At 58.4% G+C, this 56,131-nt stretch carries 54 protein-coding genes (2 of these 54 only partly in view); 24 read left to right on the top strand and 30 right to left on the bottom strand.

Going from position 1 to position 56,131, the window contains the following annotated elements:
• The 11 genes from BRD58_RS11735 to BRD58_RS17940 all read left to right on the top strand — a co-directional run.
• A protein-coding gene (locus BRD58_RS11735) for a fimbrial protein (protein WP_015461854.1) crosses the window boundary here: on the top strand, positions 1-159 show its end. 429 nt of this gene lie to the left of the window's left edge; 159 of the gene's 588 nt are visible here — the last part of the coding sequence; its start codon lies off the left edge, out of view; its stop codon occupies positions 157-159.
• 110 nt (positions 160-269) lie between these two features.
• Entirely contained in the window at positions 270-2,819 is a 2,550-nt protein-coding gene (locus tag BRD58_RS11730) for a fimbria/pilus outer membrane usher protein (protein ID WP_392404498.1), read from the top strand.
• A gap of 107 nt (positions 2,820-2,926) precedes the next feature.
• Positions 2,927-3,658, top strand: a complete 732-nt coding sequence (locus BRD58_RS11725; RefSeq protein WP_073383063.1) for a fimbrial biogenesis chaperone — start codon at positions 2,927-2,929, stop codon at positions 3,656-3,658.
• A 30-nt stretch (positions 3,659-3,688) separates the two neighbouring features.
• A complete protein-coding gene (locus BRD58_RS11720) occupies positions 3,689-4,294 on the top strand; it encodes a pilus-assembly fibrillin subunit (RefSeq protein WP_073383059.1) in 606 nt (201 codons plus the stop codon).
• On the top strand, positions 4,287-4,877 hold the full coding sequence (locus BRD58_RS11715) for a fimbrial protein (protein WP_015461851.1): 591 nt from the start codon (positions 4,287-4,289) through the stop codon (positions 4,875-4,877). The genes BRD58_RS11720 and BRD58_RS11715 overlap by 8 nt, the downstream gene beginning before the upstream one ends.
• A 96-nt stretch (positions 4,878-4,973) precedes the next feature.
• On the top strand, positions 4,974-5,981 hold the full coding sequence (locus tag BRD58_RS17945; protein WP_139263899.1) for a hypothetical protein: 1,008 nt from the start codon (positions 4,974-4,976) through the stop codon (positions 5,979-5,981).
• 99 nt (positions 5,982-6,080) lie between these two features.
• Positions 6,081-7,370, top strand: coding sequence for an FKBP-type peptidyl-prolyl cis-trans isomerase N-terminal domain-containing protein (locus BRD58_RS11710; protein ID WP_073383054.1), 1,290 nt, complete (start codon positions 6,081-6,083; stop codon positions 7,368-7,370).
• Between the two features lie 66 nt (positions 7,371-7,436).
• Positions 7,437-7,997: a fimbrial protein gene (locus BRD58_RS11705; RefSeq protein ID WP_236721596.1), complete on the top strand. Its 561-nt coding sequence runs from the start codon at positions 7,437-7,439 to the stop codon at positions 7,995-7,997.
• Positions 7,998-8,027: 30 nt separating this feature from the next.
• Positions 8,028-8,330 (top strand): PapB/FocB family fimbrial expression transcriptional regulator, encoded by a 303-nt coding sequence (locus tag BRD58_RS11700; protein WP_015461848.1) that lies wholly within the window; start codon positions 8,028-8,030, stop codon positions 8,328-8,330.
• Positions 8,331-8,335: 5 nt separating this feature from the next.
• On the top strand, positions 8,336-8,725 hold the full coding sequence (locus tag BRD58_RS11695; protein WP_071890310.1) for a hypothetical protein: 390 nt from the start codon (positions 8,336-8,338) through the stop codon (positions 8,723-8,725).
• Between the two features lie 58 nt (positions 8,726-8,783).
• On the top strand, positions 8,784-9,356 hold the full coding sequence (locus BRD58_RS17940) for a hypothetical protein (RefSeq protein WP_133176308.1): 573 nt from the start codon (positions 8,784-8,786) through the stop codon (positions 9,354-9,356).
• Between the two features lie 1,018 nt (positions 9,357-10,374).
• Here BRD58_RS17940 and BRD58_RS11690 read toward each other — a convergent pair.
• Positions 10,375-12,063, bottom strand: coding sequence for an aspartate:alanine antiporter (locus BRD58_RS11690; protein ID WP_015461847.1), 1,689 nt, complete (start codon positions 12,061-12,063; stop codon positions 10,375-10,377).
• A gap of 305 nt (positions 12,064-12,368) precedes the next feature.
• Here BRD58_RS11690 and ybjM point away from each other — a divergent pair, with 305 nt between their 5' ends.
• A complete protein-coding gene (gene ybjM / locus BRD58_RS11685; protein ID WP_012849072.1) occupies positions 12,369-12,746 on the top strand; it encodes an inner membrane protein YbjM in 378 nt (125 codons plus the stop codon).
• An 89-nt stretch (positions 12,747-12,835) separates the two neighbouring features.
• Here the strand turns inward: ybjM and BRD58_RS11680 are convergent, their stop codons facing one another.
• On the bottom strand, positions 12,836-13,108 hold the full coding sequence (locus tag BRD58_RS11680; protein WP_012849071.1) for a GrxA family glutaredoxin: 273 nt from the start codon (positions 13,106-13,108) through the stop codon (positions 12,836-12,838).
• 284 nt (positions 13,109-13,392) lie between these two features.
• Between BRD58_RS11680 and nfsA the strand changes: the two genes are divergently transcribed.
• Positions 13,393-14,115, top strand: a complete 723-nt coding sequence (nfsA, locus tag BRD58_RS11675) for an oxygen-insensitive NADPH nitroreductase (RefSeq protein ID WP_012849070.1) — start codon at positions 13,393-13,395, stop codon at positions 14,113-14,115.
• A gap of 17 nt (positions 14,116-14,132) precedes the next feature.
• Here nfsA and BRD58_RS11670 read toward each other — a convergent pair whose 3' ends face one another.
• The gene (locus BRD58_RS11670; protein ID WP_015461846.1) at positions 14,133-14,327 is read right to left on the bottom strand and encodes a DUF4250 domain-containing protein; all 195 of its coding nucleotides are present in this window, start codon (positions 14,325-14,327) and stop codon (positions 14,133-14,135) included.
• Positions 14,328-14,483: 156 nt separating this feature from the next.
• On the opposite strand from BRD58_RS11670, the gene BRD58_RS11665 reads away from it, so the two are divergent.
• The 3 genes from BRD58_RS11665 to rlmC all read left to right on the top strand — a co-directional run bounded on the left by BRD58_RS11665 (position 14,484) and on the right by rlmC (position 16,758).
• Entirely contained in the window at positions 14,484-14,981 is a 498-nt protein-coding gene (locus tag BRD58_RS11665) for a type III secretion system chaperone family protein (RefSeq protein ID WP_012849068.1), read from the top strand.
• A 110-nt stretch (positions 14,982-15,091) separates the two neighbouring features.
• Complete coding sequence (locus BRD58_RS11660; RefSeq protein WP_015461845.1) at positions 15,092-15,571, top strand: YbjO family protein; 480 nt, start codon at positions 15,092-15,094, stop codon at positions 15,569-15,571.
• Positions 15,572-15,624: 53 nt separating this feature from the next.
• The gene (rlmC, locus tag BRD58_RS11655; RefSeq protein WP_012849066.1) at positions 15,625-16,758 is read left to right on the top strand and encodes a 23S rRNA (uracil(747)-C(5))-methyltransferase RlmC; all 1,134 of its coding nucleotides are present in this window, start codon (positions 15,625-15,627) and stop codon (positions 16,756-16,758) included.
• Between the two features lie 30 nt (positions 16,759-16,788).
• Here the strand turns inward: rlmC and BRD58_RS11650 are convergent, their stop codons facing one another.
• The 10 genes from BRD58_RS11650 to BRD58_RS11605 all read right to left on the bottom strand — a co-directional run bounded on the left by BRD58_RS11650 (position 16,789) and on the right by BRD58_RS11605 (position 26,290).
• Positions 16,789-17,277, bottom strand: a complete 489-nt coding sequence (locus BRD58_RS11650; RefSeq protein WP_012849065.1) for a methylated-DNA--[protein]-cysteine S-methyltransferase — start codon at positions 17,275-17,277, stop codon at positions 16,789-16,791.
• 78 nt (positions 17,278-17,355) lie between these two features.
• A complete protein-coding gene (locus tag BRD58_RS11645; RefSeq protein WP_015461843.1) occupies positions 17,356-18,090 on the bottom strand; it encodes an arginine ABC transporter substrate-binding protein in 735 nt (244 codons plus the stop codon).
• A 233-nt stretch (positions 18,091-18,323) separates the two neighbouring features.
• Positions 18,324-18,992 carry an arginine ABC transporter permease ArtM gene (gene artM / locus BRD58_RS11640; RefSeq protein WP_073383049.1) on the bottom strand — a complete coding sequence of 223 codons (669 nt, stop codon included), beginning with the start codon at positions 18,990-18,992 and terminating at the stop codon, positions 18,324-18,326.
• Positions 18,992-19,708, bottom strand: a complete 717-nt coding sequence (gene artQ / locus BRD58_RS11635; protein WP_012849062.1) for an arginine ABC transporter permease ArtQ — start codon at positions 19,706-19,708, stop codon at positions 18,992-18,994. Before artQ ends, artM begins: the two co-directional genes overlap by 1 nt.
• Before the next feature lie 93 nt (positions 19,709-19,801).
• Positions 19,802-20,533 carry an arginine ABC transporter substrate-binding protein gene (gene artJ, locus BRD58_RS11630; RefSeq protein ID WP_015461842.1) on the bottom strand — a complete coding sequence of 244 codons (732 nt, stop codon included), beginning with the start codon at positions 20,531-20,533 and terminating at the stop codon, positions 19,802-19,804.
• 38 nt (positions 20,534-20,571) lie between these two features.
• Complete coding sequence (gene artP / locus BRD58_RS11625) at positions 20,572-21,300, bottom strand: arginine ABC transporter ATP-binding protein ArtP (protein WP_015461841.1); 729 nt, start codon at positions 21,298-21,300, stop codon at positions 20,572-20,574.
• A gap of 201 nt (positions 21,301-21,501) precedes the next feature.
• Entirely contained in the window at positions 21,502-22,533 is a 1,032-nt protein-coding gene (locus tag BRD58_RS11620) for a fimbrial protein (RefSeq protein ID WP_015461840.1), read from the bottom strand.
• Positions 22,534-22,551: 18 nt separating this feature from the next.
• The gene (locus BRD58_RS11615) at positions 22,552-25,005 is read right to left on the bottom strand and encodes a fimbrial biogenesis outer membrane usher protein (RefSeq protein ID WP_073383044.1); all 2,454 of its coding nucleotides are present in this window, start codon (positions 25,003-25,005) and stop codon (positions 22,552-22,554) included.
• A 20-nt stretch (positions 25,006-25,025) separates the two neighbouring features.
• Positions 25,026-25,718, bottom strand: a complete 693-nt coding sequence (locus BRD58_RS11610; protein ID WP_012849057.1) for a fimbria/pilus periplasmic chaperone — start codon at positions 25,716-25,718, stop codon at positions 25,026-25,028.
• Between the two features lie 50 nt (positions 25,719-25,768).
• Positions 25,769-26,290 (bottom strand): fimbrial protein, encoded by a 522-nt coding sequence (locus BRD58_RS11605; protein WP_015461838.1) that lies wholly within the window; start codon positions 26,288-26,290, stop codon positions 25,769-25,771.
• Positions 26,291-27,148: 858 nt separating this feature from the next.
• On the opposite strand from BRD58_RS11605, the gene BRD58_RS18240 reads away from it, so the two are divergent.
• Positions 27,149-27,502: a LuxR C-terminal-related transcriptional regulator gene (locus BRD58_RS18240; RefSeq protein WP_236721595.1), complete on the top strand. Its 354-nt coding sequence runs from the start codon at positions 27,149-27,151 to the stop codon at positions 27,500-27,502.
• Positions 27,503-27,585: 83 nt separating this feature from the next.
• The gene (locus BRD58_RS11595) at positions 27,586-28,419 is read left to right on the top strand and encodes an N-acetylmuramoyl-L-alanine amidase (protein ID WP_012849054.1); all 834 of its coding nucleotides are present in this window, start codon (positions 27,586-27,588) and stop codon (positions 28,417-28,419) included.
• A 5-nt stretch (positions 28,420-28,424) separates the two neighbouring features.
• Here BRD58_RS11595 and BRD58_RS11590 read toward each other — a convergent pair whose 3' ends face one another.
• From BRD58_RS11590 to BRD58_RS11545, 10 genes are all read right to left on the bottom strand, one after another.
• Positions 28,425-29,435 (bottom strand): NAD-dependent epimerase/dehydratase family protein, encoded by a 1,011-nt coding sequence (locus tag BRD58_RS11590; protein ID WP_012849053.1) that lies wholly within the window; start codon positions 29,433-29,435, stop codon positions 28,425-28,427.
• Positions 29,436-29,667: 232 nt separating this feature from the next.
• Positions 29,668-31,158 (bottom strand): DUF2867 domain-containing protein, encoded by a 1,491-nt coding sequence (locus BRD58_RS11585; RefSeq protein ID WP_073383035.1) that lies wholly within the window; start codon positions 31,156-31,158, stop codon positions 29,668-29,670.
• A 23-nt stretch (positions 31,159-31,181) separates the two neighbouring features.
• Positions 31,182-32,234 carry a low-specificity L-threonine aldolase gene (gene ltaE / locus BRD58_RS11580; RefSeq protein ID WP_012849051.1) on the bottom strand — a complete coding sequence of 351 codons (1,053 nt, stop codon included), beginning with the start codon at positions 32,232-32,234 and terminating at the stop codon, positions 31,182-31,184.
• Positions 32,235-32,326: 92 nt separating this feature from the next.
• The gene (locus BRD58_RS11575; protein ID WP_073383030.1) at positions 32,327-33,217 is read right to left on the bottom strand and encodes a fimbrial protein; all 891 of its coding nucleotides are present in this window, start codon (positions 33,215-33,217) and stop codon (positions 32,327-32,329) included.
• A gap of 3 nt (positions 33,218-33,220) precedes the next feature.
• Complete coding sequence (locus tag BRD58_RS11570; RefSeq protein WP_073383025.1) at positions 33,221-35,731, bottom strand: fimbria/pilus outer membrane usher protein; 2,511 nt, start codon at positions 35,729-35,731, stop codon at positions 33,221-33,223.
• 1 nt (position 35,732) lies between these two features.
• Positions 35,733-36,449 (bottom strand): fimbrial biogenesis chaperone, encoded by a 717-nt coding sequence (locus BRD58_RS11565; RefSeq protein WP_073383021.1) that lies wholly within the window; start codon positions 36,447-36,449, stop codon positions 35,733-35,735.
• Positions 36,450-36,524: 75 nt separating this feature from the next.
• Entirely contained in the window at positions 36,525-37,145 is a 621-nt protein-coding gene (locus BRD58_RS11560) for a fimbrial protein (protein ID WP_015461833.1), read from the bottom strand.
• 498 nt (positions 37,146-37,643) lie between these two features.
• The gene (hcr, locus tag BRD58_RS11555; protein ID WP_073383017.1) at positions 37,644-38,642 is read right to left on the bottom strand and encodes an NADH oxidoreductase; all 999 of its coding nucleotides are present in this window, start codon (positions 38,640-38,642) and stop codon (positions 37,644-37,646) included.
• A 68-nt stretch (positions 38,643-38,710) separates the two neighbouring features.
• On the bottom strand, positions 38,711-40,366 hold the full coding sequence (gene hcp, locus BRD58_RS11550) for a hydroxylamine reductase (RefSeq protein WP_073383013.1): 1,656 nt from the start codon (positions 40,364-40,366) through the stop codon (positions 38,711-38,713).
• A gap of 275 nt (positions 40,367-40,641) precedes the next feature.
• On the bottom strand, positions 40,642-41,541 hold the full coding sequence (locus BRD58_RS11545) for a lysine exporter LysO family protein (RefSeq protein WP_012849044.1): 900 nt from the start codon (positions 41,539-41,541) through the stop codon (positions 40,642-40,644).
• A 222-nt stretch (positions 41,542-41,763) separates the two neighbouring features.
• Here BRD58_RS11545 and BRD58_RS11540 point away from each other — a divergent pair, with 222 nt between their 5' ends.
• Entirely contained in the window at positions 41,764-43,434 is a 1,671-nt protein-coding gene (locus tag BRD58_RS11540) for an ATP-dependent endonuclease (protein WP_073383008.1), read from the top strand.
• A gap of 19 nt (positions 43,435-43,453) precedes the next feature.
• Positions 43,454-44,113 (top strand): prepilin peptidase, encoded by a 660-nt coding sequence (locus tag BRD58_RS11535; RefSeq protein WP_012849041.1) that lies wholly within the window; start codon positions 43,454-43,456, stop codon positions 44,111-44,113.
• A 10-nt stretch (positions 44,114-44,123) separates the two neighbouring features.
• Here the strand turns inward: BRD58_RS11535 and BRD58_RS11530 are convergent, their stop codons facing one another.
• Both BRD58_RS11530 and cspD read right to left on the bottom strand, forming a co-directional pair.
• Positions 44,124-45,080, bottom strand: coding sequence for a VirK/YbjX family protein (locus BRD58_RS11530; RefSeq protein WP_069578839.1), 957 nt, complete (start codon positions 45,078-45,080; stop codon positions 44,124-44,126).
• 172 nt (positions 45,081-45,252) lie between these two features.
• Positions 45,253-45,474 carry a cold shock domain-containing protein CspD gene (gene cspD / locus BRD58_RS11525; RefSeq protein WP_012849039.1) on the bottom strand — a complete coding sequence of 74 codons (222 nt, stop codon included), beginning with the start codon at positions 45,472-45,474 and terminating at the stop codon, positions 45,253-45,255.
• A gap of 444 nt (positions 45,475-45,918) precedes the next feature.
• Here cspD and clpS point away from each other — a divergent pair, with 444 nt between their 5' ends.
• Together clpS and clpA are read left to right on the top strand one after the other, a co-directional pair.
• Positions 45,919-46,239: an ATP-dependent Clp protease adapter ClpS gene (gene clpS, locus BRD58_RS11520; protein ID WP_012849038.1), complete on the top strand. Its 321-nt coding sequence runs from the start codon at positions 45,919-45,921 to the stop codon at positions 46,237-46,239.
• 24 nt (positions 46,240-46,263) lie between these two features.
• On the top strand, positions 46,264-48,558 hold the full coding sequence (clpA, locus tag BRD58_RS11515) for an ATP-dependent Clp protease ATP-binding subunit ClpA (RefSeq protein WP_012849037.1): 2,295 nt from the start codon (positions 46,264-46,266) through the stop codon (positions 48,556-48,558).
• 155 nt (positions 48,559-48,713) lie between these two features.
• Here clpA and infA read toward each other — a convergent pair whose 3' ends face one another.
• The 5 genes from infA to trxB all read right to left on the bottom strand — a co-directional run bounded on the left by infA (position 48,714) and on the right by trxB (position 54,601).
• Complete coding sequence (infA, locus tag BRD58_RS11510) at positions 48,714-48,932, bottom strand: translation initiation factor IF-1 (RefSeq protein ID WP_002211347.1); 219 nt, start codon at positions 48,930-48,932, stop codon at positions 48,714-48,716.
• A 172-nt stretch (positions 48,933-49,104) separates the two neighbouring features.
• The gene (aat, locus tag BRD58_RS11505) at positions 49,105-49,848 is read right to left on the bottom strand and encodes a leucyl/phenylalanyl-tRNA--protein transferase (protein ID WP_012849036.1); all 744 of its coding nucleotides are present in this window, start codon (positions 49,846-49,848) and stop codon (positions 49,105-49,107) included.
• A 29-nt stretch (positions 49,849-49,877) separates the two neighbouring features.
• Positions 49,878-51,605, bottom strand: coding sequence for a heme ABC transporter ATP-binding protein/permease CydC (cydC, locus tag BRD58_RS11500; protein ID WP_069578838.1), 1,728 nt, complete (start codon positions 51,603-51,605; stop codon positions 49,878-49,880).
• Positions 51,606-51,607: 2 nt separating this feature from the next.
• A complete protein-coding gene (gene cydD, locus BRD58_RS11495; protein ID WP_069578837.1) occupies positions 51,608-53,407 on the bottom strand; it encodes a heme ABC transporter permease/ATP-binding protein CydD in 1,800 nt (599 codons plus the stop codon).
• Positions 53,408-53,629: 222 nt separating this feature from the next.
• Positions 53,630-54,601, bottom strand: coding sequence for a thioredoxin-disulfide reductase (gene trxB / locus BRD58_RS11490; RefSeq protein ID WP_034168736.1), 972 nt, complete (start codon positions 54,599-54,601; stop codon positions 53,630-53,632).
• Positions 54,602-55,305: 704 nt separating this feature from the next.
• Here trxB and lrp point away from each other — a divergent pair.
• Both lrp and BRD58_RS11480 read left to right on the top strand, forming a co-directional pair.
• Positions 55,306-55,800: a leucine-responsive transcriptional regulator Lrp gene (lrp, locus tag BRD58_RS11485; protein ID WP_008812989.1), complete on the top strand. Its 495-nt coding sequence runs from the start codon at positions 55,306-55,308 to the stop codon at positions 55,798-55,800.
• 153 nt (positions 55,801-55,953) lie between these two features.
• Positions 55,954-56,131, top strand: the start of a protein-coding gene (locus tag BRD58_RS11480; RefSeq protein ID WP_073383003.1) for a DNA translocase FtsK 4TM domain-containing protein. The gene runs 3,953 nt beyond the window's last position; the window shows 178 of its 4,131 coding nt (coding positions 1-178); the start codon lies at positions 55,954-55,956; its stop codon lies beyond the right edge, outside the window.

The raw sequence follows: 56,131 nt of genomic DNA, 5'->3' as shown, positions 1-56,131 counted from the left end.
AGTGGATATCTGGCTAAACCTGGCGAGGTGATGCGCCCTATGCTATTAAATGGGAATGAACAAAGTTTGGATTATACATTACGCCTGGTTAGAAATGGGAAGCCATTACAGGCTGGTGACTATTATGCCGTGCTAAGGTTTAAGGTTGACTACGAATAAAAATAAGTAACTTTTTGCAGTTCTATTTTATCTTGTAAATTAAATCAAAACCATAAGCCGCTTTAATTTAGCGAGTCCATTTGTCTGCCGAATATCAGTGTAATGAGTGAATGATGAAAAATAATAAGCAGTTCACGATTAGTAAAATTGCGTTATCAGTTTTGCTTTCACTTTTGGCAGGAAGCGTTTACGCCGTGGATTTTAATACTGATGTATTAGATGCAGCAGATAAGAAAAATATTGATTTTTCTAGATTTTCTCAAGCCGGATACATCATGCCTGGGCAGTATCAGATGCAGGTTATGGTTAACGGACAAGCGATTAGCCCTTCATCTTTGCCAGTCTCTTTTTTGGATCAAACAGATCCGGAGAAGGGGAGCGGAAAACAGGCTTTACCTCAGGCCTGCCTTACACCACCGATGGTGGCATTGATAGGGCTGACTGCCTCTTCTCTTGAGAAAGTGACTTACCGGAATGATGGCAAGTGCGCGGATTTAAGTGAGCTGAAAGGTGTTACGCTCCGCCCGGATTTATCCAATGGTATCTTGGCGATTAATATGCCTCAGGCTTGGATGGAGTACTCGGATGCCTCTTGGCTGCCGCCATCTCGTTGGGATAACGGGATTCCCGGTTTATTGCTGGATTATAATATTAATGCGACGGTCAATAGTCCTCATCAGGGGCAACAATCTCAGTCAGTCAACTACAATGGTACCGTGGGTGCGAACGTCGGATCGTGGCGTATGCGCGCTGACTATCAGGGCGCAGTGAATCATCTTTCACGCAGTGCTCAGGGCAGCGATACCCAGTTCGATTGGAACCGTTTCTATATGTATCGGGCGATTCCGCGTTGGCGCGCCAAGTTGACAGTGGGTGAGAATTATACCAATTCAGATATCTTTAATGCCTGGCGCTATCTTGGCACTAGTCTGGAGAGCGACGATCGCATGCTGCCGCCGAAATTGCGTGGCTATGCGCCGCAGATTTCTGGTATCGCTGATACCAATGCCCGGGTAGTTGTATCCCAGCAAGGACGTATTTTGTATGATTCCACGGTTCCTGCTGGTCCGTTTACTATTCAGGATTTAGACAGCTCGGTACGTGGGCGTTTAAATGTAGAGATTATTGAGCAGAATGGTCAGAGGAAAACATTTCAGGTTGATACGGCGTCTGTACCTTATCTGACGCGTCCAGGACAAATTCGCTATAAGCTATTTTCAGGTCGCTCTCGCAATGGTAGTCATACAACGGAAGGCCCACTTTTTATGGCTGGAGAGGCCTCATGGGGGATCAATAATACCTGGTCACTCTATGGCGGGGCGGTGGCTGCCGGAGAATATAATGCGTTGGCAGTGGGTGCTGGCCGTGATTTATACCAGCTTGGCACTATCGCTGTGGATGTTACACAATCCGTAGCCAGACTGCCAGGGGTGGGTTCTAAGCAAGGGAAGTCTTGGCGCCTGAGCTACTCTAAACGCTTTGATGAGGCTAATGCAGATATTACATTTGCCGGATATCGTTTCTCCGAGCGAAATTATATGACGATGGAGCAATATCTTGATGCCCGCTATAGAAATAATTTGCGAGGCCGAGAGAAAGAGCTATATACCGTCTCTTTGAATAAGTCATTTGATGATTGGAATACCTCCATTGGGATTCAATACAGCTACCAAACATATTGGGATCAACGCTCGTCAGATAATTACTCGGTATCTGTGAATAATTATTTTGATATCTTTGGATTTAAAAATATATCTGCTGGCATTTCTGCATCACGAGCTAGGTACTCACGGAATAACGATATTCCTGGAGCCAATGATTCTTATAATGACTCTATTTTTATGCGTCTTTCTATTCCATGGAGTAACGGTACTGTAAGCTATAGCGGTAATATGAGTGCAGGTCGATATACTCAGACCGCTGGTTATAGTGACACTCTCAATGGTGGGCTGGACAGTTACAACGTTAGTGCCGGTGTGAGCACTGGGGATAGTCAGGGAACTCAGGGGCAGCTAAGTGGGTATTATAATCATAGCAGTCCGCTGGCTAATTTATCTGCTAACTTCTCGACGCTACAGCGGGGATATACTTCATTTGGGTTAAATGCTTCAGGCGGTGCGACATTGACGACTAAAGGGGTGGCGCTACATGCCGGAGGTGTTAATGGAGGAACCCGATTGTTAGTAGATACCGATGGTATTGGTGGGGTACCTATAGACGGCGGAAGAGTGTTTACAAACCGCTGGGGGGTTGGGGTGGTTACGGATGTTAATAGCTATTACCGAAATACGACTTCTGTTGACTTGAATAAGTTGCCGGATGATATGGAGGCAACACGCTCAGTTGTTGAATCGGTATTGACGGAGGGCGCAATTGGTTACCGTAAGTTTGAGGTTCTAAAAGGTGCTCGTTTATTTGTTGTATTGCGTTTGGCTGATAATTCCGTACCACCTTTTGGCGCCAGTGTAACTAATGCAAAAGGGCGTGAACTCGGTATGGTCGGCGATGCTGGTTTGGCATGGCTAAGCGGCGTTGTCGCTGGAGAGAAAATAAATATTGGATGGGGGGAGCAGGTTCACTGTGTTAGTCATGTCCCTGACAACCTTAAGTCTGAGCAACAATTACTGTTGCCTTGTCGTGTGCCGAGTGAAATAAAATAAAAACAAGGTGATGCTGTCACGGCACACCTCATTTTAAATAAAACGTGAAGCATTCACTCATTCTTAAAGTATGCTAGTTTTTACAAATAGAGAGATTAAAATAACATATGTTTGAATTAAGTCATATGATGAATAAAACGCTAATGGTAATAGCATGTCTGAGTTTTTCCCCATTGACACAGGCTGCAATATCATTGGATCGAACCAGGGCCATTTTCAACGGTGGAGAGCGCTCAATGACGCTTAATATTGCCAATGACAACAAACAGTTGCCATATTTGGCTCAGGCTTGGTTGGAAAATGACAAGCAAGAAAAGATCACGACAGGGCCGCTTATTGCCACGCCGCCAGTACAGCGTTTAGAGCCTGGTGCTAAAAGTATGGTGCGCATAGCATCAACAGCAGAAATTAGCAATTTGCCTCAGGATAGGGAGTCTTTATTTTATTTTAATTTGCGAGAGATACCGCCGAGAAGTGATAAGGCAAATGTATTGCAGATAGCCTTGCAGACTAAAATCAAGCTGTTCTACCGACCTCAGTCGATTGCTACTCAGCCCAATGCAATCTGGCAGGATCAATTGGTCTTAAATAAGGTTTCAGGCGGCTATCTTATTGATAATCCGTCGCCATATTATGTGACGGTGATCGGTCTTGGCGCTAATGCAAAACAGGCTCAGGATGGTGAGTTTGAAGCGGTAATGCTGGCGCCAAAATCATCACGAACAGTAAAATCAGGTAGCTATGCAACCCCTTATCTGAGTTATATCAATGATTATGGTGGTCGTCCTGTTTTGCAGTTTGTCTGTGCGGGTGACCGCTGTAGTGCGCTGAAGAAATAGTTATAGCAGCGGTAATGGAGAGAGTAGCCAATGCAAAAAGTGACAATAGTCTTAGCTGCCGTTGCCATGCTACTGACGCTCAGTATGAATCGTGTGCTACATGCGGATGAGGTAGTTACACATAATAATTTTTTTATACCGGATGAATCACGTCATCAATGGATTACTGAGCAAAATGGGCGAACGGGAGAGTTGATCGTCTATGGTACGTTACTTTCTTCGCCCTGTGTATTGGAAACTAATGAGGTAATGCTGCCCTTAAACAGCGTGATACAAGGATTCACAGAGCGCTATTCCCTAACGCTAAATTTACTGGGGTGTGGTGACGGGGGAAGCGTTGTCTCAGCAGGGTCTGTTGCAGGGGTAAACTCCACCCTAGTATTACATAGCGCGCTGTTGATCGGAGTGGACGGTAATGCATTGTCCCCAGAACTACGGACAATCGGAAAGGGGCGTATATGGATGCACGGTGGTGCTAATCAGTTGACCTATTTTTTGACTGTTGCACAACAACAGGTTTTAACTCATACAAGAGAAGAACTACTGGTATCTGAACCTGAGAGTAAACCTGTGCAGCCCCTTATCAGTTCTCGAGTACCGGCAAGATTAGTACAGTTGAGATTAGATTATGAATAAACTATCGCAACCGATGCAGCAGATAAAGAGAGTTAGATATGTTCTTTATAGCATTGGCATTGTACTGCTCTTAGGTAGGGCGGGCCATGTTAATGCGGTCGATATGAACTTCTCCGGAGAACTATTAGAGCGTCCGTGTGAAATCAGTCAAGAAAGCTTGGCCCAGGAGGTGGGGTTTTTGACGCGTCCAACCCGTGATTTTTGGATCTCTCCGGGGAAGGGACCTGCGACCGGATTTAGTATAAAACTGATCAACTGTAATACGGCATCTATTGCTAGAGTGGTAAAGCTAAAGTTCAGCGGAACGAGAGAGCCGAATATGCTAGGGCAAGCCGATTATTTTCTGAGAGTTAATGGGGTTAATCAGGGTAGGCTTGCCATCGGTATATTAGATACGGATGGGAAAATGCTGCTGAAGATTGGTGATGTACATAACCACCAACAAGGAAGTCGTATTGATGAAAATACAATTTTGTTGAGCTTTAAGGCTTTTGTTCAGGCAACGCCTGACGCGGTGAGGCAAAAAAACGTTTCTCCTGGTGATTACTCATCCGTAGCAGGATTTGAGCTTTTTTATGAGTAATATCACAATGTTTTTATCTCATGCATATAGTGTTATTTTATAAATCATCATGTGATTTGTTTTTCACATGGCAAGTTTTTTATTTCTAGGGGATTTATGATAAATATAAAAATATTTTTTTTACGTTTTTTGATGATCTATATTTTATCGACTCAAGCCTCTCATGCTGCTTTGCGTGAAGCCGTTGTATTTTCACCTAGTGTCCCCGTGAGTGTTAATCAGTTGGGGCCGTATACGATAGATGATACAGCTACTGTTATTGCTGATTTAAATATACGTGTTAACAATGGAACTCAGATATATGACTGGTCGAAGTGTACGGGGGCCGGAGGATTAGAGACTATAAATGGTTATAAAAAATGGTATCTGGCCGTAGGTAATATATCAACGCAGCAAGGCTTATCTTTCTTACCTACCAGAATTTTAAACTCTGCAGGTGGAGTGGGAAACTATTGGTGGGATATGGGTGCGGTACCTGCTGTATGGCAGTCTCAGGCTAGCCGCTGTCATGTGCCTGGTGATACATATAACTTTGTACCTCCGCCAGTCAGTTTGCAAATAGGTCTTACTGTTAATAGAAACACCGCAGCTCCGGGGCGCTATGTTGTTTCTCTTCCATTTGGTTATGCCTATGAAGAAAATAAAGGAAATCCTGATGGATTACCTAAGGGATTAGAGTTGCTCAATCTTTTAGATGGGATTTTTAGCACGAGAATGGGTTCTGTTCCTGTTATTATTGATGTCATATCACGTTGTAATTTCCAAACATCTGATATTCAGCTTAGTCATGGTCAAATGACGCCTGCTGCATCTGAAGGGAATGTTACTCGACCATATAACTTAAATGTAAGCTGCTCGTCAGGAACTTCTGTATCAGTATCCATTGTGGGTACAAATCCAGTATCAGGGAGAACTGAGAATTTTACCCGCTGTGGTAATGGTGGTAGCTGTGAGATAACTTTTAATGGTGGGCACTATAATGAAACTATGCAGATTTCAGGCTCAACCAACCTTGCTATTACATCAACCTATCATCCTAATCAGGGAGCACCAATAGAGGGCGCATTTAGTGGTAGTGCTATTTTATCAATACTTGTCAATTAGTTAATTAATTATATTTTTATGGCTGGGTTTTATTCTATTTTGATGGCGTATTTTTAAAGATGGCAAACTTACTAGTATATTGGATTGCGAGGGGGGATAATGATTTTTTTCTTTGGCGATAAGCAAAAAACAATTTTAATGGCTGTATTAATAATATTGTTTCCTCAAACGAGTGTAGCCGAGAGTGATAATGGCGTTCCGGGTGTGTTGCGTTATGCACAGCAGTATACGGAGCAACAAAACAAACCTCTTGTCGATAAAACAAATGATAAAAAAGAGGGGGGTGTTAACCCGGCTTATGGCAGACAGGAGGAGCAATCTATGTTATCCGGCAGCGGTTCTGGATTGCTTTCTGCAGATATAGTAAGGCAACAACGACGGGTCTTAGAGAGACAGCTAAAACAGTTGCGATTTGATAAACTTGCCCTGCAAGAGCAGTTGCGAAAAATATCGGAAAAATTAGAAAATTCTAATATATTGAAAGAGCAGTTCGCTAGTTTGCAAAATCAATTTAAGAGTCAGTCTACAGCATGCCAAGATAAATTGAATAGTCTTACTGATGCCTCGGCATTAGATAAAATAGAGTTGGTGAAACTACAGCAGGCCATTTCTCGTTTTGAATCAGACGGAAATAAACAGAGCGAATTACTAAAGAGTCAGGCTGACATAATAAATCAGGCGGAAAGTGATAGTCGAGAGTTAAAGGCATCGCTCTCATCGCTAGAGAGTGAAATGAAAAACATGCCAACGTTGAATGTAGGATCTTTAGATAAAGAGGATGTTCGACAAAACTATGCCAGCGGGGTAATGATTGGTCGTGATATTCAGGCATCGCAAGCGTCACAAAGTATACTCGGTATAAAAGTTGATAATAGGGTGTTGTTAGCGGGGGTGCGTGACGCCCTTAATGATCAGGTTAAAATTAACGCAAATGTTTTATCCGATAGTTTAGCAAGTGTTGAGCTAAATGTGAATAAGGCTCGTTCAGCCATGATTAGCATGAATAAAAAAGCCGGGTCTGAGTATTTGTCATCGTTTGAAAAACGCAAGGGTGTCAAAAAAGACAAATCTGGATTTTGGTATGTAGTCGACCATCCTGGCGATGGGCCGGTCATTAGCGATGGGCATTCAGTTGTTGATGTTGTAGTTACGGAAAAATTAATAGATGGTACGGTTGTCGAGGATATGGATGCTAAGGGTAGCGTTATATCTCAATCTCTAGATGAGTATCCGTTATTATTTCAATCGGCACTGCGATTGATGCGAAATCATAGCTCGATGACGTTAGTTGTTCCGCCTGAGTTGGCTTATGGTGATGATGGCTATGTGCCAAAAGTGCCACCAGGAGCGACGATGGTTTATATTTTGCGGGTTGAAAATATAAAATAATATATTTTGTTTCTAATCATGATTTTATATTAAAGACGGCGTTGTATCATATCTTAGGGGAAAGTGATGAAAGATATTATCATGAAATGTAGGTTTGTAGGGGCGGCGCTTTCCTCACTTTTATTTGTGTCACCGGTCAACGCATTAGATATTAATATACGAATTTCCGGTGAGATTTATATACCACCATGTGTTATCAACGACAATAACTCTCAAATAAATATTGATTTCGGTAGTATTTTGCTACCTAATATTGACGGGGTTAATTATGCGAAAAGTAAAACGGTCAATGTCAATTGCGAGTATTACCAAGGGCGACCATATATAAGTATTATGGGGGCGCAACTTCCTGGATCCGGAGGTAATGTATTACAGACAACCGGACCTAACGCCGCATCGCTAGGCATTGCCTTGTATCAAGGAAATGGCGTTAACAGCGGATTCCCATTGAAAATAGGTTCTGGTGAGCAGGGGAGATATGGATTCCCTATAACAAATGGATTGCAAGGTATTAATACTGGAAGTGGTCAGTTTACATTCACTGCTGTTCCCTATAAATCAAATGGTATGAATTTGGTTGCCGCTCGGTTTAGCGCAACTGCAACGATGAGTATCATTTACTTATAACGAACTGTCCTAATATAGAAGAGATGCTTTATGAACGGAAATCGGCTATCTAACAGAAAACATATAGATCGGTTTTTATATCCTGGAAAAGTTTCTATTGAACATTTTGAAATGCTAATTGAGTTAAGTGGTATTCGTAGTAAACGTGTGATAATGGCATTGGAAAGATATTTGGTTGGCGGTGAAAAAAGAAAAACATTATGTGAGGCTAATTCGGTGAGTCTCTCCTATTTCTCAGTAAAACTTAAACAGTTGCATAACTGCAGCGTTTTAGTGATGAAGTTATGCCCATACTATGATTTTTCTTTAATAAAAAATAAAAGTGGGAAATAGTTTTTATGAAGAAAATAATGATATTTTGTATGGTCACTGCATGTTCTTTTCTATCGGCATGTGGCCAAAATAGGATAATAAAGCCTGAGTCAGTAGTGATAAAGCCAGCGAGTGTACCCATTCCAATAAATGTTGTTAATAAAAATGATAATGGGGATGAAAAAATAGTACGCTGCCGACGTGAGTTGGATGCGCTAAAGTCTGTTGATCTGGCTCAGTATAAAAAAAGAAAACAACAGTTTGAGCTGCTGATGAAGAATGCCTCGCTCTATAACAGTATTCGAGCTGACATAAATAGTAGGACGCAAAATACAGTAGATGCATTATATCAATTCAAGGCCGATAAGCTGTGTGCTGATGTATCTTCCGATGTTTTTAATTTTTTAACAAAATAGTTAATGATAACTTCTATATATTTCCATGGATGGATTTTTATTTTTTAAGAGGCTTTCCGTGAAGGTATTTGTTGATGGCTGTAGTTGGATCGAGATTGAGTCAGTTAAATATCTATTACAGGAATATCGGTTTTCTGTTGACTATTATCATGATGATTGCAATATTAGTGCAGATGATGTTTTGATTTTTTGTCTTGGTACGATGCCGACGTTAGGATGGGCAAGCCAGTTAGGTATCATTGATGCTATATTGCGAAGTCGTGGTTGCCATATGATTGTGCTCCATCCTCAAACGATCCCATCGCAAGCCGTAGTTTTGGATAGCCGTATTTTTTCTGTATGCGGTGCTCTCCCTGTCCATTTAATTAAGCTAATGATAATCTCAGCAATTGACATTGTTTTGCATAGAGCATCGCTCCATCAAATTCAGCGAGATGATATAAAGTGTCAGGAAAGTAAAAATCAGATTAAAGAGTTGATGTGTAGCTATAATGCCAGGTATCGCTCAAAGCGTTTGGGCATGAAACTAAAGTCATTCTATGGGCGAAGATTAATGATGGTGAAATCCTTGGGGTTTAATCATTTACATCACTTTCGTGTCTTTACCTCGGGTGTTACGATGATCCCTTAATCGTTTTTATCTATAGCTTTTTATCTTTTAAAATTAGTGTTATTTCTTAGTTGAATGTGATGCATGTTATTATCTTATTTTCCTATGGTTTTGTCAGCAGGATGCTTTCTTACTTCTGCCTCTTTTGGCGCGGTTTAATTTAGTCCGTAAGTCCGTAAGTCCGTAAGTCCATAAGTCCATAAGTCCATAAGTCTATAAATGGGTTCTGCTATGTGTTAATTGTGTCTGAGCATATAATCTCAGCGCATGGTGAAAATACACATGCGCTGAATATGATCGATAAGCTCGAACGCCTCTTGGGATCGGTTTAGTTTTAGCTTGGTGGTCGTTGGCGGTGACTGTATTCTTGGCGCCTGGCCTGCCAGCCTCTCACCGTCTTGACCGACGGCCGTTTATCTCCTGACCAGGTCGGTAGGTCTTCCGCTGGGTGATGCTGCGCCTCGATAGGCTCATTACACTGCAATTTATTCATCTTGGTTGTCCTGCATCCGCTATTTTCTTGGCCTTATTGGGGGGACTGTCAGAACGACCCCGTAATGATTTTATTGGGAAGTCATTAGCTGATATTTTTATCGAGTGAAATTTTTAGCGTGGAGGCATTATGCCGAATGCTCTGGGGGTCTTGTCGAGCTATCCGCGGGTGAGAAGGGGGATAGAAAAGCTCCCTTAATAAGAGACAAATGATAGCGGTTGGAAATAGTCATCGGTGATAACTAATTTTCGGGGGGGAGTTATCAGTATCATTTTTACTAATAATATACGATGTCATCTCATGCATGACTGTCGCCACAGTGTCGCCCGTCACACACAGGCCATCACATAACACCGTGTTTATAAAGTGATTTTCTACAGGCAATAAAAAACCCGATAACCTTGAACCTAAGCGGCGGGATTATCGGGCTCCTCAATATGGGGACGTCAAAGAAAAGCAGTGGCACTAATTCAGACTGACGGCGGCGAGGAAAGTTCAGCCGCCGGTAAAAAAAGTCATACGTTTTTTTGCGCCGCGCTGTCGGGGCTAGCCGACCACGCCGGGCCAGACGATGACGATAAGGGTACCGGCCAGCGTCAACAGTACGTTGGCGATGGCGTAGGTTCCCGCGTAGCCCAGGGCCGGGATGTTGCTGCGCGAGGCATCGTTGATGATGTCCATGGCGGGGGCACAGGTGCGGGCTCCCATGATGGCGCCGAACAGTAGCGCACGGTTCATCCTTAGCACGAAGGCACCGAAGAGAAAGCAGATCACCACTGGCACCAGGCTGACGATCAGGCCGGCGATCAGCATCTGCCCGCCGACTTCGCCGAGTCCATGGCGCATGCCGGCGCCGGCGCTCAGGCCAACCCCGGCCATAAACACCATCAGGCCAAACTCTTTGACCATATTGAGCGCCCCCTGCGGAATATAGCCAAAGGTGGGGTGGTTGGCGCGCAGGAAGCCGAGCATGATGCCGGCAAACAGCAGGCCAGCGGCGTTGCCAATGCCAAAGGAGAAGCCGGTGAACTGGAAGGTGATCAGGCCGATCATCAGACCGATGATAAAGAAGGCGCAGAACGCCAGCAGGTCGGTTACCTGGCTGTGAATAGAGATAAATCCGATGCGATCGGCCACGCTCTTGACGCGGCGGGCGTCACCGCTGACCTGTAGCACGTCGCCTTTATTCAGCACGATGTTATCGTCGATCGGCATTTCTATTTGGCTGCGGATCACGCGGTTTAAAAAGCAGCCGTGGTCGGTCAGCTTAATCTGGCTCAGGCGTTTACCGACGGCGTTGCTGTTTTTGACAACGATCTCTTCGGTGACGATGCGCATGTCCAGCAGATCGCGGTCGAAGACCTCTTTGCCGTTGCGGAAGCTGGGATCGAGACGGGCGTGAGCGTCCGGGTAGCCGACCAGAGCAATCTCATCGCCGACCTGCAGTACGGCGTCGCCGTCCGGCGTGGCCAGAATACCGTTGCGGCGGATCCGCTCTATATAGCAGCCGGTCTGGCTGTATATGCCCAGCTCGCGCAGGTTTTTACCGTCGGCCCAGGCGACCAGCTCGGGGCCGACGCGATAGGCGCGGATCACCGGCAGAAAGACTTTGCGCTGCGTGTCGTTGTCCAGCCCCCGCTCGCGGGCGATCTGTTGGGCGGAGGTGGGCAGATCCTGGTGCTGTAGCTTGGGCAGATAGCGGGCGCCAAAGATCAGGCTGACCAAGCCGACCAGATAGGTCAGGGCATACCCTAGGCTAAGGTGATCCTGCAGCTGACCTAGCTGGGGATTATCGGCCATGGTCTGACGCAGGGTATCGCCGGCACCGACCAGCACCGGGGTTGAGGTCATCGACCCGGCCAGCATGCCGGCGGTCAGGCCGATATCCCAGCGGAATAGCTTACCCAGCCCCAGCGCGATGCACAGGGCGCTGGCCACCATCACTAGCGCCAGCATCAGATAGTTTTTACCGTCGCGGAAGAAAATGGAGAAAAAGTTGGGGCCGGCCTCGACGCCGACGCAGAAAATAAACAGCATGAACCCCAGGTTGAGGGCATCGGTGTTCATGGAAAAGTGCTGTTGTCCGAGCAGGAGAGAGACCACCAGTACGCCGATGGAGTTACCCAGTTGGATAGAGCCAAGGCGCAGCTTACCGAGGCAAAGCCCCAGCGCCAGTACCACGAACAGCAGCAGGATATAATTGCCTGTTAACAAACTAGCGACATCAATATTCATGTAGAATAACTTATCGTTAACTATCAGGTTCTTGATATGATTGACTATTAGAGCTAAATTCAACCATAGAATATAAGAGAATTCACCTAAGATGCTGGATTGGTGAATGGTGGATACCCGCGGGGTATGACCGCCCATTTTAGACGGTTGGCTGGCGGACAGCCAGTAAAAAGCCGTTCTCAGTTGATGGTTCGTTGTTTTTCTGCGCCGGGGAGTGCTTTGTTCACCGCCGTCGGGCCCGTCCAATGCGGCGCGCCTGTCACGGGGGAGAGCAGATTCAGCGTTTCGCTATAGGGAGGGAGAACATGGCGAACGGACGGCGTTGGTTTACCCTAATACTCTGTTTTTTGATGGTGACGACACTGTTTCTGCTGTCGCACTGCTATGCCCAGGCCAACGGCGGTATCGCCGAGCCGCCGGGCGTGCGCCTGGGGCTGCTGCTGTATATGCTGCCGGGGTTTATCCTGTGTCCGCTGGCGCGTCGTCAGCGGGTGCTGACGGTCTTTTGCGGAGCGCTGGCGTCAGCGACGTTTTGCCAACTGCTGCATATGCTGTGGCTGGCCGATGACGAAACGCCGCTGCAGCTGCTGCCCTATACCGCCAGCATGGTGTTCTGGTGCGTGTTCGGTGCCCTGCTGTATTGGTTCGCCGCAACGCTGTGTGGTCAGCGGGCGGTGAGATAGCGTAGACCGATTAATCCCTAGCGCCTTGGGCGATAGCATCGCCGCATAATAAAAAACCCGCCGCGGCGGGTTTTTGCTGTGCAGGCGCGTTATTCGGCCTTATCAAACAGCCCCAGGTGCGCTTTGGCATAGGCCTCGAAATCGGTACAGCCGCCGATATGCTGCTGGTCGATGAACACCTGCGGAACGGTTTCTACCGGTTTGCCCACGGTCTTAGAGAGATCGTCTTTACTGATGCCTTCTGCATGGATGTCGACGTAGCGGAAGGTGAAGTCGTCGCGCTCGGCGGCCAGTTTTTCAGCCAGCTCTTTTGCACGGACACAGTAGGGGCAGCCCGGACGCCCAAAGATTACAGCAAACATGGTAGGACTCCTTAAAGAGATAGAGGCGCTCGCCGAATCCAGACCGGGTTCGGCGGACGCTCGGAATTGGGATTACTATGCCTGTTAGCGTCGGCAAAAAGAAGTAGGATTTGCCTGTTACTTTGATAAATTTCATCTATTCAATGACAAGGTTTGGCCGATGGCGGCGCACGCGGTGTCTCCGCCGGTGAGCGTAAAGGGGTAGACTGACCTCGTTACGCCGCGCGTCCGCCATCGGCGCGGCCTTCCGTTTCAAGCGACTTACCGGGGAGCACTGTTTCGTTATGATGTCGACTATCGATTTGCTGCGCGATCACCGTTCTATCCGCCAGTTTAGCGCCGAGGCGATCGGCGAAGCGCAGCGGCTGGCAATCCTTGAGGCGGCGCGCGCCACGTCGTCGTCCAGCTTTCTGCAGTGTACGTCAATTATCCGCGTCACCGATCGCGCGCTGCGTGAACAGCTGGTCGAGCTGGCCGGTGGACAGCAGTATGTGCTGGACGCCGCCGAGTTCTGGGTGTTCTGCGCAGACTTCCAGCGTCACCATCAGATCTTTCCGCAGGCGGAGCTGGGGTCGGCTGAACAGCTGCTGCTGGGCTGCGTCGACACGGCGCTGATGGCGCAAAATGCGCTGACGGCCGCCGAGTCGCTGGGGCTCGGGGGGGTATTTATTGGCGGGATACGCAACAGTATTGAGCAGGTGACGACGCTGCTGGGCTGCCCGCGGCATGTCCTGCCGCTGGTGGGGCTGTGTTTGGGGCATCCGGCGCAGCATCCGCAGCAAAAGCCGCGCCTGCCGCTGAGCATTCTGGTGCATGAGAATGGCTACCAGCCGCTGGATCGCGCCGCGCTGGCGCAGTACGACGCCCACGTCGCCGCCTACTATGCCCAGCGCAGCGATAACGTCCGCCAGGAGAGCTGGAGCGAGCAGATGAGCCGCACCCTGGAGAAGGAGCGGCGTCCCTTTATGCTGGCCTACCTGCAGCGTCAGGGGTGGATCACCCACTGAGCGCCGGAGCGCGGCGATCAGCGGGCGCTGAACTGGTTGCTGTCGCGGTAGTAGCGAAAGCCGACGGCGCCCAGGCGTGACTCCAGCAGGGGCTGTGGAATCGCATAGCGGGCGCACAGCGCCTGCAGCGAGTCGCACTCGTCGCGTAGCTTCATATTAATGATACTCAGCAGCATCAGTGGTTCCATCGTGGCGTAGCGGGATAACGGCATGGCAGTCTCCTGATGATTGGCCGGCCGGGCTTTTTGCCGCGACCTCGGGGCAATTTATTGCCCCCGGGCATGGCTAAAGTGAATAAAGTTCCGTAAGCTATGCCCCCTTTCTGACTGTTTATTATTACCTGATTTATCTTTGTAAGGTAGAGCGCTATGGATCCACTAATCGTCCCCGATCTGGATGTGCTGCGGCACTGGCTGGATCAACTGGGCATCACGTTCTTTGAGTGTGACTCCTGCCAGGCGCTGCATTTACCGCACATGCAGAATTTTGACGGGGTATTCGACGCGAAGGTCGACCTGATCGATAACACCATCCTGTTCACCGCGCTGGCGGAGGCGCGTCCTACGGCGCTGATCGCGCTGGTTGGCGACCTTAGCCAGATTAATGCCAGTACGCTGGGCGTCAAGGCCTTTGTCGATATCCAGGATGACAACTTACCCAAGTTTATTGCCTGTATGTCGCTGAATGCCAGCGTCGGTGTATCCCAAGAGCAGTTTGCCGCCTTTATGCAGCAGGGCGAAGAGCAGATCTCGATGGTGATGATGGAGGCGCGGGCCAACGGCATGCTGTTCCTGGGAGAAGGCGAAGAGGGCGAAGAGGGTGAGTTTAGCGCCGAGAGCGGCGCCAGCGGGCCGGTTATCCACTGACATTCATTGCCTAACATATTGACATCGCATCCGAATCGGCATGGTTGACTTGTGTCATCCGTGTGGAGTCCCTATAGTAGAAAGCCCGGTATTTCTCAGGGCTGGATGATATGCTGCAGAGGATTCACGCGCTGCCGCGCAGCGATGGAAGTGGTTTTGCTCCGGTACCGGTTCTGGTCGCCGGGATGGCGATTATCGGCATTCGCCTGGCGGGCGCCGTGCTGCTGTTGGTGACGCTGGGGGCCACGGGGTTCGCCGATTTTGTCAGCGGCGCCTGGCAGACCTGGGAGAGCGGCGCACTGCTGCTGGCCGGACTGGGGCTGTGGCTGACCGAACTGGGCTGCGGCGCAGCGGTGATGCGCGGTAGCGCCCGCGGCCGCGGGATCTATCTCGGCTGCCAGCTGCTGGTGACCGGCTATATGCTGTGCTCCTCCCTCGGCGGTTTTCACCCCGAGCTTTTCAGCGTGGACGGCGACAACAGCGGCCAGATCGTGCGCGCGCTGCTGGGGCAAAAGCTGCCCGATCTGCTGATCCTAGCGCTGCTGTTTATCCCCTTGGCAAGCCGTCGCTACTTCCGGCGACGGCTGTGATACAATCCTCCGCCCCGACCGTTTCCATTTTTATTTCCATCAAGTGAGTTGTGATGCACTGTGCCCAGTATCAGGCGGGCCGCTGTCATTCCTGCCAGTGGCTCTCTATTCCCTATTCCCGTCAGCTGGAGGATAAACAGCGACACTTGGCCGCGCTGCTGAGCGGGCATCCCGTTGCGCAGTGGCTGCCCCCCCAGCCCAGCGCCGAGCAGGCGATGCGCAACAAGGCGAAAATGGTGGTCAGCGGCAGCGTCGAGCGTCCTCTGCTGGGCATGCTGCAGCGCGACGGCAGCGGGGTGGATCTGTGCGACTGCCCGCTGTATCCGGACAGCTTTGCCGCCGTCTTCGCCGCGCTGAAAGCCTTTATTCCCCGCGCCGGCCTGACGCCCTATAGCGTAGCGCGTCGGCGCGGGGAGCTTAAGTACCTACTGCTTACCGAAAGCCGCTTCAGCGGCGAGATGATGCTGCGCTTTGTGCTGCGCTCGGAGACCAAGCTGGCGCAGCTGCGTCAGGCGCTGCCGTGGCTACAGGCGCAGCTGCCGGCGCTGACGGTGATCAGCGTCAATATCCAGCCGGTGCACATGGCCATTCTGGAGGGCGAACGGGAGATTTTTCTGACGTCGCAGCAGGCGCTGAGCGAGTCGTTTAACGGCGTACCGCTCTATATCCGCCCGCAGAGCTTCTTTCAGACTAATCCCGCGGTGGCTCAGGCGCTGTACGCACAGGCGCGCGACTGGGTGCAGGCGCTGGGGGTGACGGAGATGTGGGATCTGTTTTGCGGCGTCGGGGGGTTTGGTCTGCACTGTGCGACCCCGGAGATGACGCTGACCGGTATTGAGATCAGCGCCGAGGCCATCGCCTGCGCCCGCCGTTCTGCGGCCCAGCTGGGGCTCACGCAGGTCAACTTCGCCGCGCTGGACTCCAGCGCCTTTGCCGACGCGCGCAGCGCGGCGCCGCAGCTGGTGCTGGTGAACCCGCCGCGGCGCGGCATCGGCGCGGCGCTGTGCGACTATCTGAGCCGCATGGCGCCGCCCTATATTCTGTACTCCAGCTGCAATGCCCAGAGCATGGTGCAGGATATTGAGCGTCTGGCCGACTACCGGCTCGAAAAGGTTCGCCTGTTCGACATGTTTCCCCATACCGCGCACTATGAGGTCCTGACGCTGCTGGTGCGCGCGTCTGCGTAGTCCCGCCGTCGCATCGGCAGCGGGCCGGCGTCAGGGACGGTAGGGGATCCCCTCCAGCTCCAGCAGGGCCCGCTTGATGGCCAGTCCACCGCTGTAGCCGGTCAGATTGCCGCCCTTGCCAAGAATGCGATGACAGGGGATCAGAATGGCGATCGGATTACGCCCGACGGCGCCGCCGACCGCCCGCACGGCGCGCGGATTGTCCAGCCGCTGGGCGAGTTCGCCATAGTGGCTGCACTGGCCATAGGGAACCTCGCACAGCTGCTGCCATACCTGTCGCTGAAAAACGGTGCCCTGCGGTGTCAGCGGCAGATCTTGCCAGCAGGGACGCTCTTTGGCGAAGTAGGCATCGAGCAGGGCGCGGGTGCGCCGCAGCAGGGGATGCGCGCCGCATCGGCGCCAGTCGACGGGGATCACCCGCGCGATCACCTCATTGGGTAGCCATAGCTGGCTTAGACCGTCGCCATCGGCGGCCATCAGCAGCGGGCCGAGGGGGGAGTCATAGTGGTCGTAGTCCATAGCGTATCCTGAAGCGTGGCGCCGACGGGCGAAGTCGACATGCTAACAAATCGCGCCCGGAGCGCCAATCGGATGCGTTCAGGAGGCCGGGAACCATGTGTCGCTGATCTTCTGATAGGTGCCATTCGCCTTGATGGCGGCCAGCGCCTGATTCAGCTGATCTAGCAGCGCCTGGTTGTCCGGACGCACCGCGATACCCAGCCCGATGCCGAAGTACTGCGGATCGGTGACATGCTCGCCGACCGCCGCCAGCTGCGGATTGTTTTTTAGCCACTCATTGACCACCGCGGTATCGCCGAAGACGCCGTCAATACGCCCGTTTTTCAGATCCAGAATCGCATTCTGGTAGCTATCATAGGCCACCGGCTTGATCTCCGGATGCTTATCCTGCAGGTACTTCTGGTGGGTCGTCCCGTTCTCCATGCCAACCCGCAGCCCCTTCATATCGGCTATCGTGTGATATTTGTCCTTCTGCGCGATGATGATCGCCGAGTTGGCGTAGTAAGGCTGGGTGAACGCCACCTGCTTCTGCCGCTCCGGGGTGATGTCCATGCCGGAGATGACGGCATCGTAGCGCTTGAACTTCAGCGCCGTGATCAGGCTGTCAAAGGCCTGGTTGTTGAAGGTGCAGTTCGCCTTCATTTCCTGGCACAGCGCCTTGGCCAGATCGATATCGAAGCCGACGATGTTGTTGCTGGCATCCAGAGATTCGAACGGCGGGTAGGTGGCCGATGAGGCGAAGCGGATATTCTCTGCCGCCTGGGCGCTGAAACTGAGGGCGGCAACGATGGCGCAGGCCAGTAATTTCTTCATGCTTAACTCCTGTACAAGGCTAATCCCGAGGAATAGAGGGCGTCTGTCGATTCCCCTCTGCCTGGGGCTCGCGCCGGGAACGATCGGCGCGACGGCGTAGGCGAGGGGCTGGAGTTGAATGTGCCATTGAGTGAATTATTATGCAATAGATATGGATAAATATATTTTTCTGTGTTTTTTGTTGGATGTAAAAAAAGGTCGGTAATAACCGACCTTTCAATGTGTTGAACAGTTTAGCTGCGCTGCTCAAACGCCAGCGCTCTGCGCTCAATCATGCGCATCATCAGCGTCAATAGACCGTTGACGCACAGATAGACCAGGCCGGCGGCGCCGAAGACCATCACGTCGTAGGTGCGTCCATACAGCTGCTGGGCATAGCCCATCACCTCCATCAGGGTGATGGTGTAGGCCAGCGACGTGCTTTTAAAGATCAGCACCACCTCGTTGGAGTAAGAGGATAGCGCGCGCTTAAAGGCATAGGGCAGCAGGATCCGCAGGGTTTGAGCCTTAGACATGCCCAGCGCCGCGCAGGATTGCCACTGGCCGTTGGGGATGGCGCGCATCGCGCCGTAAAACAGCTGGGTGCTGTAGGCGGCGCTGTTGAGCGCCAGCGCCAGCATGGCGCACAGCCAGGGCTGCGATAGGGCGCTCCACAGCCAGGGGGTGTCGCGGATCCAGGTAAACTGCCCGGGGCCGTAGTAGATCAGGAAAATCTGCACCAGCAGCGGCGTACCGGTAAACAGGGTGATGTAGCCCTGCACCAGCGGCGTCAGGATCAGCGGTCGCAGGGTCAGGATCACGGTAAAGCACAGCGCCAGCGCCAGGGCGACCAGCAGGGAGACCACGGTGAGAGATAGGCTGGTATGCAGCCCCTGCAGCAGATCCGGAATATAGCTCAACATTATGCGGCACTCCGTTCAAAGCGGGTGGTACGCAGCTCAATACGCTTGAGAATGTATTGGCTGAACAGGGTGATCACCAGGTAGATCGCCGCCGCGACGCAGTACCAGGTAAAGGGCTCCTGGGTACGGGTGGCGATGCTCTTGGTCTGCAGCATCAGATCGTTAACGCTGATCAGTGAAACCAGCGCGGTATCCTTGAGCAGCACCAGCCACTGGTTGCCCAGCCCCGGCAGGGCGTGACGCCACATCTGCGGCATCACCAGGCGGAAGAAAATATGGGTTTTACTCAGCCCCAGCGCCATTCCGGCCTCGCGCTGCCCCTGCGGTACGGCCTTCAGCGCACCGCGCAGGGTCTGAGAACCATAGGCGGCGTAGAGCAGCGCCAGCGCCAGCACGCCGCACAGGAACGGGCTGACTTCGAAGTTCTCGATATTCAGCTGCAGCCGCAGCGTGGTAAAGCCCAGATTCAGGTCGATGCCGTCGGAGATCCACAGCAGCATCTGAGACGAGCCGAAGTAGATAAACAGCACCACCAAGATCTCCGGCAGTCCGCGCAGCAGGGTAACCCAGGCGGTGCCCAGCAGCGCCAGCGGACGACAGCGGACAGATTCCCATACGGCGAACAGCATGGCGAGCACCAGGCCGAGCAGCAGGGAGCAGAGGGCCAGACCGACAGTGATGCCGGCGGCATGTAATAAGGGGGTCAATTCAATCATTGCATGACGCCTATCCCATCAGGCGGCCCGCGCCGCCTGGATGATCCTAACCATAACGCCTACGGAGATAGGCACTACTGGCGCTTCCGGTGGTTACTTCTGAAACCACTTGTTATAGATAGCCTGGTACTGGCCATCCTGCTTGAGCTGGTTCAGCGCCGCGTTGAACTGCTCCAGCAGCGGGCCGTTGCCCTTGCGAACGGCGATCCCCAGGCCGGTGCCGAAGTAGTCGGCATCGGTGACCTTCGTTCCGACCGGCGCCAGATTGGGGTTTTGCTTCATCCACTCATTGACCACCGCCGTGTCGCCGAACACCGCATCGATACGGCCATTCTTCAGGTCGAGGATGGCGTTCTGGTAGCTGTCATAGGGTACCGGCGTCAGCTCGGGGTGTTTGTCCATCAGGTATTTTTGATGGGTGGTGCCGTTCTGGATCCCGACGCGCTTGCCTTTCAGCGCGGCCACGTCGGCCACCTTGCCTTTTTCGGCGATGAACAGCGCGGAGTTGTCATAGTAGGGCTGGGAGAAGTCGACCTGCTTCTGCCGCTCCGGCGTGATGTCCATGCCGGAGATCACCGCATCGACGCGCTTGAACTTCAGACTGGGGATCAGGCTGTCGAAGGACTGGTTGCTGAAGGTACAGGTGGCCTTCATCTGCTGGCAGATGGCGTTGGCCAGATCGACGTCAAAGCCCTGCATTTTATTCTGCGCATCCATAAATTCGAACGGTGGATACGAGGCTTCGGCGGCAAAACGGATGGTTTGCGCCGCGGTGGCAGAGACGCTGATACCGGCTAACATCGCAGCAATTATGATTTTTTTCATCGCAGACTCCAACGGGTTACGCTTGGCCTCGCGGGCCATCAGTGGGACAGATATCCGGCAAACGCACTGGTCTGCGGATCACTAAAGTGGCTGGCATCGCCCTGTTCAATAATGCGACCCTGCTCCATATAGACAACGCGGCTGGCGGTTTTGCGCGCGACCTCCACTTCGTGGGTCACGATCACCTGGGTGATCCCGGTTTCGGCCAGCTCGTGAATAATGCTGACGATCTGCGCGGTGATCTCCGGATCCAGCGCGGCGGTCGGCTCGTCGAACAGCAGTACCTGCGGCTCCATCATCAGCGCGCGGGCAATGGCGACGCGCTGCTGTTGACCACCGGAGAGGTGCAGTGGGTAGCGCGCCACGAACTCGCTCAGACGCAGGCGCTGCAGCAGTTTTTCGGCCCGCGCCCGCGCCGCCTCTTTCGACAGTCCCAGCACCCGGCAGGGGGCCTCGATCAGATTTTGCATCACCGTCAGGTGTGGCCACAGGTTGTACTGCTGGAACACCATGCCGACGTTGCGGCGCAGATCGCGGATAGCGTTCTCCCCCGGCGGCTGGCGAAAGTCAAACTGGTGGCCGGCGATGCTCAGGGCGCCGGAGCGCGGCATCTCCAGCAGGTTTAACACCCGCAGCAGGGAGCTTTTTCCCGCGCCGCTCGGCCCAAGCAGAACCAGCGTCTCGCCGGCCGGGCACGCCAGGGTAATATCAAACAGCGCCTGGTGTGCGCCGTAGTAGCAGTTAATGCCGTCGATTTGAATACTCATGCGCTTAATCTGAATAGCCATTGATAAGGCAAAGAGTAACTTCATCAGAATAACTATGCAATATTGGTGGGTTAAAATTTAAGAATATGCACCCTAACCGCTCAGAAAGAGAACGATATCGGGTTAGGGTTCGTCGGCTGGCGCGGGGCGAAAGGGTGTGCTAAGGCGGCGCGGGCGGCCAGGGGCCGCCCGACCGTCGTATTAGTCGTAGTCGATGTTGATGGTGACGTTGGCCTCTAGCTGACCGGGCTGCACCTGGCGACGGTCGTAGAGGTAGTAACCGGCGCGGATGGGGATGCTGAATCCCTGCTCAGGCAGCGTCGTCCACTGGGGGATCAGCCGGATGACGCTGGGCTGAGCCGCTGAGCCGCTCAGCGTGATGGGCTGCTGCTGTTCGTCGTACAGAATAAACCCGACGCCGCCCGGCCCCGAGTGCGGCCGCACGACGCGGGGATTCTCCGGCAGCAGCGTGTCGCTGCTCAGGGTCACCTGCAGGGTGCGGTTGGTCTGCGCCCCGCTCAGTTGGTCGCATTGGGCGACCAGGGTGTGGTCGGCGATCGCGCTGGCGATCGCGCCGCTCTGCGTCAGGTCGCTGATGGAGACGGGCGGCAGCGTGAGCAGGGTGTCCGTAAACTGGCAGGTGGTCGCGCGGTAGTCCAGCGTCAGATTCAGATTCACTAGGTACAGATCGTTTTCCGATGCGGGCCATTTCCCGGTGAAGAGAAACGCGAGGAGACGCCGGAGAAACTCCAGCAGAGAGCCGGATGAACCGCTGCCGGCGCTGATCACCATCGCGGACTCCAGCAGATACTGCCCTTTTGGGGCGACCCGATCGGTCTGGGCGGGGGCGACCTGCCTGGCGGTGACGGTGATCTGATCGAGAAACTGCGCCGCCGTATAGCTGCCCTTTGGTAGCTTGATGGTTGCCTTGGGCGGCGTCTGGACGCGGATCTCGATAAAGACGTTGTCATAGAACTTGACCACGACGCCCCGTTCGTAGGGCGTGCCGAGATGCACTTCGTTTTGCTCCTCACTGTAGTCGTCACATACGGTTTGCTTGCTGAACAGCGGCAGCGGGACAGACACCTGCTGCCCGCTGGAAGACATATCCTGATTACTCATCCGTACCTGCCCCAGCTGGCTCTCCGAGCCCGGACTCGCTAGCTTGCACCAGGAGAGCGCCGGGCCGCTGAGTAGCAGCAGGGCGGTAAAAAGATAACGGCGATATTTCATGATGTAACCTCATCAGACTCAGCGGCAAAGGTGGGTTTGACTGCTCAGCGTGGCGGCTGAGAGGGTAAGGGTGCAGCGGGTGCCCGCCTGCGGATCCAGCGGTACCGTCACCTGCGCCGGCAGCGTGTCGCTGCGCAGGGAGATCATGCCGCCCTGACCGACCAGCCCCAGGGCCTCCCCGTCGAGGCCGTTGACCGGATAGCCGAAGCCGAGCGGCGCACCGTCGGCACGGCGCGCCTTAAAGTAGAAGCGTTGGCGCGTATCGGTCTCGAAGCGCGCCAGCACGACGGCGCCTTCATAGGGCACCCGCTTCTGCATGTTCCCCTGTAGCTCCACCGTATCGTCCTGCGGCGACGGCGTCAGACGCAGGCTGTTTTCGCGGTAGGGGGTCAGGGCGGCGTAGAGCGCCTGGCCGGCGCCGTTGGTCGCGTGGTAGCCATAGCCATTGACGCTGGCGTCGCGCAGCCCCGGGGCATCGACGATCGCCATGGTGTCCGTCAGGGCGTTGCTGAACAGCACGCCGCCGCGATAGGCCAGCACGCCGCCGCTGATGCCGGCGCTGGTCTGACGGTAATCCTGCGACTGGCTGTAGCTGGCGCTCAGGGTCGCCGAGCGGGCCCGATAGCTGAGGTTGGTGCCCAGCGCGGTGAGGCGATCCTGACGTTGGTTATTGAGGCTGACGCTGTAGTTAAACTGCTGCCACTCGCCGGCGTAGCCGCTCAGAGAGGCGTTGTTGGACTGGTAGCCATCGCGATCGAAGGTGGTGGCGTTCGAGAGATACAGGGTGCGTCGCGGTTCGCCAACGCTCAGCGGCAGGGTGAAGTAGAGATAGAAACGGCGGTCGCTGTTCAGCCCCTGATCGTAGGTCTGGCTGGCGGCCAGGGTATAGCTGAGCTGCTGCCAGCTGTTGCTGTAGCTCACCTGATAATCCTGGCGACGGGCGCCGTCGCCCCAGTAGTCGCGCCAGGTGCCGGAGAAGAACACGGAGCCCCAGCCCTGCGGCAGCGTCTGGCTCAGGTTGATGGCATAGTTATTCTTACGGCCCGGATCGTAGCGGTAATAGTCCCAGTCGCGGGTCGGGCTGCCGCGGTTGTCATTAAGATAGAGATGATCGCTCAGGGTGCGGTAGTGGCGTGACGAGTAGCGGTAGGCGGCCAGCGAAAACTGGGTCGCCGTGGCGGTCAGGTATTTGTTGTAGGCTATCTGGTAACTTTGCCCGCGCTGTTCGCCGCGATCCGTCAGGCGGCTGGCGGAGTGGGTGATATCCAGCGAGAAGGCGCCGATGGCCGTGTTAAGGCCGTTGCCCAGCAGTAGCGCATAGTAATCCTGGCTGGCCTGGGCGCCGCCGTAGAGGGTCAGCAGGCTGTTGAGACCGTGTTGGTAGCTGCCCTGAAAAAAGCCGCGCTGATCGTTGATGTCATTGAGGTAGGTTTTCCCCACCGCCAGATCGTACTTGCCAACCCCCGGCTGCAGCATGTTAGGCAGGGAGGAGTAGGGAACAATAAAGCGATTGATGCGTCCGTCCGCCTCCTGCACGCTGACGTTGAGATCGCCGCCGCCGCCGACCAGCTGCAGATCTTCGATAGAGAACGGCCCCGCCGGCACCTCTTTGCGATAGACGATGATATCGTTTTGCTCGACGGTGACCAGCGCGTTGCTCTGGGCTACGCCGCGCACCAGCGGGGTGAAGTTCTGCTTGGAGCTGGGCAGCATGCGCAGATCGCTATACAGACGGACGCCGTGAAAGCGCACGCCGGTAAACAGATCGGAGGCGCTGTACATGTCGCCGACGCGCAGCACCCCGTTGATCGGGGCAAAGCTGCGCTGCAGATAGGCGCTGTTGCTGCTCCAGTCACCGCGCTGGGTATCGCGCTGATTATAGCTGGTGGCGGCGCGCAGCTGCCAACCGAACAGGTTCAGACCGCTGTTAAGGTTGAGATAGGTATTGCTGCTGTGGCCGCTGCCGCGGTAGTCGCTATAGTAGTAGCTGGCGTTATAGCTGGTGAAGAAGGCGTTGATGCCGCGATCCCAGCTTTCTGGGGCGATATAGCCCTTTTCTCTGCCGATCACGAAGGCCTGTGGCACGGTCAGATCCAGCTGCAGGAGGCCGGTGTTAAAGCGGTAGCTGCCGCCGTGCAGCGCCTGGCGCAGCGGAATACAGCGCGTATCCCTCGGCGACGCGGGGAGCTTAATACCCAGCCCGCGCAGCTGCGACTCGCTCAGACAGGTGTTGTCGGGCCGTTGGCTGACGGTCAGTGTATACACGCCGCGCCATTCGCCGTTGACCATGATGTCCAACGGATAGTCGCCGGGGTAGGGCGCATTGGGGTCCAGCGTCATCTGACTCAGCTGGCGGTCTTTCGCCGTGCCCTTAAGAAAGTGGGTATCGAAGGTATCTGTCGCGCTGGCCACGGCGTAGGCCGCGGGAAACAGTAGGGCCAGGGAGAGGGTAATGGCGTTTAACCTGAGCATCCGTGCCTCACTCGTGCAAGTTAGTTAAGGGGAATGGCCTGCTGACGCTTTACGCCATAGTCATTCAGATAAGAGAGGGTCAGCGTGGAGACCCCGCCCGGCAGGCCGGCGCTGGCGATGTGCCGTTGGGAAAAGGGGGCCAGCATCAGGGTTGTCTTTAGCAGCGGCGCCCGTTCACCGGCGCCGAGCGCGGTAATCGTGATGTGGTTAGGCGAACGGTTATCCAGCGTCACCCCCTGCGCATCGCGGCGGGCGGAGAGCTGAGCGATGGCTTTTTCGTCAAGCGCGGTGATCCCCTGGGGACGGTAGAACAGCTTGATGCGGTTTTGCATCGCCAGCTTGAGCAGGTTGCCGCTGCGCGCCGGGTTATCCGGCGGAATATCGATCACGTTGAGGTAAAACAGCGACTCCCGATCCTGCGGCAGGGCGTTGGGCAGGGCCCGAATCCGCAGCTGCTGGCCGTTACCGGCCGTGACGGTGGCGATTGGCGGCGTCAGCAGGAAGGGGGCCTTAACTTCTTCGGGGGGGACGTTGGGGTCTCCCTCATCGATCCAGGATTGGATCAGGGCGCTTTTATCACCGCGGTTGGCCAGCTGAACGGTGATCTCCTGGCGCTGGGCCGGGTAGACAATCCGCGTGCCGTAAATCACGATGGTGGCGCAGGCTGGCCAGGCGGCGATGGCGCACAGCAGGGCGAGCAGAGCTTTCTTCATAGGGTCACCAAAGGGAATAGGGACTCCCTGCGGAGTCCCGGAGGTTAAGGTTAATCGTGGGTGATGGTGTAGGTGACGGCGGAGCTCACCGGGCCTTTGTTCACAATGTCGCCGACTTTGTGGTAGTAGGCGGTGATGGGCAGGACATAGCTGCCGTCCGTACCGGTTAGCGTGTGTTGGGTGTTATAGCCATTGATCAGCGTATCATTGACCTTCAGCTGAAAGCCGACGCCGGTTTCGGCGCCGTTGGTCGGGGTGATCACGCCTTTGTCTGTCATGTTGCTATTGGCGAAGCTGAGCGTCAGGGTATCCCCCTCATAGCCGCTGCAGACGATGTTGATATCGGCCTGCGCGGAGGCGCCGGTATAAATCTCACCCGGATTGACGTCAATAAACTGATCGGCGCCGACCAGCGGCAGCTGGAGCAGCTGATCTGAGTTTTGCATCGTGCAGGAGGCGCCCACGATTTCGCCCTGAATCCGCAGCTGACCCGAGGGGCTGGAGGCGGCAAATACTGCTGATGAAATAAAAAGGCCGCTTAACATCGCTATGGAAATAATACCGTTATTCATGACAACTCCTTGTTTTTGGATGGACATCATTCCGCCGCGTGATGGGATGCATCACAGAACGGAAAAATCTCACCTTTAAAAAATAAAATCACGATTGACAGGCTATTGCTTTTTTCTAGCACTTTATTCTTGTCTGACTCTTTTAGTTTGTAACTAATACGAAGTTCGTATTTATCTCGGCAAAAAAGAGTATTTTAATTTGCTGCTGTTGCTATCTAATTTAAAGAAAAAATAATAAGCATGACACTGATTAGCTCCCTAGTGGAGTCAATAGCTTTTATTGCACCATCATTCAGATAGGATGTTTTGACAGCTGAATAATTACCGAATATGCTTAGGCAGCCTATTCAGTTCATACCTTTGCGCCTGCGGCTATCGTCGCGGTATACATAGGTAATCTATTGTAATACCAGTAATAGTCGGCGGTTTATGCCGGCTGCGTGGGGCGTCTATGGACGTCGAGGCATCGTTTATTACTTTTCTCTGATTATATCGTGGGGTGATATCTCAATTAGTTATTAGTCAGCGCTTCGCCTTATCGTTAAAAATTAGTGTCTGCGTTTCCATGAAGAGGATTTCATGATGGCGATAAGCCATGACGTATTTAAGGAAAAAAACGGGCTGTCATTAATTACCCAACCCACGCTACAGTCGATGCTTTTAGTCGATGTGCTTAATAATTATCTTAGCGTACCCATTTATCTGTGTGACGCGCCCAGGAATTCAACTTATTTATTGGACGACTGTGCCTTGATTATATTTGATGCAATGCTGCTCGACGGTGATCCGGCGCAGCGTTCGTCTTGGCTTGAGGCTATATTTAACCAGCGCGTTGGTCGGCGAATTATTTTGATCAACGTGAATACGCATGATGAGGGGCTGGCGTGGCATCAGCATGGGAATATCATCGCCGCCTTTCCGGCCAAGACGCATCAGCAGGCGCTGATCCGTCGGCTGCGCACCCTGCTGGTGGCCGCGCAGGAGGACGAGCCGGGCGAGGCGATCCCCGTGCCGCGCCTGACGCGATTAACCCTGCGCGAGCTGGAGGTGCTAAAGGCGATGCAGCAGGGGGCCAGCAATCTGGATATCTCGCGTATTTTGTATATCAGCGAAAATACGGTCAGAACACATATCTATAATATATTTAAGAAAATAGCGGTGAAGAACCGGATCCAGGCGGTGAAATGGGCCGATACGCACCTGTGCGGATAGCGGAATATGGACAGCGAAGCTGACGTCGTCAACCACGGCGGGTAATATCTGCGCTGGAGAAGATAACCCGGAGAGGCGACGCGATGAGGGGAAAAACGGCCACCCTATTGGCACTCTTACTGCTGGTCGGCTGCCAGCAGTCACCTACGCTGCGCGATCGCGGCGGCTATTGGGTGGATGATAGCCAGCGCGCGCTGCGCGCCGAGCCCCGGATACGCTATCTGGTGCTGCACTATACCGCGGAGGATTTTCCGTCGTCCCTGCGGGTGCTGACGGGGAAACGGGTCAGCGCGCACTATCTGGTCCCCGCCGCGCCGCCGCAGCGGGGCGGCCGGCCGGTGGTGTGGCAGCTGGTGCCAGAGTCGCGCAGCGCCTGGCATGCCGGGGTCAGCTATTGGCGCGGGCAGACCCATCTCAACGATAATTCGATCGGCATTGAAATTGAAAACCCAGGCTACCGGCGTACGTCGCACGGAATTGTCTGGTATCCCTTCACTCCGCAGCAGATCACCGCCGTTCGCGCGCTAGCGCAGGATATTGTCCGGCGTTACGCCATTGCGCCGCAGAATGTGGTCGGGCATATGGATATTGCGCCGCAGCGCAAGGTGGATCCCGGACCGCTGTTCCCCTGGCAGATGCTGGCGCAGCAGGGTATCGGCGCCTGGCCGGAGGCGGCGCGGGTCAGGGACTCTCTGCAGCGCTATCGGCAGCGTCCGCCGGACGTCGCTTATCTACAGCGGCGGCTGGCGCAGTGGGGATATCAGATTGAGCCCAGCGGAATTAATGACGCGGCCTCCCGGCGGGTCATTGCGGCGTTTCAGATGCACTTCCGCCCGACGGATTTCCGCGGAGAGCCGGACGCCGAAACCACCGCTATCGTCGATGCACTGATCGCGCAGTACGGCGCCGTCGATTAAGCTGCTCAGCGGTGCTGCAGGCGGCCATGGTCACGCAGCCAGCGGGCGGTGCGCACGATCCCGTCCTCCAGCGTCACGATAGGCTGATAGCCGAGCTCACTCTGCGCCCGGGCGGTGTCCAGCGTCATATCAAAGTTCAGCTTGGCCGCGCCGTAGTGGGTCAGCGCCGGCTCTTTGGCGCTGCGCGTGCTCAGCTTTTCCATTCCGCGGGCGATGATATCCAGCAGCGGATAGGGGATCGTGCGCAGACGGCAGGCGATCCCCAGTTCATCGATCAGCTGCTGCAGCATCAGGCGCAGCGTCTGCGGCTGGTGGTTGGTGATGTTATATACCCGTCCCGAGGCGGTGTCCGGGCGCTGACTGGCCAGCCACATGGCGTGCACCGCGTTCTCTTCGTAGGTCATATCCAGCAGGGTGGAGCCGCCGTGCGGCAGCAGTAGGTAGCCATGCTTTTTCATCGTGCCCATCAGACGGGGCAGCAGCACCTTATCGTGGGGACCAAACAGCCCCTGCGGACGTAGAATGGTAAAGTGGGTCTGCGGGTTGGCCAGGGCCAGCGTACGGATCACCTCCTCGCCCGCGGCCTTGCTGCGCGCATAGTAGTTGGCGTAGCGCGTCGGCGTAAACTCTTCTTTAATGTCGTGGTGGTGGCGATAGTCAAAGTAGACGGCGGGGGAGGAGATATGGATAAACTGACCCACGCCATAGGCGGCGGCCCATTCGCCCAGGCGGCGGGTGGCCCGTACGTTGGCGGTTTCAAACAGCGCCTGGGATCCCCATGGCGAGGTAAATCCAGAGCAGTGCCACAGAGTATCAACGTCGTTCAGCATCGCTTTCGCCTGCGCCGAAACCAGATTACCCAGATCGGCGTGGATAAAATCCGCCCCCATTTTTTGCAGCACCTGCCCCATGGCCAGATTATCCCCCGCTGCGCGGACGCTGATCCCCCGCTGACGTAAATATTCAACGGCATTACGCCCGAGACCGCTGGTTGCACCGGTCACCAAAACTTTCATACTTGCCTATCCACCGTGGGCCACCCATCGGGCCGTTCGTTGCGGCCGGTTGTACGTGGCCATCTGACTGCTGCGGGAGCGCCGATCGCTCCGGCTGCGCAATAAGGGTGCCATTTTTCCGTGAATCGGCGCGACATGCAATCGGATTACTTAGCAGAATTGTAATATCGGCGCTGGTTGCCCCTGCGGTGAACAGCCCGGCGCCGTCGGATTTACCCCGGCGCGCCGGGGGTTAGGACGCCGGGGACGGCGGTTTGCCGGATGCGCTCCCGGCCTGCGGCGGATGCGCCTCGTCCCAGGCCTCGGCCAGTTCGGCGATGCGCTGCGCCATGCCGCGAAAGATAAACAGGTGAGCCGGCATCATGGTAAACCAATACAGCAGGCCGGAAAAACCGGCGGGATGCCACCAGGCGCGCACGTCCAGCGTGCGCAGACCGTTGTGTTCGCCCAGGGTAAAGCTAAGGCGCCCCAGCCCCGGCGCCTTCATTCCAAACAGCAGGGTCAGCTGATGCTCGGGCTGCAGAGCGATCACTTTCCAACCGTCGATAAGATCGCCTATCTGCAAGGTTGGGCGCGCCGGGCGGCTATAGACGACCCGGTTACCGGTGAGATCGTCAAGACGGGCGCGGATCTGCCACAGCAGATTGGCAAAGAAGTAGCCGTTGTCGCCGCCGATCTGCTGTATCACCTGCCACAGCGCGCGGCGCGAGGCGGTGGTGTCGATTTGGCACCCTGCCTGCTTCGGGTAGAAGCCGTAGCCCGGTCGCCAGCGGGCGCGGGCCTGCGGATCGTAGCCCCAGTCGGCGGAGTCGACCACCTCGCGCTCACGGGCAAGGGTCTCGCTCAGCGCGCGATCAAAGCCGATCAGCGTCTGTGGGATCAGGCGGGCGATGGCCGCATCGTCGGCGGGCAGATCGTGCTTCAGCCCTTCGATCAGCGCGCGGGCGGTGCTGGTAGGAACCGAGGTGATCAGGTGTAGGAAGTAGACCGAGATCAGGCGGGTCGGGATCGGCAGGGGGATCATCCAGCGCCGCTTGCCGCTGACGCGGATAAAGCGTTCAAACATGGTCTGATAGCTCATGTACTCCGGCCCGGTGACGTCGAACGTCCGGTTCTCGTCGTCAGGCAGCTCCGCCAGCGCGCTGAGATAGGTCAGCAGATTCTCCAGCGCGATGGGCGAACTTTTGGAGCGCACCCAGAGCGGCGGCGTCAGAATGGCCAGGTTATAGACCATGTCGCGCATCACCTCAAAAGCCGCGGAGCCAGGGCCGATGATGATCCCGGCGCGGACCTCGGTAACGGGGACGCCGCTGGTGCGCAGAATCTCCCCGGTTTCGCGTCGGGCGGCAAGGTGACGCGACGAGGGCTGCGCCTCCCGCGGCTGCAGCGCGCCCAGAAAGATAACCTGACGTACCCGGGAAACGCTCAGCGCCCGGCTAATGTTTTGCGCGGCCTGCAGCTCGGCGCGGACGAAGTCGTCACCGTCGCCCATGGCATGCACCAGATAGTAGACCACGTCGATATCGTCCAGCGCCGCCGGCAGCGTCTGCGGCTGGTACAGATCGATATACTGGCAGCTGACGCCGGGCCAACCGCGCGCCTGTAGCCAGCCAATGCGGCGGGCGGCGGCGCGCACCCGGTGTCCACGGGCGCATAGCTGTGGAATCAGATGCTGCCCGATATAGCCGCTGGCACCCAAGACCAGAATACGCTGTTCGCCCATGGTGAGATCTCCGCGCTGAGAGGTTAGCCGTAGGTGGCGTGGGCGTGCGGCGCACCGTTCGCCGGACGGTAGGTCTGGCGGAAGGTTTGCCACAGTTCGACCAGTCGCTGCAGGTCGGCGCGGGTGACGTCCAGATGGGTCACCAGCCGCGTGGTTGTGCCCGCGCTGATCAGGATCCCGCGCTGGCGCATCCAGGGGCCCAGCGCGGCGGCCTCATCGGCCTCCAACTGTAAAAATAGCATATTTGTCTGGGCACCCGGCGCCAGCACCCGGACTCCCAGGGAGGAGAGCGCGTCGGCCAGCCAGGCGGCGTTAGCGTGATCGTCGCGCAGACGCTCGACGTTATGACGCAGCGCGTAACGCCCTGCCTCGGCCAGAATACCGGCCTGACGCATGGCGCCACCGGTCATTTTACGCCAGCGGCGCGCGCGCTGAATAAAGTCGGCGTCGGCGCACAGCAGCGAGCCGACCGGCGCCCCCAGCCCCTTGGAGAGGCAGAGGGTGAGGGTATCGCAGTATTGGGTCAGGGTCGTCAGCGGCACCTCAAGGGCCACCGCGGCGTTCATGATACGGGCGCCGTCGATATGCAGGCTCAGCCCCTTTTCGCGGCTAAACGCCCAGGCCTGTGCCAGATAGTCGAGCGGTAGCACCTTGCCGTTATGGGTATTCTCCAGGCTGAGCAGGCGGCTGCGGGCAAAGTGAATGTCGTCCGGCTTGATCACGTCGGCAACCCGCGCCAGCGGCAGGGTGCCGTCGGGCAAGGCGTCGATGGGCTGGGGCTGGATACTGCCGAGCACCGCCGCGCCGCCGGCCTCATACAGGTAGTTATGCGCCTTTTGGCCGACGATATACTCCTCGCCGCGCTGACAGTGGCTCAGCAGTGCCACCAGGTTGGCCTGGGTTCCGCTGGGGAGAAACAGCGCCGCCGCTTTGCCGCTCAGCGCTGCGGCCTCCTGCTCCAGGCGGTTGATGCTGGGATCGTCGCCGTAGACATCATCGCCGACCTCGGCGCGTGACATGGCCAGACGCATGGCCTCGCTCGGGCGGGTAACGGTATCGCTGCGCAGATCTAACATGGGGCACTCCTTGGTCGGCAAAATCCATGGGAAAGCCCCAGTTGTACCATGCCGCCGTCGGGCTGCCAAAGAAAAAGCGGGTGCAGACGCGTTTACCGATAGACCACCGTGTACTGCCCCTTGGCGCTGACGCTGCCGCTGTGCGGGCGCTCGCCCAGCCGGACGTAGTACGCGGTAAACGGCACCTCCAGCGTACCGCTCTCCGGCACCGTCAGCGCCAGGCTGTAGCGCTCGCTGTTCCACTGCACCCAGCTGTCGCTGAGCCCCTCCTTGACCATAAATCCCACCGCCGCATCCTCCTGCGCCGGCAGCAGCCACGGCGGCGTCGCGGCATTGAGGGCGCTGAAGGTCATCGTCAGCTCGGTGCTGACCCCGCCGTCGCAGCGCAGCAGCAGCGTGCGCTGGCTTTTGCCCTCCTCGACGGGGCGTGCCAGCGGACTGCTCCTCAGCGCGACGTATGGCAGCGACGGCAGATGAAAGGTGAGCGCGTTACTCACCACTTCGCAGGCGGCCAGCTCCAGCGTCCCGCTGACGTAGATATCCCCGGCCTTCTGTCGCCGGCCATCGCGCGTTTCCATCAGGCTGACCAGCGGCGAGTGCAGCGAGATCTCGCCCCCCTCGGTGCGGCCGCCGCGCTTGATCAGGGCGATCTCCGCCTCCAGCTGCAGGGCGTCGGCGCCCAGCGGCGCCGTCTCCAGCGCAATATCGATCGCCAGCCCCGCGATCGGGCTGCCCAGGCGGTAGCGTCGCCGCGGCGCGTCTTGGCTCAGCACCTCGCCGCGCGGCAGCAGGCTGATGCCGTCCGGGTCACAGGGGCCGGTGCAGGGCAGGGTCAGCCGCAGCCGCTGGCGCGCCAGCGTCTCGCCCACCGCCACGGCGCCGCCGTTGGACAGGTGGCCAAAGTCGACCCGGGTATCGGTCTGGGCCGCCGTCAGCGCGGGGAGTAACAGCAGCAGGGCGGCGGGATAGCGTCGGTTGGCCATGGTTTATTCACACTCCAGCGTCACCAGGTGGATCGTCTGCGCCGCCGCGGGCAGCGCGTAGCGGGCGTCGCAGCTGACGCGGGCGCCGTCGAGAGTGGCCTGCACCGTCAGCTCGCCGCGCGCGGGCAGACCACTGAAGTAGATCTGCCCCGCCTCGCCGACAAAGCTGCGGCGCACTGGCCCCGCGCCCGGCGTCAGGGTCACGCTGCTGCCCAGGGGCAGCGCCTTGCCCCGGCGCTGCAGCGTAAACAGCACCCGCTGACCCCGATTGACGTGAAATCGACTGACCACCAGGGCGCCGCGGGTGGGGATCACCCGGCGGTGGGTGCCCTCGTCGGCCTCGACGTCGTCCGCCAGGCGCGCCACGTCGATATCCAGGGCGTTGGGGCCGTAGCTGCTCAGGTTGGTGACGATCCCGCGGCCAAAGTAATCGGTCTGCACTGCGCTGCTGCCGCTGATCGGCACCCCGCCGGCCCCGTCGGTGACGACCAGCGCATTGCCCTGGGTATGGGAGAGCGGGCGGCTGGCGGTCACCCCGTAGGGGTGCACGGCGACGGCGCCGCGCAGGCCATAGGTCAGGTTGTCGCGCCGACCGTCGCGCGCATAGGCGGCGTTGGCCTCGGCGTAGCGGCCGGTGTAGCTGGTGTTCACGTCTAGCTGATCGCCGCGCTGGAGATCCTTGCTCAGTCCGTAGCTCAGCGCGCCGCCGGGTAGACCGCCGCTCAGCCCCAGCGCGCTGGTGACCCGCCCGTTGAGGGCGCGCACGTCGCTGCGCACGCTGCTGATATAGGGGCCGAACAGCCGGTCGAGGGGCACCGAGAGGTTGGCGAACAGCAGATCGTCGCGCTGCCCGCTGTCGCGCGCCCGGGTGTGGTTGTAGGTCAGGGAGATCGCGGCGGCGGGAAAGGTGTAAATATAGCCCGACGTCAGGGTGACCCCGGGAGTAGTGCGGTTCCAGTAACGGTTGCGGCTGAGGCTCAGCGACAGCTGCCCCCACGCCTGCAGGGACTGCTGGAGGCTGACCTGCAGGTTGGTGCGCAGGTGCAGGGCGTGTTCCCGTTGGTTGAGGCGGTCGACCGCCTCGTTGAAGTCGTAGTAGTCGCGGGTGCTGTAGCGGTAGCCGGTAAGGTTAACCGTAGTGCCGGTGGCGGCGAAGGCGTTGGTGTAGAGCACCCGGAAGGCCTGACCGTGACGCGGATCGGCCGCACCGTCGCGGCGGAGTTCGGCGCTGGCGTGGGTGATGTCCAGCGCCAGCGCCCCCAGGGCGGCAAAATCGCGGCTGGCGCCCAGCAGCAGCGAGACGTAGTGGCTGGCATAGAGCAGATTGCCGTACAGGGTGGTCTGGTTGCCGACGCCGCGCGCCAGATCGGCGTAGAGAAACCACGGCTCAACGCGGGTGGCGCTCTCCAGACCGCGGTATTTGCCGGCGCTCAGACGGTAGCTGTAGCGCCCCTCGCGCTGCATCAGCGGCAGGGCCGCGCTGGCCTGGGTATAGCGACGCACCGTGCCGTCGGCGCCCTCGATCTCCACCTCGATATCGCCGCTGCTGATGTTGCTGACGTCATCGAACTCGAACTCGCCGGCGGGCACGCTGCGTTGGTAGATGATTTGCCCGGCCTGACGCAGGGTGACCCGCGACTGGCCGGTGGCGACGCCGCGGATCAGCGGGGCGTACTGACGGTAGACGCTTTTGAGCATGTCGCCGTCGGAGGCCAGACGCACCCCGGTGAAGGGGAAGTTGACGGCGAAGTCGCTGGCCAGATGGGTCTGGCCGGCGGTGAACAGGCCGCCGTTAAGGGCGGTGTAGATGCGCTCGACATAGGTATTGTTGGACTGAAAGCCTCGTGGGCTGCCGTTGCCGCCGCCCAGCCACAGGGACTCGTTGCGCAGGCGCCAGGCGCCGTAGTTGAGGCTGCTGCTGAGGGCGAGGGCGTTGTAATAGGTGCCCTCGCCGCCCGACTCCATACGCTGACCGCTATAGCTGTAGTTGACCAGCAGAGCGGGCACGCCGTGATCCCACAGGGGCGGCGGGGTCTTGAAGTCGCCCTCTTTCAGCAGGTACTTCTGCGGCAGGGTGATCTCCAGACGCTCCCGGTTGAAATCCAGGCGCACGTCGGCGTCGGGCAGGCGACTGAGCAGGGTCGCCGCACGCTGTGCCGGATCGGCCAGCGTTGGGTTGGCCGGCGCGGGCAGCTGGGCCAGCCGCTCGGCGTCGATGCCCAGCTGCTGCAGATGCGCGGCGTCGAGCAGGGGCAGCAGGTTGGCGTTATCGGTCGGGTTCACGATGAGCTCGACGCGCTCGCGCGTCTGGTAATCGCCGTTGACGTAGAGCGCCAGTCCATAGGTGCCGGGGGCGGCGGCGCCGTCGCGGCTAAAGTAGGCGAGATCGACATCGCCGCCCCCGCGGTGCAGGGTTAAAAAGTCGGCGTCGAACTCGCTGCGCGCTAGGCCGGCGGTGGGTGACAGGGCATAGAGGCACAGCAGGGCGAGCGGGAACGTCAGCGGGCGCCGCATGCTATAGATCCCGCTGCAGCACATCGGCGCGGCCGCCGTAGTCGTTGATGGCCGAATAGCGGATCCGCTGGGCGCTGGCCGCCGGGATAAAGGGCAGGATAAGCTCGCCGAGGGGGGCGACCATGGTCTCCTGAACGCCGTTCAGGCGGCGGTCGTTGATCGTGACATCGGCCAGGGTGACGTAGTAGGGGGTGGGGTTGACCACCCGGACGCCCTGGGGGTTTTTCTCGAAGCGCAGGCGGCGGTAGGCCGCGTCGATCTCGGCGGGACGATGGAGTGAGAGCGGGCGGTAAAACAGCTTGATCTGGTTATTCAGGGCGGTGCTCAGGCTGCCGCTCACCTGCGTGTCGCCCTCCGGGGTCTGTGCGTCGCGGGCAGGGATGCTGAGCACGTTGAGGCGAAAGACGCTTTCGCGATCCTGGGGCAGGCGGTCGGCGCGGATGGCGTTGACGCGCAGGCGGATCTGGCTGTCGGGCCCCAGACGAAACAGGGTGGGGGTGACCAGAAAGGTGTCATCCTCGGCGCCCGAGTAGGCATCGACCCAGCCGCGGATAAGCCAGGCGCGGCTGGTGGAGCGGTTGATCACCCCGATGGGGGCGGCGGATTTATCGCTAAGCAGCACCACTCGGGTTTTGTCTAGGTAGATCCCGCGCTCGTCGGCGGCGGCCAAATAGGCGGAGAAGAGCAGCAGCGCGGCTGAAAAGGGTTTTAGCAGCATGGTTGTTCTATCCTGATAGGGTGATCGCGCCGGGTAAAAACGCCGGGGCCGAGGCCCCGGCCGGCGAGCGAGGGATTAGAGGTACTTAAAGGCGTAGGTGATGCCCGCGTTGACGCTCGCCGGGGGGACGTAGGTGGCATTCTGCGTGGTGCCGCGGGCAATGATATTAAAGTCGAAGTTAAACGAGGCGCTTTGATTGTTTTTAACGTGAACGTAGAATTGATCACCATTAATATGAATACCCCAGGTGCTGGGGACGGGATAGAGCCTGCCCTTAGGATCGTAAATATCGATATTTTGGAGTTCGCTGGCGGTGATCTGCAGTGAAAGGAATATATAGTCTGTGTTTGTATTATTCGTCGAGGTGTTCTTAAATTTGGCGTAGCCGCCCCCGCCTATCTCGCCATGGGTCGAATTGAGCGTCATGATCAGGCCGGTATTATTGCCGCAGCCCTGAAAGGTCACCGGAACGGGAAGGGTGGTGAGCTTCTGCGGCGAGGTCACCTGAAGCTCCGCAAGGCTGAGGGAGAAGTCCAGGCTGGTCTTGGAAACGCTGACCTCGCAGGTCGATTCGGCGATGACCCCGTTGACCGTAATGGTCCCCGTCCCGTTTTTGATCAGATCGCCTGATGCGGCTAGCGCGGCGCCGGGCAGCAGGGGGGCTATCACCACCGCCGCCAGTATAGAATGACGCATAGTTTTCTCCTTGATGATCGGTATTGTTATAAATTTATTCCACCGGACTATAAAGATAGAATGTGGAAATATATTTATCAGTGTGGTTATTTTAAATTCCATTTCATATTAATATGTGACAGTGCGTTATAAACGATCTCCGAGAGTAATCTCGGCGTGCCGCGAAATATAAAATTAAAGTTCGCCAATTAAATCCTAACGCATCGGGGAAAAATAAAACTTTCTACCGGAGAGACTTTTCACCTGCGCCGCGCGTCAGCGGGGCGCAGGTGCCGCCAAGCGCGTGTGCGGCGCGCTCACCGCGTGGGCTCGCTTTCTGAGGCGCGGCGTTATCACGGCGGGTGGCGTGGGGCGTTCGCGGCTCAGATATATTAAATAGAGGAGTTAATATCGAAGTCGCATATTAAATATAAATAACTATTTTTCTGAAAATGCGAGGCCGCAGGGGATGACGGCGGCGCGCGGCCGCCGGGAGGGGAAGGGCGTCGTCGGTCGGGATCAGGCCAGCGTGACGTCGCCGTTGAGCTGACAGCTGCAGGCCAGCACGTAGCCTTGGGCTATCTCCTGCGGGGTGAGGGTCATGGTGCTGCTGACCTGATAGTTACCGTGCAGGATACGGGTTTTACAGCAGCCGCAGACGCCGGCGCGGCAGGCGGCCTGCACCGGCAGCTGATTTTGCTCCATGGCGTGCAGCAGGGTAACGCCGACGGCGGCGCGGTATTCGCCGGGGCGGCTGCAGGAGGTAATGCGCAGATCGCCGCCGCTGCCGTCCCCCTGCTGTGGGCGAAAGATCTCCTGATGCACCCGCTGCGGGCTGACGCCCAGCGCCTCGACCAGCGTCTGCGCCTGCCGCATATAGGGGGCCGGGCCGCAGATCATCACCGTGCGCTCCGCCAAGGCGTGGATCTGGCTCTGTAGCAGCTCGCGGCTGAGGCGTCCCGGCAGGATCGCGCCCGTTGCCTCCGCCTCGGCCAGCAGGATCAGCTGCAGCTGCGGGTGAGTCTCGGCCAACTGGTGCCATTCGTCGGCGAAGATCAGGTCGCGCGGGGTGCGAACCGCATAGATCACCGCGACCTCCGTGCTCGGGCTATGCGCCAGCAGCCAGCGGGTCATGGCGATGATCGGGGTGACGCCGCAGCCGGCCGCCAGCATCAGGTAGCGGGTGGCATCCGCCTGCGGACAGGTGAAGCTGCCCTGCGCCGGAGAAAGCCACAGCTCGTCGCCCGGGTGTACTTGGCGGGTCAGCCAGCCGGAGCCGACGCCGTTGTCCAGGCGGCGTACCGTCAGGGTAATAAAGGGGCTGAGTCCCGGGGTCGAGGAGAGCGTGTAGGCACGCAGGGTCTCGTCGCTGCCGTCGATGCTGACCAGCGCATACTGACCGGGACGGTAGGGATAAAAGTCGGGACAGATCAGGTTTAGCGTCCAGACATCGGGGGTTTCCTGGCGCAGGGAGTGAACCTGCATCCGGTGGGGGCAATGGGGGGTTGGCATGGTCATGGTGATGAGGTCTCGCTGTCAGGATCTCGCCCCGCGCCAGGCGGCGGGGGGCGCTTAAGGTCGCCGGATTAGGCGTGGCCGAGTATACCGTTCAGATCGGCGTCGACCGTGCTGATGCCGCGCATGCCGAAGCGCTGGTTGAGGATCGCCAGAAGATTATCCGTCAGGAAGCCCGGCGCGGTCGGCCCGGTGTAGATATTTTTGACGCCCAGCGCCAGCAGGGTTAGCAGGATGACGATGGCCTTCTGCTCGAACCAGGAGAGGATCAGACTGAGCGGCAGATCGTTGACGCCGCAGCCGAGCTTTTCTGCCAAATTGACCGCCAGCATGATGGCGCCGTAGGCGTCGTTGCACTGGCCGACGTCCAGCAGGCGCGGTAGCCCCTCCAGCGTGCCGAAGTCCAGCTTGTTAAAGCGGTACTTGCCGCAGGCCAGAGTCATGATCAGGCAATCCTGCGGGATGGCACGGGCAAAGTCGGTGTAGTAGCTGCGCTCATCGCGGCTGCCGTCGCAGCCGCCGAGCAGGAAGACATGGCGCAGCTTTTTCTGGGCGACCAGATCGATCACGCTGTCCGCCGCGTTGAGCAGGGTGGCACGGCCAAAGCCGACGGTGATCAGATGTTCGATCTCGCTGTAGGGGAAGCCATCGCAGACCTGCGCCTGGGCGATCACCTGGCTGAAATCATCGCCTTCCAGGTGGCGTACGCCCGGCCAGCCGACGATGCTGCGGGTCCAGATGCGATCGCCGTAGTTGCCGACGTTGGGATCGATGATGCAGTTGGAGGTCATCAGGATCGGGCCGGGGAAGCGGGCAAACTCCTGCTGCTGATTCTGCCAGCCGCTGCCGTAGTTGCCGACCAGGTGGCGGTATTTACGCAGCGCGGGATAGCCGTGGGCCGGCAGCATTTCACCGTGGGTATAGACGTTGATGCCGAGGCCGTCGGTCTGCTCCAGCAGCATCTGCAGATCCTTCAGATCGTGACCGGAGATCAGGATACATTTGCCGGCGACCGGGCGCACGTTGACGGTGGTCGGGGTGGGATCGCCGTAGGCGTCGGTCTCCCCCTTATCCAGCTGCGCCATGATGGCGAAGTTCATCTTGCCGATGCCCATGGCATTGTCCAGCAGGGTATCCATATCGCGCGGCTGGGTGCCGAGCCAGGCCATATAGTGGTGATACTGGGCGTAGATCGCCTCGCTGTGCTGGCCTAGCACATGGGCGTGCTCCATATAGGCCGCCGCGCCCTTCAGGCCGTACAGGTTGAGCATGCGCAGGCCGTGGATATCGTCGCCGATTTCGGCCCGATCGCTGTCCAGAGCGAACGCCGCCGCCTGGCGGCGCAGGGTCTCTACATCCTCTCCCTGCAGGCGCAGATCGGCCAGCGGGTGTGCGGTCGTTGCCAGTGGCGCCTTGGCGAGGCAGGCCGCGCGCAGGCTGTCGCGCATAGCCAGCGCCTCGCGGGCGTAACCGATGATGCGCGCAGAGTCGAAGTTGACGTTGGTCAGGGTGGCGAAGAAGGCGCGCGGCGCAAAGCTGTCGATGGTGCGATCGCGGATATCCAGCTCGCGGGCCAGCAGCGCCCAGGCGGAGAGGCTTTGCAGTGCGGCGACCAGCAGGTCTTGCAGGTCGGAGGTTTCGGCACTCTTGCCGCACATCCCCTGAGCGTAGGAACAGCCATTGCCGGCCGGGGTACGGATGGTTTGCTCGCATTGAACGCAGTACATGGAAAACCCTCTTTTAAAGTTGCATTTATTATGCTTGTTTAAAGGGTAAGCCCGGCTGCGCGTTCAAAAAAGGAATTTCTAATGCAACTTTTACTTTGTTTGATATAACGCAATTTATATTGCGAATGAGATTTATTCTTTAATCTCTGGGCGAAGGGCGAAGGGCGAAGGGCGAAGGGCGAAGGGCGAAGGGCGAAGGGCGAAGGGCGAAGGGCGAAGGGCGAAGGGCGAAGGGCGAAGGGCGAAGGGCGGCACGGGAGCGCCGCCCGGCGGGGTTAGGAGGAGAACAGCGCCATCAGCACCGGCGCCAGCAGGCTGAGCAGAAAGCCGTGGACAATCGCCGCCGGCACCAGCTCTATGCCGCCGCTGCGCTGCAGTACCGGCAGGGTAAAGTCCATGGAGGTGGCGCCGCACAGGCCCAGTGCGCTGCTGCGGTGGCGCTGGATCAGCGTCGGGATCATCATTATGGCGAACAGCTCGCGCGCCAGATCGTTAAAGAAGGCGGTGCTGCCGATCACCGGGCCAAAGGCCTCGGTCAGCATGATGCCGGACAGGGAGTACCAGCCATAGGCCGAGGCGATAGCCAGACCGGTCTTCAGGGGCAGGCCCAGCAGCCAGGCGGCCAGAGCCCCCCCGGCCAGGGCGCTGACGCAGACGACGCAGCCTATCATCATACCGCGGCGGTTCAGCAGGATCTGCGCCGGCGACATACCGCTGTTGCGCAGCTGAAGGCCGACCAGAAACAGCAGCAGGATCAGGGCATATTCGCTGGCGTGGGTGGCGTGGCTCAGCCATGGCCACTGGGTGAGGCCCAGCAGGAAGCCGCCCACCACGACGCCGCACAGCTTCAGGGACTCCAGCGCCATATGGAGGCGCGATGGCAGCGCCTCCTGCCGGTGGGTGACATGCCAAGGGGCGCGCTTTTCCAATAGCCATAGCGCCAGCAGGTTGGCCGCGATAATCAGCACGAAAAAGACCGAGGCGTATTTGCCGATTAGCCACAGGTTTGCGCCGAGGTTATCGAGAAACGCCAGGCTGATCCCCATAAAAAAGAGGATGACGTATACCATCCAGCTCAGCATACGGTTAATTAAACGGATCAGCGTCTTATGACGCAGGTGCAGCAGGTAGCCCAGCAGGAGTGGCACCAGAATGATCAAGAGTCCAGAGTACATAAGAGCCTAACGTGTTAAATTTAAAGCTAATACCGTACTCAAAAGGGGGATTTGAGTAAAGGCGCAGCGTCCGCGGGGGGAGCAAAAAGGGATCTTTACCTCTTTTTGCCCCTGGCTTTTTAGAAAAGCAGCACAAAATGGCGAGCGGGGCGGGGGCATTTCTTGACCCGATAAGGCTTTGCCCGCATCCTCATAACAGTGAGGCGACGAGAGAGGGATGGCATGTACCTGGAACGCATTGAGGTCGTCGGGTTTCGCGGGATCAATCGTATCTCGCTGTCGCTGGATGACAATACCGTTTTGATCGGTGAAAACGCCTGGGGTAAGTCGAGCCTGCTGGACGCCTTGACCCTGTGCCTGTCGCCGGAGCGCGATCTGTACCGCTTTGAGCCCCATGATTTCTACTTTCCCCCTGGCGATGAGACGGCCAGAGAGCACCACCTGCAGATCGTGTTTACCTTTTGCGAGGCCGAGCGGGGCCACGCCCGGGCCCGCCGCTACCATCGGCTGTCGCCCCTGTGGCAGGAGAGCGACGATCGCCTGCAGCGCATCTATTTTCGCCAAGAGGGCGAGCTGAGCGACGACGATACGGTCTGCACCTGGCGCTCTTTTCTCAACGAGCAGGGGGAGGCGCTGGCCTTGCACCACGTCGATCTGCTGGCGCGCGAGCTGATCCGTCTGCATCCGGTGCTGCGCCTGCGGGATGCCCGCTTTATCCGCCGCCTGCACCCCAGCGTGCTGGCCGCCCGCCATCTGCCCGATCAGGCACAGGTGGCGCAGCAGCTGGACGAGTTCACCCGTGAGCTGGTGTGTAACCCGCAGAAGCTGAGCAACGGCGAGCTGCGCGCCGGCTTGAGCGCTATGCAGCAGCTGCTGGAGCACTACTTTGCCACCAACGGTGACGAGACGGCGGTCGGCGCCCGACGGCGCCACCGTAATGAGATTATTCACGGTCGCCAGGCGTGGCGTTCGCTGGAGAATATCAATCAGATGATCGCCGCCTCGGGCAGCCGCAATATGCGCCTGATCCTGCTGGGGCTATTTTCGACGTTGCTGCAGGCCAAGGGGGCGGTGATCCTCGATCGCCACGCGCGCCCGCTGCTGGTGATTGAAGATCCGGAGACCCGTCTGCATCCGATCATGCTGTCGGTCGCCTGGGGGCTGTTAAACCAGCTGCCGCTGCAAAAGGTGACGACCACCAACTCCGGCGATCTGCTGGCGCTGATGCCGGTAGAGCGGGTGTGCCGCCTGGTTCGTCAGTCTGGGCGGGTGGCGGCGTACCGCATCGGGCCTCGCGGCATGACGCCGGAAGACAGCCGGCGCATCGCCTTTCACATTCGCTTTAACCGTGCCTCATCGCTGTTCGCCCGCTGTTGGCTGCTGGTCGAGGGGGAGACGGAGGTGTGGCTGCTGAGCGAGCTGGCGCGTCAGTGCGGTTACCATTTCGATACCGAAGGCATCAAGGTGATCGAATTTGCCCAGTGCGGCCTGCGCCCGCTGATTAAGTTCGCCCGCCGAATGGGGATCGCTTGGCATGTCCTGGTGGATGGCGATGAGGCCGGGCGTAAATATGCCGCGACGGTGCGCGGGCTGCTGGAGGGGATGCAGGAGAGCGAGCGCGATCGTTTGACGATGCTGCCGGCGCCGGATATGGAGCACTTTATGTATCATGAGGGCTTTGCCGATGTGTATCACCACGTGGCCGGGATCCCGGCGTCGGCGCCGATGTCGGCGCGCAAGGTGATCACCAAGGCTATCCACCGCGCCTCCAAGCCCGATCTGGCGATCATGGTTGCCGCGCGGGCGGAGGAGGTCGGCGTGAGTCAGGTGCCCTTGCTGCTAAAGAATATGTTTTCGCGGGTGCTGTGGCTGGCGCGCGGCAAGGCCGACTAGCGCCCGTCGGGCGGTGGCCATGGATCTGTGGCTGACGCTGGCCGCCCTGTGCGGCCTGGCGCTCGGCGCCCCCCTCCAGCGCGCGATGCTGCAGATCATGCGTCCGCTCTGCGCCCCGCTGCTCTGGCACGATCGCCATTTCTCTCCTTTTCCCTGCCGTGCGGCGCTGAGCGCCGCGCTGGCGGCGATCTCGCTGTCGCTGGCCTGGGGCCTGCCGCCCGGCATCGTCTGGCTCTGCGGGCTGGGCTTCTGTACGCTGAGTCTCGCCCTGGCGCTGATCGATCGGGCCAGTCTGCTGCTGCCCGACGCACTGACTCAGCCGCTGCTGTGGCTGGGGCTGATATGGAACGCGCTGTATCAGCCGACGTATCTGCCGCAGGCGGTGCTCGGCGCGGCGGCGGGATATCTGGCGCTGTGGCTGATCGCCTGGGGATTCTGGCGCTGGCGCGGGGAGCAGGGGCTCGGCGGCGGGGATGTTAAGCTGCTGGCCGCGCTCGGTGCCTGGTGCGGCTGGGCCGATCTGCCCGCGCTGCTGCTGCTGGCATCCCTATTGACGCTGGTCGGCATTGCCCTGCGGCACCGTTGGCGGGGGATGAGTCTGGCGGCGCCGGCGCCGTTTGGGCCCGCGCTGCTGGTGGCTGGGCTGTGGCAGGTGCTACCGCGTCTGGCCGGCGTCTAGCGCGGCGATGCTACGCCGTCGCGCCCAGGCTGGCGCATACCGCCCGCTGCATCTCATCCAGCAGCTGATAGCGGCGACGGTACTCGGCGCGCTTTTTGCTCGGAATACTTTCCAGCGGCTTGCGCTGCGGGGGCAGGGGCAGGCGAAAGTGGCCGTCGTCGGTGGGTGTGGCGCTCAGCGAAAGCCAGAAACCGTCGTAGTCGGCCAGCATCTGCGTCTGTTTTTTGCGGCGGTAGCGCCAGTGGCTGTAAATATGGCTGCCGTTACCGACGGCCAGGATCTGCGTGCAGCGGGCAATGCGCGCCAGTTCGCACAGGGCGTCGGCCAGCAGGCGCTTGGGAAACAGGCCGTGGCAGGCTTTGGTGGCCGTTTGGGTATGACTGTGCGGCAGCGACGGCGACGACCCCTGCAGCCCGCCGATAAAGAGGGTGCGGGCGCCATGATAGTCGATAAAACTAAATGTGCACACAGCTAGTAGTATATTCTGCTGGTCGCACAGCGCTATAGACAGATCCCCCTCTTTACCCAGTTTCTCCAGCATGGCCAGCCGCAGAGAGTATGTCTGGTCGTTTTTCCCGCAGAGGGTCGCCAGGGTCAGCGCCTGCCCAGCGTACAGCGTCGGAAACTGGGAGATCGGCAGCAGCTGGTTCAGCAGGCGATAGTGATCCGTTAGCGCGTCAACGATCTGCGGACGGGAGAGGCGTACGCTCAGGTAGGGATGGTGCAGACGGCACGGCAGGCGAGGCTGGCAGCGTAGAATGGCATCGCGCTGCGGCAGCTCGGCCAGCATCTGCAGCAGGCGGTAGGTATCGCCGGGCGCCAGCAGCGATCGCAGGGTAAACTTGGCGCGAAATGCGGCTTTATTCCAGAGACGGGTCGGGCGGTAACGGCCCGTCGCCAGGCGGGAAAACAGCGGTAAAGCGGGGCGTGAGACGGGCCGGGCGTGGCCGATTTCGATTGACGACATGATGCCACCTGTCATTGCGGGTTAACGATGACAGAATTTTCCGGGAGCTTGCCTAAACAGCAGCACAATATGCTACCTCATTGGGGATGGAATCGGCGGATGGTTGAGGCGAGGTTGACGTGGGGCGACGCGACGAGAAGAGACCGGCCGGAGATCCGGCCGGTGAGGCCGCTTAGGGAGCCGGCTCGCTGAGAATGGGGATTATGGTGTTGGCGTGATTACCCTTGGGGCCGATATGAAGGTCAAACTGAACCTGTTGACCCGCCTTCAGCGTGCGGTATCCCTCCATCTGAATGGCGGTGTAATGGGCGAAGATATCGTCGCCGCCGCTGGCCGGGCAGATAAAGCCAAAGCCTTTGGCGTTGTTAAACCACTTTACAGTACCCGTCTCCATGCTTATACATCCCTCGTTACGGTGACAGATCGCGGCGGAAGGGCGGCGATCACGGTTAATGAGATAAGACTGATTCAGGATGGGTTCCTAAGCCGTGGCGGATATCGCTGCGCCACGGCTTAGGAATGCACCCTACGGGCGGCGGTAGCCTCGCGCTGCAGGCATATCACCGGGCGGGACGGTCTGGTCAAATTACCACCGATCCCCGCTTGTCTACACTCTATTGATGCCTCCGTTGTCGTCAAGGGCTGGTTATTTTTAGCACCCTAACTTTTCACCAAAGTTTGAGGCAGTTAACGCAATTGTGCGGCAGTGCGCTTTTTTTGTCCGATCGACGGGCGGAAATGCAGGGTTGGCTGGTAATCTTGGTGGTAGTTATGATATCGCTCAGTGATAGATGATCGACCGGCCCCGCCGGGAGAAGAGAACAGGTAACAGATTGAAATGGCGAACGTGAACGATTGGCTGAATCTTGAGCCGCTGGTAGAGGATCGGACTCGCAGGGCGGTGAAGCCGCCGTCACTGTATAGTGTCATACTGAATAACGATGACTATACGCCGATGGAGTTTGTCATCGAGGTGCTGCAGAAGTTCTTCGCCTATGACATTGAACGTGCAACGCAGCTGATGCTGACTGTGCATTATAAAGGCAAGGCGGTATGCGGCGTGTTCACGGCAGAGGTTGCGGAGACCAAGGTGGCATTGATCAATCGCTACGCGCGTGACAATGAACATCCGCTGCTGTGCACGCTGGAAAAAGCCTGACCGGGTAACTGAAGGGAGGTGCCCATGCTCAACCAAGAACTGGAACTCAGTCTCAACATGGCGTTCGCCAGAGCGCGCGAGCATCGACACGAGTTTATGACCGTCGAGCACCTGCTGCTGGCGCTGTTGACGAACCCCGCGGCGCGGGAGGCGCTGGAGGCCTGTGCGGTGGATCTGGCGGCGCTGCGCCAGGAGCTGGAGACCTTTATCGAGCAGACCACGCCGCTGCTTCCCCAGGGGGACAGCGAGCGTGATACTCAGCCGACCCTGAGTTTTCAGCGGGTGCTGCAGCGGGCGGTGTTTCACGTGCAGTCCTCCGGGCGCAGCGAGGTCAGCGGCGCCAATGTGCTGGTGGCCATCTTCAGCGAGCAGGAGTCCCAGGCGGCCTACCTGCTGCGCAAGCATGACGTGAGCCGTCTGGACATCGTCAATTTTATCTCTCACGGCACCCATAAGAACGAGTCCGGCCCGGCGGCGGGCGGCGGGCCGAACGATGCTCCCGGCGGGGATGACGCCGCGGCGGCCCCCGGCGGCGAAGAGCGGATGGAGAATTTCACCACCAACCTGAACCAGCTGGCGCGGGTCGGCGGCATCGATCCGCTGATCGGTCGCGATCGTGAGCTGGAGCGCGCCATACAGGTGCTGTGCCGCCGGCGTAAGAACAACCCGCTGCTGGTGGGGGAGTCCGGGGTGGGGAAAACCGCCATTGCGGAGGGGCTGGCCTGGCGCATCGTGCAGGGCGAGGTGCCGGAGGTGATGGCCAACTGCACCCTCTATTCGCTGGACATCGGCTCTCTGCTGGCCGGAACTAAGTACCGCGGCGACTTTGAGAAGCGCTTTAAGGCGCTGCTGAAGCAGCTGGAGCAGGACAGCGACAGCATCCTGTTTATCGATGAGATCCACACCATCATCGGCGCCGGGGCGGCGTCCGGCGGTCAGGTGGATGCCGCCAATCTGATCAAGCCGCTGCTGTCAGGGGGGCGCATCCGGGTGATGGGCTCGACCACCTATCAGGAGTTCAGCAATATCTTTGAAAAGGATCGCGCTCTGGCGCGCCGGTTCCAGAAGATCGACATCAACGAACCGAGCGCCGACGATACGGTGCAGATCCTCAACGGGCTGAAAGCGAAGTATGAGGCGCACCACGACGTACGCTACACCGCCAAGGCACTGCGCGCGGCGGTCGATCTGTCGGTGAAGTACATCAACGATCGCCATCTGCCGGATAAGGCCATCGATGTGATCGACGAGGCCGGCGCCCGTAGCCGTCTGATGCCGGCGAGCCGGCGTAAGAAGACCATCAATGTGGCGGATATCGAGGCGGTGGTGGCCCGTATCGCGCGTATTCCGGAGAAAACCGTCTCCGCCAGCGACCGCGACGTGCTGAAGAGCCTGGGCGATCGCCTGCGGATGCTGGTGTTTGGTCAGGATAAGGCCATCAGCGCGCTCACCGAGGCGATTAAGATGAGCCGCGCGGGGCTGAATCAGGATCACCGTCCGGTGGGGTCGTTCCTGTTCGCCGGGCCGACCGGCGTCGGCAAGACCGAGGTCACGGTGCAGCTGGCCCGGGCGCTGGACATTCCGCTGCTGCGCTTTGATATGTCCGAGTATATGGAGCGGCACACGGTGAGCCGTCTGATCGGCGCCCCGCCGGGGTACGTCGGCTTTGATCAGGGTGGGCTGCTGACGGACGCGGTGATCAAGAGCCCTCACGCGGTGCTGCTGCTCGATGAGATCGAGAAGGCTCACCCGGACGTATTCAACCTGCTGCTGCAGGTGATGGATAACGGCACCCTGACCGATAATAATGGGCGTAAGGCGGATTTCCGCAACGTGATCCTGGTGATGACCACCAACGCCGGGGTGCAGGAGACGCAGCGTAAGTCAATCGGCTTTAACCTGCAGGACAATAGCAGCGACGCGATGGAGGAGATCCGGCGGATCTTTACGCCGGAGTTCCGTAACCGACTGGATAACATCATCTGGTTTAACCATCTGTCGACGGAGATCATCCATCAGGTGGTCGATAAGTTTATCGTCGAACTGCAGGCGCAGCTGGATGGCAAAGGCGTCTCGCTGGAGGTCAGCGACGCCGCGCGCAACTGGCTGGCGGAGCGCGGCTACGATCGTGCGATGGGGGCCAGGCCGATGGCGCGGGTGATCCAGGATAACCTGAAAAAGCCGTTAGCCAATGAGCTGCTGTTCGGTGAGCTGGTCAACGGTGGCTCGGTCAGCGTTGACGTGGCCGAGGGCAGCGCGAGCCTCAGCTACCGTTTTCGCAGCGCGCAGCAGCGCAAGGCCGAGGATGCGATGCACTGAGGTCGAGGAGATCGATACAGATAAAGAAAGAGCGCCGTAAGGCGCTCTTTTTTTACCGCCGGGAAAACGAACCAGCAGAATTACCCGTCTTGCCGCTGTCGGTATCGATCGCACTACCGGGCCTAACGCTGCCTGCGGCGCGGGAAGGAAGCCTATCAGCGGCTACGGAAGACAATGCGGCCTTTGCTCAGGTCGTACGGGGTCAGCTCTACAGTGACTTTGTCGCCCGTCAGGATGCGGATGTAGTTTTTACGCATTTTACCGGAGATGTGAGCGGTAACGACGTGTCCGTTTTCCAGTTCTACGCGGAACATCGTGTTGGGCAACGTATCCAGAACGGTACCCTGCATTTCAATATTGTCTTCTTTGGCCATCGAATCCTCTAGGTATGAATACCACAGTTTTTAACCGGCAAGATAATGCCGAAAAACCTCGGTTATGTAAAGGTAAGTTATCTTTCTGCTGTGCCCCGCACGGGGTTTGGCGTCAGTCGACGACGGCGCTGAGCCGCCGTTTGACGCGGCGCGCGGTGGGGGACAGCCCCGTTTAGCCCCCGCAGGCGCTATTCTCTGTTTTTGTCGTTGTCGCCGGAAGGGGCAGGGCGAGACGCTGCGGCTGCCAGCAGCGGGGGTCGAGCGTCTGGCGACGGCAGTCGAGCAGATGCTGCAGATAGCGGCGGCGCGGAATGTCGTGGGCGCCCAGCGACGCGGTGTGGGCGTTGAGCACCTGGCAGTCGATGAGTTGGCCGCCCATGCGCTGAAAGTGGCTACAGAAGCTCCACAGAGCCATTTTAGAGGCATTGCTGACCCGGCTGAACATCGACTCTCCGCAGAACAGGCTGCCCTGAGCGACGCCGTACAGCCCGCCCACCAGACGATCTTCCTGCCAAACCTCCACCGAATGGGCGTGACCCAGTTGGTGCAGCTGGCAGTAGGCCTGCTGTATCGATGGCCCGATCCAGGTCCCCTCGGCGCGCTGCTCCGCGCACCCGGCGATCACCGCGGCGAAGTCCTGGTTTAGGGTGATCCGCAGGGCGGTTCGGCGCAGCGCCTTGCGTAGGCTGTGGCTGACGTGCAGCGCCTGCGGCGCCAGCACCGCCCGCGGATCCGGCGACCACCACAGGATCAGCTCTCCCGGAGAGAACCAGGGAAAAATACCGCGCTGGTAGGCCTGCAGCAGGCGCGCCGGCTGCAGATCGCCGCCGATGGCCAGCAGTCCGTTGGGATCGTGCAGCGCCTGCTCCGGCGACGGGAACCCCAGCGAGTGTCTGTCCAGTTGCATGATGCGCATATCCCATTTCCTCGCGCGGTGATAGTAAGCTAAAGGCGCTGACACAGTTGATAGTAGCGCCCGCGGGCCTGCAGCAGCTGCTCATGGCGCCCCTGCTCGACGATCCGCCCCTCATCCATGACGCAGATGCGATCCATCTGCGCCAGCCCCTGCAGGCGATGGGTGATCAGCAACAGGGTTTTGTGGCAGCAGTGCTGGCGCAGCAGCGCCAGAATCTGGCGCTCGGTTTCCGCATCTAGCCCTTCGGTGGGCTCATCCAGCAGCAGCAGTGGTGCGCGGTGCAGCAGCGCGCGTGCGATGCCCAGGCGTCGCTGTTCACCACCGGAGAGCGGCCGGCCGCCGTCGCCCAGCCAGGCGTCCAGCGCGCGATCTTCCAGCAGCGTCTCCAGCCCGACCGCCCGCAGTGCGTCGCACAGCTGCGCGTCGCTGGCCTGCGGATCGGCGAGCAGTAGGTTATCGCGCAGCGTGGCGCTGAAAATGTGTACCCGCTGGCTGACGACGGCGCAGGCGCTGCGCAGGGTCCCCTCATCCAGCGCGTTAAGCGGCTGGCCGTTGAGGCAGATCTCGCCGCTGTCGCAGTCCCAGGCGCGGGTCAGCAGCTGCAGCAGGGTGGACTTACCGCAGCCGGTGCGTCCCAGCAGCGCGATATGCTCCCCGGCGCGCAGATCCAGACTGACGCCGTTGAGCACCGGGCGCGTCTGTCCCGGGTAGGTAAAGTGCAGGTCGTCCAGCGTCAGGGTTAGGGGGGCATCGTCGTCCAGCGTCTTCCCCGGATCGGGGAAGCGCACCTGCGGCGTTTGGTCGATCAGCTGTCCGACTCGCTCGGCGGAGGCGATCACCTGCCCCAGATGCTGGAAGGCGCCGGCGACCGGCGCCAGCGCCTCAAAGGCGGCCAGCGCGGCAAATACGAACAGGGCGATCAGCGCGCCGGGACGCGGATCGCCGGCGATGCCGGCCGCCGCCAGCCACAGGATCAGGGTAAAGGTCAGGCCGGAGGCCAGGATCATGATCCCCTGAGACAGCGCGCCGAGCGCCGCCTGGCGCTGCTGCTGACGCTGCCACTGCCGCTCTGTGTAGTCCAGGCGCTGGCGAAAGCTCTCCAGGGCGCCGTATACCGTCAGCTCGGCGTTGGCACGGATCCAGCCGACCAACTGGGTGCGGTAGTCTGCGCGCAGGGCGGTTAGCGCGGCGCCGACCGGCTTTCCGGCCAGGTAAAACAGCGTCGGCAGTCCCAGCAGCAGCGCGAGCATGATGCTCCCCAGCGTCAGCGCCAGCCGGAGATCCAGCCAGCCGAGGCCGCAAACCACGACCGCAATGATCACCACGGCGCTGAGCAGCGGCGAGATCACCCGCAGATAGAGGTGATCCAGCGTATCGACGTCGGCCACCAGACGGTTGAGCAGTTCGGCCTGACGGAAGCGGGCCAGCCCGCCGGGCGACAGCGGTATCAGGCGGCTGAAGGTAAACACCCGCAGATGGGAGAGCACCCGAAACGTGGCGTCGTGGCTGACCAGTCGTTCGGCGTAGCGGCCGGCGGTACGGATGATGGCGGCGCCGCGGACGCCGGCGGCGGGCAGCATGTAGTTAAAGGTGACCAGACCGGCGAGCCCGGCCAGCGCCGAGGCGGCGAGGAACCAGCCTGATAGGGTCAACAGGCCGATGCTGGCCAGCAGAGTGACGATTGCCAGCAGCATGCCAAGGGACATGCGGATCCAGTGGCGGCGATACAGGGCCAAAAACGGCAGCAGGACGCGCATGGTTAAATCTCCTGACGGCGGGTGGCGAGAAGGGTGGCAAACGGGCTGCCGCGCTGCTGGGAGAGCGCGTTGAAGTCGCCCTGCTGCACCAGTTGCCCCTGTTCCATAACCCAAATACGATCAAACTGTGCCAGTTCATCAAGCTGATGGGTCACCATCAGGGTGGTTTGATGGCGGGCGGCGGCCTGCAGCGCGCGCATCACCAGACGCTCGCTGTTGGCGTCCAGGCTGGCGGTCGGCTCATCCAGCAGCAGCAGTCGACAGGGGCGGATCAGCGCCCGGGCGACGGCGCCGCGCTGGGCCTGGCCGACGGAGAGGCGGGCGGCATCCTCGCCTATTGGGGTATCGAGCCCCTGCGGCAGCAGGGGAAGAAACTCGTCGACGTAGGCCCGCTCGACGGCGCTTTGCAGCTGCGCATCGTCGGCCTGCGGGGCGCCCAGCAGGATATTGGCCCGCAGCGTCGGCAGCGGCAGCGTTGGGTTCTGGCCGACCCAGGCCAGCTGGCGGCGCCAGCTGGCGAGCGGCAGATCGCTCAGCGGCTGTCCATCGATCAGCAGCTCACCGCGGTAGGGTAGAAAGCCGAGCAGCAGGTTGATCAGCGAGCTTTTGCCCGCGCCGCTATAGCCGACCAGCGCGATGCGCTCACCGGCGCTGATGCGAAAGTTAAGGGGACCGGCCAAGACCTTGCCCTGCGGCGAGAGGATCTCCAGGTTGTGCGCCTCCAGCGTCAGGGGGCGGTCGTTGACCGTTGCGCTGACCGTTGCGCTGTCTGCCGTCGCCGCGCTGTCCGGCGCCGGCTGCGCCTCATCGCTGGCGTCGAGGAAGGTCACCAGCGCCTCGGCGGCGCCGATGGCCTGTGCCTTGGCGTGGTAAAACGTCCCCAGATCGCGCAGGGGCTGGAAGAACTCCGGCGCCAGGATCAAGACCAGAAAGCCGGCGAACAGGGTTACGCCGCGGTCGTAGTGGCCAAAGTTCAGCTCACCGAGGTAGGAGAAACCGAAGTAGACCGCCACCACGGCGATGGAGACGGAGGCAAAGAATTCCAGCACCGCAGAGGAGAGGAACGCCAGGCGCAGCACCTCCATGGTGCGTTTGCGAAAATCCTCAGAGGCCTGGGCGATATGCTGAGTCTCGGCGCGGGCGCGGTGAAACAGGCGCAGGGTCTCCATACCGCGCAGGCGATCTAAGAAGTTGGCGCTCAGGCGGCTCAGCGCCAGAAAGTTGCGCCGGTTGGCATCGGCGGCGCCCATCCCGACCAGCGCCATAAACAGCGGGATCAGCGGCGCGGTGGCGAACAGAATCAGCCCGGCGGCCCAGTTGATGGGGAAGACGGCGGCGAGGATCAGCAGTGGTATGGTGACGGCCAGCGCCATCTGCGGCAGATAGCGGGCGTAGAAATCCTGCATCTCCTCGATCTGCTCCAGGATCAGCGTCGCCCAGTGTCCGGCGGGCTGCTCCTGGATCCAGGCTGGCCCCAGCTGCGCCAGGCGGTTGAGCACCAGCGCGCGGATCTCGCGGCGGACCACCTGTCCGCAGCGAAAGCCGACGCGCTCGCGCAGCCAGCCCAGCAGCGCGCGCAGCGCGATGGCGACGATCAGCAGGGCGAAGTCCTGCACGAGGTCGCCGCGCGGCGTATGGTCAATGATCAGCCGCTGCAGCAGGGTTGCCAGTAGCCAGGATTGGGCGATGATCAGGAGCCCGGAGAGCAGGCCGAGCAGCATGGAGAGCCGGAGCCAGCGCTGGGCCGGGCGACTGCGCTGTTTCAGCCACTGCGTGAGTTCGCGTTGTCGTTGTTTATTCATTAAGCGATGGTGTCTAGTCTGATGCAGGTGAAGTAGAGATCAGGCCCGGAGCACAGGCGTACGGCAGGCTGAACGGTAGCGTCGGACTACTCACGGGTCGACGCCGCACTCGATATTACAACGCTGCTCAAGGAGTTGAAACCAAGCCGCCGTAAATTCTGCTGCCAAAGGAGAAGCGTGCGTAAAATGCGGGCCGCCGACGGCGGCCCCGATAGGTCAAGATTAGGCGTGGCGAGCGGCATCGGCCAGGCTATCGAGATAGCGCTCGGCGTCCAGCGCCGCCATGCAGCCGGTCCCGGCAGAGGTGATCGCCTGACGATAGATATGGTCCATGACGTCGCCGGCGGCGAATACGCCCGGGACGCTGGTCTGGGTCGCGTTGCCGTTCAGACCTGACTGTACCTGAATGTAGCCGTTATTCAGCGTCAGCTGGCCATCGAAGATAGCGGTGTTCGGGCTGTGGCCGATCGCGACAAACAGGCCGCTGACGGCCAGCTCTTCGCAGGCTCCGCTTTGGGTATCTTTCAGACGCAGGGCGTTAACGCCCATATCATCGCCGAGTACCTCGTCCAGAGTCCGGTTGGTGTGCAGGACGATATTACCGCTGCGCACCTTGTCCATCAGGCGGTCGATAAGGATTTTCTCGGCGCGGAAGCTGTCGCGGCGGTGGATCAGATGCACCTTGGCGGCGATGTTGGCCAGGTACAGCGCCTCTTCTACGGCGGTGTTACCGCCGCCGATCACGGCGATCTCTTGCTGGCGGTAGAAAAAGCCATCGCAGGTGGCGCAGGCGGAGACGCCGCGGCCTTTAAAGGCCTCTTCCGACGGCAGGCCCAGATAGCGGGCAGAGGCGCCGGTGGCGATGATCAGCGCGTCGCAGCTGTACTCCTGGCTGTCGCCAAACAGACGAAACGGGCGCTGGCTGAGATCCACGCGCTGGATATGGTCAAGGATGATCTCGGTATTGAATTTGGCCGCATGCTGATTCATGCGCTCCATCAGCAGAGGCCCGGTCAGCCCTTCCGGATCGCCCGGCCAGTTTTCCAGCTCGCTGGTGGTGGTGAGCTGACCGCCTTTTTCCATGCCGGTGATCAGCACCGGGTTGAGGTTGGCACGCGCCGCATAGACGGCCGCGGTGTATCCCGCCGGGCCTGAGCCCAGAATGAGAAGCTTGCAATGTTTTACGGAGCTCATGAAATCCTCTTTTCCAATGTGGTACGTCTTGGACTCGATTTTAAAAAAACTTACGGTGTAAAAAAAGCGTGCAGCAACGGTGTTATCAATCTGTGTAATAGGTAATGACTATCAATAAGGTTAGTCAATATTAGTAAGATGCACTGATAATACGACAATATCCAGTCATTATCGCTAGACCATGGCGGTGAGTGGCGCGGAAAAGTAGCGAAATGAGCCAGGATACGGTGGTGCTTTTAACCTAGGGAAACGTTGCCTTAAGGTACCATTTGGCAGGTTCTTCTAGTTTTATTTCTTTTGCTTTGACAATCGGCTGTTCATTTGCGAAAACATGGAGGAGAGGAGGGGAAACGTTGCCTGGATTGGCGGGTTTGCTCTTATCTGATGAAAATGTGACCCGTGACATAAGGCCGGGTTGCCGCCTCGTGGGACGTGACCCGGTGCGTGAGTGGCATGATGGTCGGGGCCACACGGACGGTCGTTCTGCGCTCACCGTTGCGGCGGCAGCGCGCGAGCAGGCACGTAAAATAGGGGGAGACCCCAGCAGAAAATAGGCACCCCGGTCCCATCCGGCGGTCGCAGGAGATGGCAATGGAAATTGCCAGTTGACGGGCAGGCACAACGTCTTCTTTTGGGACTATTCCTTGGCAATGTGACCTTGTCGCAGGGATGGCAACAGGGAAGAATATAAGAGAGATAACAAGATGGCAGACAATAAGAAACGCCCTGGTAAGGATCTGGATCGTATTGACCGTAATATCCTGAATGAGTTACAGAAAGATGGCCGTATCTCCAACGTCGAGCTTTCCAAGCGCGTGGGGCTGTCGCCGACGCCGTGCCTGGAGCGCGTGCGCCGACTGGAGCGGCAGGGCTTCATTCAGGGCTATACCGCGCTGCTGAATCCGCACTATCTGGATGCATCCCTGCTGGTGTTCGTCGAGATCACGCTGAATCGCGGAGCGCCGGATGTGTTTGAACAGTTCAATACCGCGGTGCAGAAGCTGGAGGAGATCCAGGAGTGTCACCTGGTTTCCGGTGACTTCGACTATCTGTTGAAGACCCGCGTACCGGACATGTCCGCCTACCGTAAGCTGCTGGGGGAGACCCTGCTGCGTCTGCCGGGGGTGAACGATACCCGCACCTATGTGGTGATGGAAGAGGTGAAGCAGAGCAACCGCCTGGTGATCAAGACGCGCTGACGCGCGGACAGGTGCAAAGCCGCAATAATTTGGGTACACTCCTGTGTATGTATACAGTTTCAGCGCCGGGCGACGCCTCGGCGCTGTTCTTATGGCGGGCATGCAGCTTAGGCTGCACGCAATGGCAGAAAACAGGACCCTGGAGAGCCTTTCTTGAGCCAGGAATATACAGAAGAAAAAGAAGTTACCCTGAAGCACGTGAGCGGCGGACGGCGAGTGTATGAGGTGCTGCTGATTTTGGTAGCGCTGTTTGCTGTGTATATGATGGCATCGCTGGTGACGTTCGATCCCTCCGATCCCAGCTGGTCGCAGACCGCCTGGCATGAGCCGA

The organism is Edwardsiella piscicida, assembly GCF_001896205.1.
In the GTDB taxonomy this organism is placed as follows: domain Bacteria; phylum Pseudomonadota; class Gammaproteobacteria; order Enterobacterales; family Enterobacteriaceae; genus Edwardsiella; species Edwardsiella piscicida.
Note: the sequence above shows the minus strand (reverse complement) of the source record. Positions and strands in the feature narration are given on the sequence as shown.

Excerpts from the sequence above, each read along its gene's own strand:
- BRD58_RS11730 (WP_392404498.1), top strand. The coding sequence starts at position 270 with ATGATGAAAAATAATAAGCAGTTCACGATTAGTAAAATTGCGTTATCA.
- BRD58_RS11725 (WP_073383063.1), top strand. The coding sequence starts at position 2,927 with ATGTTTGAATTAAGTCATATGATGAATAAAACGCTAATGGTAATAGCA.
- BRD58_RS11720 (WP_073383059.1), top strand. The coding sequence starts at position 3,689 with ATGCAAAAAGTGACAATAGTCTTAGCTGCCGTTGCCATGCTACTGACG.
- BRD58_RS11715 (WP_015461851.1), top strand. The coding sequence starts at position 4,287 with ATGAATAAACTATCGCAACCGATGCAGCAGATAAAGAGAGTTAGATAT.
- BRD58_RS17945 (WP_139263899.1), top strand. The coding sequence starts at position 4,974 with ATGATAAATATAAAAATATTTTTTTTACGTTTTTTGATGATCTATATT.
- BRD58_RS11710 (WP_073383054.1), top strand. The coding sequence starts at position 6,081 with ATGATTTTTTTCTTTGGCGATAAGCAAAAAACAATTTTAATGGCTGTA.
- BRD58_RS11705 (WP_236721596.1), top strand. The coding sequence starts at position 7,437 with ATGAAAGATATTATCATGAAATGTAGGTTTGTAGGGGCGGCGCTTTCC.
- BRD58_RS11700 (WP_015461848.1), top strand. The coding sequence starts at position 8,028 with ATGAACGGAAATCGGCTATCTAACAGAAAACATATAGATCGGTTTTTA.
- BRD58_RS11695 (WP_071890310.1), top strand. The coding sequence starts at position 8,336 with ATGAAGAAAATAATGATATTTTGTATGGTCACTGCATGTTCTTTTCTA.
- BRD58_RS11690 (WP_015461847.1), bottom strand. The coding sequence starts at position 12,063 with ATGAATATTGATGTCGCTAGTTTGTTAACAGGCAATTATATCCTGCTG.
- ybjM (WP_012849072.1), top strand. The coding sequence starts at position 12,369 with ATGGCGAACGGACGGCGTTGGTTTACCCTAATACTCTGTTTTTTGATG.
- BRD58_RS11680 (WP_012849071.1), bottom strand. The coding sequence starts at position 13,108 with ATGTTTGCTGTAATCTTTGGGCGTCCGGGCTGCCCCTACTGTGTCCGT.
- nfsA (WP_012849070.1), top strand. The coding sequence starts at position 13,393 with ATGATGTCGACTATCGATTTGCTGCGCGATCACCGTTCTATCCGCCAG.
- BRD58_RS11670 (WP_015461846.1), bottom strand. The coding sequence starts at position 14,327 with ATGCCGTTATCCCGCTACGCCACGATGGAACCACTGATGCTGCTGAGT.
- BRD58_RS11665 (WP_012849068.1), top strand. The coding sequence starts at position 14,484 with ATGGATCCACTAATCGTCCCCGATCTGGATGTGCTGCGGCACTGGCTG.
- BRD58_RS11660 (WP_015461845.1), top strand. The coding sequence starts at position 15,092 with ATGCTGCAGAGGATTCACGCGCTGCCGCGCAGCGATGGAAGTGGTTTT.
- rlmC (WP_012849066.1), top strand. The coding sequence starts at position 15,625 with ATGCACTGTGCCCAGTATCAGGCGGGCCGCTGTCATTCCTGCCAGTGG.
- BRD58_RS11650 (WP_012849065.1), bottom strand. The coding sequence starts at position 17,277 with ATGGACTACGACCACTATGACTCCCCCCTCGGCCCGCTGCTGATGGCC.
- BRD58_RS11645 (WP_015461843.1), bottom strand. The coding sequence starts at position 18,090 with ATGAAGAAATTACTGGCCTGCGCCATCGTTGCCGCCCTCAGTTTCAGC.
- artM (WP_073383049.1), bottom strand. The coding sequence starts at position 18,992 with ATGTTGAGCTATATTCCGGATCTGCTGCAGGGGCTGCATACCAGCCTA.
- artQ (WP_012849062.1), bottom strand. The coding sequence starts at position 19,708 with ATGATTGAATTGACCCCCTTATTACATGCCGCCGGCATCACTGTCGGT.
- artJ (WP_015461842.1), bottom strand. The coding sequence starts at position 20,533 with ATGAAAAAAATCATAATTGCTGCGATGTTAGCCGGTATCAGCGTCTCT.
- artP (WP_015461841.1), bottom strand. The coding sequence starts at position 21,300 with ATGAGTATTCAAATCGACGGCATTAACTGCTACTACGGCGCACACCAG.
- BRD58_RS11620 (WP_015461840.1), bottom strand. The coding sequence starts at position 22,533 with ATGAAATATCGCCGTTATCTTTTTACCGCCCTGCTGCTACTCAGCGGC.
- BRD58_RS11615 (WP_073383044.1), bottom strand. The coding sequence starts at position 25,005 with ATGCTCAGGTTAAACGCCATTACCCTCTCCCTGGCCCTACTGTTTCCC.
- BRD58_RS11610 (WP_012849057.1), bottom strand. The coding sequence starts at position 25,718 with ATGAAGAAAGCTCTGCTCGCCCTGCTGTGCGCCATCGCCGCCTGGCCA.
- BRD58_RS11605 (WP_015461838.1), bottom strand. The coding sequence starts at position 26,290 with ATGAATAACGGTATTATTTCCATAGCGATGTTAAGCGGCCTTTTTATT.
- BRD58_RS11595 (WP_012849054.1), top strand. The coding sequence starts at position 27,586 with ATGAGGGGAAAAACGGCCACCCTATTGGCACTCTTACTGCTGGTCGGC.
- BRD58_RS11590 (WP_012849053.1), bottom strand. The coding sequence starts at position 29,435 with ATGAAAGTTTTGGTGACCGGTGCAACCAGCGGTCTCGGGCGTAATGCC.
- BRD58_RS11585 (WP_073383035.1), bottom strand. The coding sequence starts at position 31,158 with ATGGGCGAACAGCGTATTCTGGTCTTGGGTGCCAGCGGCTATATCGGG.
- ltaE (WP_012849051.1), bottom strand. The coding sequence starts at position 32,234 with ATGTTAGATCTGCGCAGCGATACCGTTACCCGCCCGAGCGAGGCCATG.
- BRD58_RS11575 (WP_073383030.1), bottom strand. The coding sequence starts at position 33,217 with ATGGCCAACCGACGCTATCCCGCCGCCCTGCTGCTGTTACTCCCCGCG.
- BRD58_RS11570 (WP_073383025.1), bottom strand. The coding sequence starts at position 35,731 with ATGCGGCGCCCGCTGACGTTCCCGCTCGCCCTGCTGTGCCTCTATGCC.
- BRD58_RS11565 (WP_073383021.1), bottom strand. The coding sequence starts at position 36,449 with ATGCTGCTAAAACCCTTTTCAGCCGCGCTGCTGCTCTTCTCCGCCTAT.
- BRD58_RS11560 (WP_015461833.1), bottom strand. The coding sequence starts at position 37,145 with ATGCGTCATTCTATACTGGCGGCGGTGGTGATAGCCCCCCTGCTGCCC.
- hcr (WP_073383017.1), bottom strand. The coding sequence starts at position 38,642 with ATGACCATGCCAACCCCCCATTGCCCCCACCGGATGCAGGTTCACTCC.
- hcp (WP_073383013.1), bottom strand. The coding sequence starts at position 40,366 with ATGTACTGCGTTCAATGCGAGCAAACCATCCGTACCCCGGCCGGCAAT.
- BRD58_RS11545 (WP_012849044.1), bottom strand. The coding sequence starts at position 41,541 with ATGTACTCTGGACTCTTGATCATTCTGGTGCCACTCCTGCTGGGCTAC.
- BRD58_RS11540 (WP_073383008.1), top strand. The coding sequence starts at position 41,764 with ATGTACCTGGAACGCATTGAGGTCGTCGGGTTTCGCGGGATCAATCGT.
- BRD58_RS11535 (WP_012849041.1), top strand. The coding sequence starts at position 43,454 with ATGGATCTGTGGCTGACGCTGGCCGCCCTGTGCGGCCTGGCGCTCGGC.
- BRD58_RS11530 (WP_069578839.1), bottom strand. The coding sequence starts at position 45,080 with ATGTCGTCAATCGAAATCGGCCACGCCCGGCCCGTCTCACGCCCCGCT.
- cspD (WP_012849039.1), bottom strand. The coding sequence starts at position 45,474 with ATGGAGACGGGTACTGTAAAGTGGTTTAACAACGCCAAAGGCTTTGGC.
- clpS (WP_012849038.1), top strand. The coding sequence starts at position 45,919 with ATGGCGAACGTGAACGATTGGCTGAATCTTGAGCCGCTGGTAGAGGAT.
- clpA (WP_012849037.1), top strand. The coding sequence starts at position 46,264 with ATGCTCAACCAAGAACTGGAACTCAGTCTCAACATGGCGTTCGCCAGA.
- infA (WP_002211347.1), bottom strand. The coding sequence starts at position 48,932 with ATGGCCAAAGAAGACAATATTGAAATGCAGGGTACCGTTCTGGATACG.
- aat (WP_012849036.1), bottom strand. The coding sequence starts at position 49,848 with ATGCGCATCATGCAACTGGACAGACACTCGCTGGGGTTCCCGTCGCCG.
- cydC (WP_069578838.1), bottom strand. The coding sequence starts at position 51,605 with ATGCGCGTCCTGCTGCCGTTTTTGGCCCTGTATCGCCGCCACTGGATC.
- cydD (WP_069578837.1), bottom strand. The coding sequence starts at position 53,407 with ATGAATAAACAACGACAACGCGAACTCACGCAGTGGCTGAAACAGCGC.
- trxB (WP_034168736.1), bottom strand. The coding sequence starts at position 54,601 with ATGAGCTCCGTAAAACATTGCAAGCTTCTCATTCTGGGCTCAGGCCCG.
- lrp (WP_008812989.1), top strand. The coding sequence starts at position 55,306 with ATGGCAGACAATAAGAAACGCCCTGGTAAGGATCTGGATCGTATTGAC.